The sequence below is a fragment of the Curtobacterium flaccumfaciens genome (assembly GCF_013359815.1).
Lineage (GTDB): Bacteria > Actinomycetota > Actinomycetes > Actinomycetales > Microbacteriaceae > Curtobacterium > Curtobacterium flaccumfaciens.
The window spans coordinates 284,792-341,407 of sequence record NZ_JABMCF010000035.1 but is presented as its reverse complement, the minus strand read 5'-3'; the positions used below and the strand labels follow the sequence as shown (position 1 = coordinate 341,407).

54 protein-coding genes and 1 tRNA gene (2 of these 55 only partly in view) are annotated in these 56,616 nt (G+C 71.0%); 19 read left to right on the top strand and 36 right to left on the bottom strand.

From position 1 onward, the window contains the following. From phnC to HP445_RS07710, 10 genes are all read right to left on the bottom strand, one after another. Positions 1–187, bottom strand: partial view of a phosphonate ABC transporter ATP-binding protein gene (phnC, locus tag HP445_RS07755; RefSeq protein WP_128780568.1) — the 5' end (the start) only. Its footprint begins 650 nt before the window's first position; only the first 187 of its 837 coding nucleotides appear in the window; it begins with the start codon at positions 185–187; its stop codon lies beyond the left edge, outside the window. Positions 188–222: 35 nt separating this feature from the next. Then, positions 223–1,164 carry a phosphate/phosphite/phosphonate ABC transporter substrate-binding protein gene (locus HP445_RS07750; protein WP_111032349.1) on the bottom strand — a complete coding sequence of 314 codons (942 nt, stop codon included), beginning with the start codon at positions 1,162–1,164 and terminating at the stop codon, positions 223–225. Between the two features lie 184 nt (positions 1,165–1,348). Next, a complete protein-coding gene (locus tag HP445_RS07745; protein WP_128780567.1) occupies positions 1,349–2,221 on the bottom strand; it encodes an EamA family transporter in 873 nt (290 codons plus the stop codon). Positions 2,222–2,575: 354 nt separating this feature from the next. Then, positions 2,576–3,805 carry a PrsW family intramembrane metalloprotease gene (locus HP445_RS07740; protein WP_128780566.1) on the bottom strand — a complete coding sequence of 410 codons (1,230 nt, stop codon included), beginning with the start codon at positions 3,803–3,805 and terminating at the stop codon, positions 2,576–2,578. Continuing rightward, complete coding sequence (locus HP445_RS07735; RefSeq protein WP_128780565.1) at positions 3,802–4,338, bottom strand: hypothetical protein; 537 nt, start codon at positions 4,336–4,338, stop codon at positions 3,802–3,804. Before HP445_RS07735 ends, HP445_RS07740 begins: the two co-directional genes overlap by 4 nt. A 92-nt stretch (positions 4,339–4,430) precedes the next feature. Beyond that, the gene (locus HP445_RS18600) at positions 4,431–5,258 is read right to left on the bottom strand and encodes a CPBP family intramembrane glutamic endopeptidase (protein WP_164941169.1); all 828 of its coding nucleotides are present in this window, start codon (positions 5,256–5,258) and stop codon (positions 4,431–4,433) included. A gap of 170 nt (positions 5,259–5,428) precedes the next feature. Continuing rightward, on the bottom strand, positions 5,429–6,133 hold the full coding sequence (locus tag HP445_RS07725; RefSeq protein WP_071244046.1) for an AIM24 family protein: 705 nt from the start codon (positions 6,131–6,133) through the stop codon (positions 5,429–5,431). A gap of 196 nt (positions 6,134–6,329) precedes the next feature. Continuing rightward, the gene (locus HP445_RS07720) at positions 6,330–6,824 is read right to left on the bottom strand and encodes an HNH endonuclease (protein WP_027466591.1); all 495 of its coding nucleotides are present in this window, start codon (positions 6,822–6,824) and stop codon (positions 6,330–6,332) included. A 353-nt stretch (positions 6,825–7,177) separates the two neighbouring features. Continuing rightward, entirely contained in the window at positions 7,178–8,149 is a 972-nt protein-coding gene (locus HP445_RS18910) for a C40 family peptidase (protein ID WP_128780563.1), read from the bottom strand. Between the two features lie 242 nt (positions 8,150–8,391). Beyond that, complete coding sequence (locus HP445_RS07710) at positions 8,392–9,087, bottom strand: iron-dependent transcriptional repressor DtxR (RefSeq protein WP_128780562.1); 696 nt, start codon at positions 9,085–9,087, stop codon at positions 8,392–8,394. 184 nt (positions 9,088–9,271) lie between these two features. Between HP445_RS07710 and serC the strand changes: the two genes are divergently transcribed. Then, positions 9,272–10,387 carry a phosphoserine transaminase gene (gene serC, locus HP445_RS07705; protein WP_128780561.1) on the top strand — a complete coding sequence of 372 codons (1,116 nt, stop codon included), beginning with the start codon at positions 9,272–9,274 and terminating at the stop codon, positions 10,385–10,387. 82 nt (positions 10,388–10,469) lie between these two features. Here the strand turns inward: serC and HP445_RS07700 are convergent, their stop codons facing one another. Further along, positions 10,470–11,231: a DUF3027 domain-containing protein gene (locus HP445_RS07700; protein WP_128780560.1), complete on the bottom strand. Its 762-nt coding sequence runs from the start codon at positions 11,229–11,231 to the stop codon at positions 10,470–10,472. Positions 11,232–11,235: 4 nt separating this feature from the next. After that, a complete protein-coding gene (locus HP445_RS07695) occupies positions 11,236–11,613 on the bottom strand; it encodes a cold-shock protein (RefSeq protein WP_017888041.1) in 378 nt (125 codons plus the stop codon). 55 nt (positions 11,614–11,668) lie between these two features. On the opposite strand from HP445_RS07695, the gene HP445_RS07690 reads away from it, so the two are divergent. The 5 genes from HP445_RS07690 to HP445_RS07670 all read left to right on the top strand — a co-directional run bounded on the left by HP445_RS07690 (position 11,669) and on the right by HP445_RS07670 (position 18,030). Next, positions 11,669–11,968 carry a hypothetical protein gene (locus tag HP445_RS07690; protein WP_128780559.1) on the top strand — a complete coding sequence of 100 codons (300 nt, stop codon included), beginning with the start codon at positions 11,669–11,671 and terminating at the stop codon, positions 11,966–11,968. A 28-nt stretch (positions 11,969–11,996) separates the two neighbouring features. Then, a complete protein-coding gene (locus HP445_RS07685; RefSeq protein WP_128780558.1) occupies positions 11,997–13,763 on the top strand; it encodes a helicase-associated domain-containing protein in 1,767 nt (588 codons plus the stop codon). A gap of 48 nt (positions 13,764–13,811) precedes the next feature. After that, positions 13,812–15,509, top strand: coding sequence for a DNA repair helicase XPB (locus HP445_RS07680; RefSeq protein ID WP_128780557.1), 1,698 nt, complete (start codon positions 13,812–13,814; stop codon positions 15,507–15,509). A gap of 51 nt (positions 15,510–15,560) precedes the next feature. Beyond that, positions 15,561–16,256 (top strand): response regulator transcription factor, encoded by a 696-nt coding sequence (locus HP445_RS07675; protein WP_017888045.1) that lies wholly within the window; start codon positions 15,561–15,563, stop codon positions 16,254–16,256. Between the two features lie 79 nt (positions 16,257–16,335). After that, positions 16,336–18,030 (top strand): sensor histidine kinase, encoded by a 1,695-nt coding sequence (locus tag HP445_RS07670; protein ID WP_111089032.1) that lies wholly within the window; start codon positions 16,336–16,338, stop codon positions 18,028–18,030. A 222-nt stretch (positions 18,031–18,252) separates the two neighbouring features. Here the strand turns inward: HP445_RS07670 and HP445_RS07665 are convergent, their stop codons facing one another. The 7 genes from HP445_RS07665 to HP445_RS07635 all read right to left on the bottom strand — a co-directional run bounded on the left by HP445_RS07665 (position 18,253) and on the right by HP445_RS07635 (position 24,222). Next, on the bottom strand, positions 18,253–19,149 hold the full coding sequence (locus HP445_RS07665) for a hypothetical protein (protein WP_128780556.1): 897 nt from the start codon (positions 19,147–19,149) through the stop codon (positions 18,253–18,255). 315 nt (positions 19,150–19,464) lie between these two features. After that, complete coding sequence (groL, locus tag HP445_RS07660; RefSeq protein ID WP_017888048.1) at positions 19,465–21,087, bottom strand: chaperonin GroEL; 1,623 nt, start codon at positions 21,085–21,087, stop codon at positions 19,465–19,467. Between the two features lie 257 nt (positions 21,088–21,344). Next, positions 21,345–21,548: a cold-shock protein gene (locus HP445_RS07655; RefSeq protein WP_017888049.1), complete on the bottom strand. Its 204-nt coding sequence runs from the start codon at positions 21,546–21,548 to the stop codon at positions 21,345–21,347. 183 nt (positions 21,549–21,731) lie between these two features. Next, complete coding sequence (locus HP445_RS07650) at positions 21,732–22,343, bottom strand: LytR C-terminal domain-containing protein (protein WP_128780555.1); 612 nt, start codon at positions 22,341–22,343, stop codon at positions 21,732–21,734. Beyond that, on the bottom strand, positions 22,340–22,651 hold the full coding sequence (locus HP445_RS07645; RefSeq protein ID WP_241660403.1) for a DUF3263 domain-containing protein: 312 nt from the start codon (positions 22,649–22,651) through the stop codon (positions 22,340–22,342). Before HP445_RS07645 ends, HP445_RS07650 begins: the two co-directional genes overlap by 4 nt. Before the next feature lie 96 nt (positions 22,652–22,747). Next, positions 22,748–23,749: a DUF2332 family protein gene (locus HP445_RS07640; RefSeq protein ID WP_128780554.1), complete on the bottom strand. Its 1,002-nt coding sequence runs from the start codon at positions 23,747–23,749 to the stop codon at positions 22,748–22,750. After that, positions 23,749–24,222, bottom strand: a complete 474-nt coding sequence (locus tag HP445_RS07635; protein ID WP_164941168.1) for a GNAT family N-acetyltransferase — start codon at positions 24,220–24,222, stop codon at positions 23,749–23,751. Before HP445_RS07635 ends, HP445_RS07640 begins: the two co-directional genes overlap by 1 nt. A gap of 65 nt (positions 24,223–24,287) precedes the next feature. Here HP445_RS07635 and msrB point away from each other — a divergent pair, with 65 nt between their 5' ends. Next, a complete protein-coding gene (msrB, locus tag HP445_RS07630) occupies positions 24,288–24,695 on the top strand; it encodes a peptide-methionine (R)-S-oxide reductase MsrB (protein WP_027466599.1) in 408 nt (135 codons plus the stop codon). Between the two features lie 37 nt (positions 24,696–24,732). Then, positions 24,733–24,808, top strand: a tRNA-Thr gene (locus HP445_RS07625). Positions 24,809–25,009: 201 nt separating this feature from the next. On the opposite strand, the gene HP445_RS07620 is transcribed toward HP445_RS07625, so the two are convergent. Both HP445_RS07620 and HP445_RS07615 read right to left on the bottom strand, forming a co-directional pair. Continuing rightward, a complete protein-coding gene (locus tag HP445_RS07620; RefSeq protein ID WP_128780552.1) occupies positions 25,010–26,041 on the bottom strand; it encodes an aldo/keto reductase in 1,032 nt (343 codons plus the stop codon). A gap of 53 nt (positions 26,042–26,094) precedes the next feature. Further along, on the bottom strand, positions 26,095–26,880 hold the full coding sequence (locus tag HP445_RS07615) for an alpha/beta fold hydrolase (protein ID WP_111032334.1): 786 nt from the start codon (positions 26,878–26,880) through the stop codon (positions 26,095–26,097). 34 nt (positions 26,881–26,914) lie between these two features. On the opposite strand from HP445_RS07615, the gene HP445_RS07610 reads away from it, so the two are divergent. Beyond that, positions 26,915–27,682, top strand: coding sequence for an NAD(P)H-hydrate epimerase (locus HP445_RS07610; protein WP_128780551.1), 768 nt, complete (start codon positions 26,915–26,917; stop codon positions 27,680–27,682). A gap of 28 nt (positions 27,683–27,710) precedes the next feature. Here HP445_RS07610 and HP445_RS07605 read toward each other — a convergent pair whose 3' ends face one another. Next, positions 27,711–28,853 carry a glycerol dehydrogenase gene (locus HP445_RS07605; RefSeq protein WP_128780550.1) on the bottom strand — a complete coding sequence of 381 codons (1,143 nt, stop codon included), beginning with the start codon at positions 28,851–28,853 and terminating at the stop codon, positions 27,711–27,713. Positions 28,854–28,968: 115 nt separating this feature from the next. Here HP445_RS07605 and ypfJ point away from each other — a divergent pair, with 115 nt between their 5' ends. Further along, positions 28,969–29,862 carry a KPN_02809 family neutral zinc metallopeptidase gene (gene ypfJ / locus HP445_RS07600; protein ID WP_128780549.1) on the top strand — a complete coding sequence of 298 codons (894 nt, stop codon included), beginning with the start codon at positions 28,969–28,971 and terminating at the stop codon, positions 29,860–29,862. Between the two features lie 121 nt (positions 29,863–29,983). Here the strand turns inward: ypfJ and HP445_RS07595 are convergent, their stop codons facing one another. After that, on the bottom strand, positions 29,984–30,916 hold the full coding sequence (locus tag HP445_RS07595; protein ID WP_128780548.1) for a DsbA family protein: 933 nt from the start codon (positions 30,914–30,916) through the stop codon (positions 29,984–29,986). A 243-nt stretch (positions 30,917–31,159) separates the two neighbouring features. Between HP445_RS07595 and HP445_RS07590 the strand changes: the two genes are divergently transcribed. Together HP445_RS07590 and HP445_RS07585 are read left to right on the top strand one after the other, a co-directional pair. Then, the gene (locus HP445_RS07590) at positions 31,160–32,260 is read left to right on the top strand and encodes an ABC transporter ATP-binding protein (protein ID WP_071244017.1); all 1,101 of its coding nucleotides are present in this window, start codon (positions 31,160–31,162) and stop codon (positions 32,258–32,260) included. A gap of 84 nt (positions 32,261–32,344) precedes the next feature. Then, positions 32,345–33,658 (top strand): DUF4032 domain-containing protein, encoded by a 1,314-nt coding sequence (locus HP445_RS07585; protein ID WP_128780547.1) that lies wholly within the window; start codon positions 32,345–32,347, stop codon positions 33,656–33,658. Between the two features lie 285 nt (positions 33,659–33,943). Here HP445_RS07585 and rlmB read toward each other — a convergent pair whose 3' ends face one another. The 4 genes from rlmB to HP445_RS07565 all read right to left on the bottom strand — a co-directional run bounded on the left by rlmB (position 33,944) and on the right by HP445_RS07565 (position 38,207). Continuing rightward, complete coding sequence (gene rlmB / locus HP445_RS07580) at positions 33,944–34,954, bottom strand: 23S rRNA (guanosine(2251)-2'-O)-methyltransferase RlmB (RefSeq protein WP_128780546.1); 1,011 nt, start codon at positions 34,952–34,954, stop codon at positions 33,944–33,946. Positions 34,955–34,982: 28 nt separating this feature from the next. After that, positions 34,983–36,392, bottom strand: a complete 1,410-nt coding sequence (gene cysS, locus HP445_RS07575) for a cysteine--tRNA ligase (RefSeq protein ID WP_128780545.1) — start codon at positions 36,390–36,392, stop codon at positions 34,983–34,985. A 32-nt stretch (positions 36,393–36,424) separates the two neighbouring features. Then, positions 36,425–37,663, bottom strand: a complete 1,239-nt coding sequence (ispD, locus tag HP445_RS07570; RefSeq protein WP_128780544.1) for a 2-C-methyl-D-erythritol 4-phosphate cytidylyltransferase — start codon at positions 37,661–37,663, stop codon at positions 36,425–36,427. Positions 37,664–37,724: 61 nt separating this feature from the next. Next, entirely contained in the window at positions 37,725–38,207 is a 483-nt protein-coding gene (locus HP445_RS07565; protein ID WP_017888066.1) for a CarD family transcriptional regulator, read from the bottom strand. A gap of 141 nt (positions 38,208–38,348) precedes the next feature. On the opposite strand from HP445_RS07565, the gene HP445_RS07560 reads away from it, so the two are divergent. Next, on the top strand, positions 38,349–39,005 hold the full coding sequence (locus HP445_RS07560) for a hypothetical protein (protein WP_128780543.1): 657 nt from the start codon (positions 38,349–38,351) through the stop codon (positions 39,003–39,005). A 110-nt stretch (positions 39,006–39,115) separates the two neighbouring features. Here the strand turns inward: HP445_RS07560 and HP445_RS07555 are convergent, their stop codons facing one another. Further along, entirely contained in the window at positions 39,116–39,796 is a 681-nt protein-coding gene (locus HP445_RS07555) for a response regulator transcription factor (RefSeq protein WP_027466611.1), read from the bottom strand. Next, positions 39,793–40,959 carry a sensor histidine kinase gene (locus tag HP445_RS07550; protein WP_128780542.1) on the bottom strand — a complete coding sequence of 389 codons (1,167 nt, stop codon included), beginning with the start codon at positions 40,957–40,959 and terminating at the stop codon, positions 39,793–39,795. Before HP445_RS07550 ends, HP445_RS07555 begins: the two co-directional genes overlap by 4 nt. Before the next feature lie 146 nt (positions 40,960–41,105). Here HP445_RS07550 and phoU point away from each other — a divergent pair, with 146 nt between their 5' ends. Together phoU and HP445_RS07540 are read left to right on the top strand one after the other, a co-directional pair. Continuing rightward, positions 41,106–41,774: a phosphate signaling complex protein PhoU gene (gene phoU / locus HP445_RS07545; protein WP_027466613.1), complete on the top strand. Its 669-nt coding sequence runs from the start codon at positions 41,106–41,108 to the stop codon at positions 41,772–41,774. A gap of 50 nt (positions 41,775–41,824) precedes the next feature. After that, positions 41,825–42,373 carry a P-loop nucleotide/nucleoside kinase family protein gene (locus HP445_RS07540; RefSeq protein ID WP_128780541.1) on the top strand — a complete coding sequence of 183 codons (549 nt, stop codon included), beginning with the start codon at positions 41,825–41,827 and terminating at the stop codon, positions 42,371–42,373. Positions 42,374–42,556: 183 nt separating this feature from the next. Here HP445_RS07540 and HP445_RS07535 read toward each other — a convergent pair whose 3' ends face one another. Further along, on the bottom strand, positions 42,557–43,303 hold the full coding sequence (locus HP445_RS07535; protein WP_111029059.1) for a phosphoglyceromutase: 747 nt from the start codon (positions 43,301–43,303) through the stop codon (positions 42,557–42,559). Positions 43,304–43,347: 44 nt separating this feature from the next. Between HP445_RS07535 and HP445_RS07530 the strand changes: the two genes are divergently transcribed. Beyond that, the gene (locus tag HP445_RS07530) at positions 43,348–44,121 is read left to right on the top strand and encodes a class I SAM-dependent methyltransferase (RefSeq protein WP_056071809.1); all 774 of its coding nucleotides are present in this window, start codon (positions 43,348–43,350) and stop codon (positions 44,119–44,121) included. A gap of 15 nt (positions 44,122–44,136) precedes the next feature. Here the strand turns inward: HP445_RS07530 and ygfZ are convergent, their stop codons facing one another. The 3 genes from ygfZ to HP445_RS07515 all read right to left on the bottom strand — a co-directional run bounded on the left by ygfZ (position 44,137) and on the right by HP445_RS07515 (position 46,239). Then, complete coding sequence (gene ygfZ, locus HP445_RS07525) at positions 44,137–45,219, bottom strand: CAF17-like 4Fe-4S cluster assembly/insertion protein YgfZ (RefSeq protein ID WP_128780540.1); 1,083 nt, start codon at positions 45,217–45,219, stop codon at positions 44,137–44,139. Further along, the gene (locus HP445_RS07520; RefSeq protein WP_128780539.1) at positions 45,219–45,821 is read right to left on the bottom strand and encodes a heme-binding beta-barrel domain-containing protein; all 603 of its coding nucleotides are present in this window, start codon (positions 45,819–45,821) and stop codon (positions 45,219–45,221) included. Before HP445_RS07520 ends, ygfZ begins: the two co-directional genes overlap by 1 nt. 136 nt (positions 45,822–45,957) lie before the next feature. After that, a complete protein-coding gene (locus HP445_RS07515; protein WP_128780538.1) occupies positions 45,958–46,239 on the bottom strand; it encodes a hypothetical protein in 282 nt (93 codons plus the stop codon). A 178-nt stretch (positions 46,240–46,417) separates the two neighbouring features. Between HP445_RS07515 and HP445_RS07510 the strand changes: the two genes are divergently transcribed. From HP445_RS07510 to HP445_RS07500, 3 genes are read left to right on the top strand one after another with little or no spacing between them, the layout of a single operon-like run. After that, positions 46,418–47,101, top strand: coding sequence for a response regulator transcription factor (locus HP445_RS07510; protein ID WP_017888078.1), 684 nt, complete (start codon positions 46,418–46,420; stop codon positions 47,099–47,101). Beyond that, the gene (mshD, locus tag HP445_RS07505) at positions 47,101–47,940 is read left to right on the top strand and encodes a mycothiol synthase (RefSeq protein WP_128780537.1); all 840 of its coding nucleotides are present in this window, start codon (positions 47,101–47,103) and stop codon (positions 47,938–47,940) included. Before HP445_RS07510 ends, mshD begins: the two co-directional genes overlap by 1 nt. Before the next feature lie 48 nt (positions 47,941–47,988). Then, positions 47,989–50,004, top strand: a complete 2,016-nt coding sequence (locus HP445_RS07500; RefSeq protein ID WP_128780536.1) for a serine/threonine-protein kinase — start codon at positions 47,989–47,991, stop codon at positions 50,002–50,004. Positions 50,005–50,132: 128 nt separating this feature from the next. Here HP445_RS07500 and HP445_RS07495 read toward each other — a convergent pair whose 3' ends face one another. The 3 genes in view from HP445_RS07495 to HP445_RS07485 are tightly spaced (at most 37 nt apart) and all read right to left on the bottom strand, a layout consistent with a single transcriptional unit that may run on beyond the window. After that, positions 50,133–54,404: a type VII secretion EssC family protein gene (locus HP445_RS07495; protein WP_128780535.1), complete on the bottom strand. Its 4,272-nt coding sequence runs from the start codon at positions 54,402–54,404 to the stop codon at positions 50,133–50,135. A gap of 37 nt (positions 54,405–54,441) precedes the next feature. Next, positions 54,442–55,848: an ABC transporter substrate-binding protein gene (locus tag HP445_RS07490; RefSeq protein WP_128780534.1), complete on the bottom strand. Its 1,407-nt coding sequence runs from the start codon at positions 55,846–55,848 to the stop codon at positions 54,442–54,444. After that, positions 55,845–56,616: the 3' portion of a hypothetical protein gene (locus tag HP445_RS07485; RefSeq protein ID WP_128780533.1), read on the bottom strand. Its footprint extends 1,985 nt past the window's final position; only the last 772 of its 2,757 coding nucleotides appear in the window; the start codon falls outside the window, past its right edge; its stop codon occupies positions 55,845–55,847. The genes HP445_RS07490 and HP445_RS07485 overlap by 4 nt, the downstream gene beginning before the upstream one ends.

Below are 56,616 nucleotides of genomic sequence, written 5' to 3'. Positions count from 1 at the left end.
GGAGCTCGAGTGCGTCGACGTGCCGGAGCAGGGTGCTCTTGCCGGAGCCCGACAGCCCGAGCAGCACGACGACCTCGCCCTGCCCGACGCGCAGCGACACGTCGCGCAACGCCGTCGTGTCGCCGAAGCGCTTCGTCAGGCCGGTGATCTCGACGGCCGGGGTACCGACCGGTGCGTGGTTCGTCATGGTGCTCCTCGGGCTGCCGTCTCGCGGTCGCCGGGTCAGGCCTGGCAGGTGGTCGACTTCGTCGTCTCGCAGATGTCGCGGATCAGGTCGTAGTACTCGTCGTCGACGGGCTTGGTGCCGTAGAAGACGCTGCGGAAGCCGTCGCTGTCGGCGCTGTCGACACCGGCGTCGATGATCTGGTCGATGGTGACGTCGGACAGCGCCTTCGTCAGCGTCTCCTTCTCGGCCGACGGCAGGGTGTCCGAGACGACGATCGGGGCGCCGGGGACCATCGTCTTCGCGACGACGCGCACGTCGTCGTTCTTCTCGACCTCGCTGTCCTCGGCGAACCCGGCGTCGCACTCGGTGCCCGCCGCGACCTTCTGGACGCTGACGTCGTGCTTGCCGGCGAACACCGGGGTGACGTCGGTCTTCGGGTCGACGCCCGCCTTGAGCAGGTTGTAGCTCGGGAACAGGTAGCCCGAGGTCGACGAGGGGTCGACGAAGCAGACCTTCTTGCCAGCGAAGTCCTTGAGCGAGTCGATGTCACTGTCCTTCGGCACGATGGCCTCGGAGTAGTACCCGGGCTTCTGCCCCTCGGCGGTGATGATGGAGGAGATCGGGGTGATCTTCGCGCCGTTGTTCTTCGCCGTGACGTAGGTGAACCCGGAGAACGACGCGACGTCGATCTTGCCCGCGACGGACGCCTCGATGAGCGCGGCGTAGTCGGTCGACTCGTGGTACTCGACCTTCTTGCCGGTCTCCTTCGCGATGTAGTCCATCAGCGGCTGGTAGTTCGTCTCGGTGTCCACGGAGTCGGGGACCACGCCGAACACGATGGTGTTCTCGTCCGCGGCGTACTGCACGGCGTCGGAGCCGCCTGCGGGGCTGCCGTCACCGGTCGCGGCGGTGGAGCCTGCGGAGCAGGAGCTGAGCGTGGCGACGAGGGCCAGGGCGCCGGCCAGCGCGACGAGCGACTTGCGTGCGGAGATGGGCATGATGACCTTTCAGGCGGTTCGGGGGGGGGCGGGTCCGGTGCGGACGACCGCAACTGTCGCAGCCGACCGGTGGAGCGGAGTTCCGTCCCGGTACACGCGGCGTGGACGGCAGGTGAACTCGGTTGGCACCTGTCCGGACAGGCCGCCGACGACGACGCCGCCGTCGCCGTTGCCGTCGCCGTCGTCAGAGCGCGAGCAGCGCGATGCCGCCGAGCACCACCACCGCGGCACCGACCCGGGCGAGCGCACGGCCTTCGCGGAGCACCAGCACCCCGAACAGGCTGACGAGCACGACACTCACCTCGCGCATCGGTGCGACGAGCGCCACGGGGGCGATGCCGATCGCGACCAGCACGAGGATGTACGACAGCGGCGACAGCACCCCGAACGCGAGCACCCGCGGCCAGTGCTCCCGCAGCACGGGCAGGACCTCGCGCCGCCGCGACCCGAGGGCCAGTCCGAAGAACACGACCTCGACCGCCGTGCACCCGACCATGAACGCGACCGGCGCGACACCCAGGTCGCGGACGACGTACGCGTCCCAGATCGTGTACGCGGCGATGGCCACCCCGGTGAGCAGACCCGCGACGAGCCCTGGGTCGATCCGCCGCCTCGGGAGCTCCGTCGACGTCGTCCCACGGTCGGCGAGCCCGACGGCGACCACGCCGATCAACACCAGCAGCCCGCCGACCAGGGCGATCCAGTGCGGGCGCTCCCCCAGGAGCACGATCGCCAGGACGACGCTGATCGTCGGCCCGGTCCCCCGCGCCGTGGCGTACACCGTCGACAGCCGCCCGACCCGGTACCCCCGCTGCAGCACCAGCATGTACAGGACGTGCAGCACCCCGGACGCGGCAACGCCGAGCACGAACCCGCCGGGGTCCGCGTCGCCGAGGCTCCCGGTGAACGGGACCACACCGACCCAGACCACCACGCTCGACACCGCGCCGAGCCACAGGAACGGCATCCCGATCCGGCTCACCCCGTGGGCGATGACGTTCCACCCCGCGTGGGCGACGGCGGCGGACAGGACGAGGAGGACGGCGAGCGGTGTCACGGCAGGACCTTCTGCCCGGCGCGCGGCGCGACGGGCGAGGTCCTCCAGGCTTTTGTCCGTTCAGATGACGGCCCGCGTTCGGCGGCGGACCGTGGCGCCGCTCGGACCAGTCGGACGGGGAGTCCCGGAACCCTAGGCGCTGTCGACGGGGACGCTAACACCGCCGAGGCGGCCGCCGCCAACCTGTCCGGACAGGCGCTGACGCGCGTTCACGCGCCGTTCGGCGGACGTTCCCCGGCGTCGTCAGATCGTGTCCGGTCCGGAAGTGGCAGGCAAGCGGACGGGAGGCCCGTGGCGGGCCCGCCACGGGCCTCCTGTCCGTTGCTGATCACGCTCACGCGCGAGACGGCAGACCTACGCGGTCTGCTGACCGCCGTTCCGCACCCGGGTGACCTCCTGTCGGGTGAACGCGATGTGGTCCGGGTCGTCGACGTGCGGGAGCGCTTCGGCGAGATCGTGGATCGCGGTCAGCAGCACGCGGCGTCGGCGGCGCTCCTGCCGGGATCCGGCCGCCTTGACGTACCGCCGTCGCGCCTTCCGGGTACCGACGACGGCATCGAGTTCGTCCGTCGAGAGCAGCCCCGCCGCCACCTCGGGCGCGAGCACCGTGCGGAGGTCCTCCTGCTCGGGGCGGACCGCGAACCGGAAGACCCGGAACACCACGAACACGACGATCACCGTCAGGATCGCGATGAACACCAGGTTGAAGGCCTGCAGCGGTCCGACGAGCGCACCGAGGTCGTCCCAGAGGCCGTGCATGGCCATCGCGAGGACCATCAACCCGACACCCAACCCGACCCGTCGGCGCTGGACGGGGCTGCCGGCGAGCAGGAACAGCCCCGTCGCGAAGATCGCGGAGTACGCGATGTGCCCCGCGACCCCGGTCGTCATCCGCACCACGAGGGTCTCCGCTCCTGCGAGGAAGGGGTGCGCGCCGAAGTTCGCACCGGAGGTCTGCGCGACGTAGAGCACGTCCTCGACGACCTGGAACCCGAGCCCGAGGAACGCACCCAGGATGAACGCGTCGAACGTGGTCCGGACGATCCGCGGTGCCAGGGTGATCAGGAGCACCAGACCGATGCCCTTCGACACCTCTTCGGTGAAGGGCGCGGTGAGCCCGGCTGCCCAGTCGGCGGCCCAGCGTTGCCCGAAGGTCTTGCCGTACAGGCCGAGGATCGCGTCGTTGGCGTAGATCGCCATGAAGAACGTCGCCGCGGTGGCACCCCACAGGAACGCGTGGACCACCAGGCTGATCGGCAGGGTCGAGTACCGGTCCATGGCACGGGTCGCCCACCAGAACAGGGCCGCGTACAGGACCAGGACCAGACTGTTGGTGGCGACCGCCGAGGCGAACGGCGCCACAGCGGACTGCAGGATCGTGACCGCGTTCCAGGCGCCGGCGATCACCAGCCCCCAGAACACCCAGAACGCGGCGTTCCGCGGCTGGAAGAGTTCCATCCGCAGGCCCCACCCGGACCGTTCGAAGACCGCCGTCCGTGCCTGCTCCAGCTCGGTCGGGACCGACGACGCGGCGACCGTCCCGGTGGTGCGCTCGGGATCCCGTCGGAACAGGTTCAGCCTCATGATCCGGCTCCTTCGACGGTGATCGACGACAGGGTCCGTCCGATCAAGGTGGCCGTCCTCGACGGTGTGCTGTTCGGTGTGCTGATGACGACTTCGACACCGACGCCGTCCGCGACGAACGCGGCGATGGCACCGTCGTTCCGGACGTCACGGAACTCGCTGATCACCCCGCGCACCCCGGAGGCCGTCGTGACCGGGGTCACCGTCGACCGGAGCGCTCCCGTGCCGGTGGCCGCGTTGGTGGACTCGATCTGCCGCAGCAGTGCGCGCGGTGTCCCCTCGAAGGTGCCGGTCCGGAGCGTGATCGACGTCGTGCCGTCGAACACGGTCGCGGATGCCGGGTAGGTGCCGCCCGCCTCGGCATCCCCGGTGAGGACACCGTCGCTGATGCCCCACCCGGCTGGCGGCGTGAACTCGACGTCCTCCTTCAGCGACATCGTGCTCCCCGCCGGGACCGTCTCGCGGAACGACACCTGGTCGTTCAGCCACGGCACGCCCCAGTGCATGATCGCGGCGGTCGCCAGCACGATCACCGCTGGCAGGACCGTTCGTCGGTCTAGCCCCCACCACCGTCGGTCGGCCGGCACCCACCGATGCCGCCGACCGGTGGTCTCCACCGTGGGCGTCATGCGACGTCCGCCGATCCGGGCTGCGCTGCTCGTCGGGTCTTCCGGTCCTGCCGGGCGATGCTCACCACGAGGGCGATCGCGAGCGCCGCGGTGACGAACACCGACAGGGACGAGATGATGTCGGCGCCGGACATGTCCGACCGGTTGGAGTCGTTGTCGCCGGACTGCAGGAAGCGGGCGAAGTCGCCGAGCCCGTGCAGGAGGATCGGCACCCACAGCGTCCCCGTCGCACGGAGCGCACCGTAGAAGAGCGCCCCGTCGACTGCGAGGTAGAGCGTGTTGAAGAGGATCGAGGCGAGTCCGGTCCCGTCGAAGAGGTAGCCGACCGTGTGGGCGAACCCGAAGGCGAACGAGGTGATCAGCAGCGCGGTGATCTCGCGGTGGTGCCCCAGCACGCTGACACGGAGGATCCCGCGGAAGTACAGCTCCTCGCCGAACCCGATCAGCAACGAACCGACCAGGTAGATGAGCACCACGGACACCGTCTGCTCGGACCACGTGACCTCCACGAGGAGCCCGACGAGCTGCACAACGAGGACGATCGGGATGGCGAGCAACCACCACCGACGACGCTCCGTGAACGGTGACGGAGCGGTCCACGCCTCGGCTGTCCAACCAGCCTGCCGGGTGAAGAGCAGGCCGACCACGATGAGGACCGGGACCACGATGTAGTGGCCGAGGACGAAGTCGAGGGTGTCGTCACCGTGCGCGAAGGCGCTCAGCAGGTTCCCGCCCACGGCGGCGAGCAGGACGTAGAACGCCACGGCAGCGAGGCCGACCCAGATCCTCTTCGGGATCGTCCGGATGCTGCGGATGTCGGTCACGGGTCCTGCTCTCGAGTCGGCTTGGCTGCGGGGCGGGGCTGTTCGCCGGCACCGGACGATGAGATCCAGGTCGGCACCGTACAGGGAATGAAGCCCCCTCAGGTCTCAGGGGAAGTATGCCCGGCCGCCGCGTTCTCCGGCCAGACCGGGTGCGGCCGGGCGTGGCGGGTTCAGTCGCGATCGCTGCCCTGCGGCTTCGGCAGGTACGGCTGGATGGCCGCAGCGAGGGCCGCCGGCGTCATCGACTGCAGCCAGATCCTGCCCGGACCGTGCACCTCGGCGAGGAACATCGAGTCACCGAACACCTTGTTCTTGATGCCCTTCACCGTGGCGAACTCGACCGACGTGCCCGCGCGGTACATCGCCAGGTGCCCCGGGTGGACCAGCAGCGACTCCCCCGCGGCGAGTTCGACCTCGGTGAGTTCGCCGGCGAGCTGCACCCACGCCGTCCCCGAGCCCGACAGCGCCTGGAACACCACGCCCGCGCCGCCGAAGATCCCTGCTCCCAGACGCTTCTGGAACCCGACGGACACGTCGACGTCGGCGGTGCTCGCCATGTACGAACCCGACTGCACCAGGAACTGGTCCGCCGGGTCCACCGTGATCTCGCGGATCGTGCCGGGGAGGCTCGCGGCGAACGTGATCCGTCCGCCCGCGGCCGACGCCGTGTACTCGGTGAGGAACAGCTGCCCGCCGCCGAGCGCACGCTTGAGGCCCCCGAGGAACCCGCCGCTGCCACCGTGCGCGGTCGAGGTGTCCATGCCGAACCCGGGGGTCAGCCAGGCCACGTCACCGCCCTCGGCCACGATGCGTTCACCCGCGTCGAGCGCGAGCGTCAGGACGGGCATGGTCGTTCCGGAGATCTCGCTGCGCATCGTTGCTCTTCCCTCGTTTCGCCGGACCGTCGGTCGGGGCTCCGACCGACGCCGCTGGCGTCGAGCCCAGGATGGCGGACGCGGCGCGACCTGCCAAGGGCGGGTCGGGCACTGGTCGCGGCGGGCGACGGACGGGAGGCCCGTGGCGGCGTCGCCACGGGCCTCCCGTCCGTCTGGTGGTGCGGACCGACGGCCGCTACGCGGCCACGAGGTACTCGTCCCACTCCGCCTGCGGACGCTCGATGCCGCGCACGACCCACGAGGACCCGTGCGGCACCTTCGGCGGGAACCGGAGGCGCCACCCCATCTCCTGCGGGGTGCGGTCGCCCTTGGTGTTGTTGCAGGCCAGGCAGCAGGCGACGAGGTTCTCCCACGAGTCCTGCCCACCGCGCGACCGCGGCTGCACGTGGTCGATGGTGGTGGCGTGCCGGCCGCAGTAGGCACAGTGGTTGCCGTCCCGACGCAGCACACCGCGACGGGACACCGGCACGAGCCTGGAGTGCGGGATGCGCACGTAGCGGGTGAGGATGATGACGGACGGACGGTCGTAGCTCGACGTCGACCCGGTGACCGGGTGTTCGACGTCGGCGGCGACGATGGCGGCCTTCTGGTTCATGACCAGCACGAGGGCTCGTCGGAACGAGATCACCGCGAGGGGCTCGTAACCGGCGTTGAGGACGAGAGTGCGCATGGGTTCCCTTCCGACGTGCCTGGACGGCTTCCAGGCGCTGCGGGTGCGTCGGACCGACGACGCGAACGGGTGAGGACGACCTGTTCACACCCCTGGAACCACGAAGAGCACCACCCGGATGGGCAGTGCTCTCGTCATGCAGGGGCGTGCTCGTGCACGCAGGCTGTGCTCGACCATATGTCGACGCGCGCGCGCCGACCCATGGTGCGGGTCGTGCGGAACATCGACATGAGGGTCTCCTGTTCGCGCCGGTGCGGACCGGTGCAGCGTCAGGTTAACCCAGAAACCGGCCCGGCACGAGGGTGTGCGGGCCGGTTCTGGAGAAGTTCACACTCCCCCGGGGGCAGTGTTCGCTAGATGCCGAAGCGGACGATGTGGTAGTCGCTGGTCCAGATCGGACGGATCTGCACGGTGCCGCCGGGCTTCGGGGCGTCCATGATCATGCCGTTCCCCATGTAGAAGCCGTCGTGCGCCTCGTTGTTGAAGATGACGACGTCACCGGGCTGCGCCTCGGACTCGGGGATCGTGGTGCCGGCCTGGTCCTGCAGCGGCACGGAGTGCGCGAGGTTGATGCCGTACTGGGCGTACACGAACATGATGAAGCCGGAGCAGTCGAAGCCCGACGGGTCCGCGCCACCGAAGACGTACGGGGTGCCGATGTACTGCTTGCCCGTGGCGACCACGGCCGGCAGCGAGAACGGGGTGTCGGCGGCGGACGAGCTGGCCGCGTACTCGGCGGCGGTGGGCCCGGTGTACGAGGAGTACTGCTTCGCGGTCGCGGCACGGGCGGTCTGGGTCTGCTCGGCCTGCTCGGCGGCTTCCTTCGCCGCGGCGGCCTGGTCGGCGGCGGCCTGCTTCGCGGCCTTCTCGGCGTCGAGCGTCGCGGTGGACGTCGCGCCGAAGCCGTCACGGCTCGTGTCGGCGAGCGCCACGGCGTCGGAGACCGACAGTTCCTGGCTCTGCGTGGCCCGGACCTGACGCTGGGCGTCGGCGACGGCGGTCGAGTTGCTGGAGGTCGTCGCGGCGAAGGCCGGGGCGACCGCGACGGTGCCGAACATGCCGGCGGCCACGGTGAGGACGACCGGCGCGAGGAACTTGCGCTTGCGCGACGACGAGCTGGCCTTCGCGGTGTTCGCTGCGGCCGCGGCCTGCGCGGCACGACGACCACCGGGCAGCGGGGCGGAGCGCACCGGCACGACCCTGCGGACCGGGCGGCCCTCGGTCTCGCGCACGGCCCGCCGGGTGAGCGGGGCGGTGGTGGCGTTCTCGGTGTTCGTCGGGTTCGCGGGCGTCTGGTCGTCCGCGGCGGTACCGGTCTGCGTCAAGAGGTGTGTCTCCAACGTCTCGTCATCACGCCGCCGTGGGTGTCCGGCGGTGTGCAACCCCATCCGTTCGTCATCGTTTCCGATCGAGGCAGGAGACGGGTTCGAGACGTCCTGCCACGGGTCTCCGGCTCAGGGGCAGCGCGGCGACTCGGACGAGTGTACGGAAGCGTCGTTACCGAGTCGAGACCAAACGCCCCGGAGGTAACGAAACGGTAAACACTCTCAGGGACGACCAGGAACGGTCAGCCGCGTTCGATGTAGACGTGCTGCGCGACCTCCATCGGCAGCTCGATGCCCGAGTCCTCACCCTCGACGCGGACCGCGACGTAGGCGCCAGCGCGCTGCACGCTCGCCACGCGCCCGGGCATGACGCCGGCGGTGCGGAGCTGGTGCAGGAGTTCCGGTTCGAACTGCACGGGCTCGCCCAGGCGTCGGACAACCCCGGTCGTGACGGCGTCGGTGCCCTCGGTCGCGGCGACGATGTTCTGGACGCCGTCGAGGAACCCGGCGGCCGCGGGGCCACCGATCTCGGCCAGCCCCGGGATCGGGTTGCCGTACGGAGATTCCGTCGGGTTGCCGAGCATCTCGAGCAGGCGGACCTCGACCTGCTCGCTCATGACGTGCTCCCACCGGCAGGCCTCGTCGTGCACGAAGGCCCAGTCGAGTCCGATGACGTCGGCCAGCAGGCGTTCGGCCAGACGGTGCTTGCGCATCACGTGCGTGGCGCGGGAACGCCCCTCGTCGGTGAGCTCCAGGTGCCGGTCGCCGGAGACGACGACCAGGCCGTCGCGCTCCATGCGGGCGATTGTCTGCGAGACCGTCGGGCCCGAGTGTCCGAGGCGCTCGGAGATGCGCGCGCGCAGCGGCACGATCGCCTCTTCCTCGAGGTCGAGGATGGTGCGAAGGTACATCTCCGTGGTGTCGACGAGATCGGTCACGGTCCGCCTCTCATGTCTGGGCCCAGCGCCGACCACACTACTTGTTCGCACCGACGAACACCGACCGGCGCCCGGGTGCACGTGAGAAAGGGTCATCCGACGCGGTGGACGGGCGGGCCGAACCCTCCCCGTCCGGCCGGTACACGGGCTCGGGCGGGCGGATCGTCGTCGGTAGGATCGGTGCATGGCAGACATCGTCATCCCGGCCGAACTCCTCCCCACCGACGGTCGCTTCGGCTGCGGTCCGTCGAAGATCCGCGGCGCCCAGCTCGAGTCCCTCGTGACGCGGGGCGCCACGATCCTCGGCACCTCGCACCGCCAGAAGCCCGTGAAGGACCTGGTCGGCAGCGTCCGCTCCGGCCTCGCAGACCTGTTCCAGATCCCCGAGGGCTACGAGGTCGTCCTCGGCAACGGCGGCTCGACCGCGTTCTGGGACGCCGCTGCCTTCGGCCTCATCGAGCGCCGTGCCGAGAACCTGTCCTTCGGCGAGTTCGGGTCGAAGTTCGCCAAGGCCGCAGCGGCCCCGTGGCTCGAGGCGCCGCACGTCGTCGAGGCGCCGGGTGGCTCCCTCGCCGCACTCGAGCCGGTGGAGGGCGTGGACGTCTACGCCTACCCGCACAACGAGACCTCGACGGGCGTCATGGCCCCGGTCGTCCGCGCGACCGGTGACTCCGGCGCCCTCACCGTCGTCGACGCGACCAGCGCCGCCGGTGGTGCCCTGTTCGACGTCAGCGCCACCGACGTCTACTACTTCGCCCCGCAGAAGAACTTCGCCTCGGACGGCGGGCTCTGGCTCGCGCTGCTCTCCCCCGCCGCGATCGAGCGGATCGAGCGGATCGCCGCCTCCGACCGGTACATCCCGGAGTTCCTGTCGCTCAAGAACGCCGTCGACAACTCGCGCCTGAACCAGACCCTGAACACCCCGGCGATCTCCACGCTGCTGCTCCTCGACGAACAGGTGCGGTGGATGAACGAGTCCGGCGGCCTGGCGTGGGCGGACCTCCGCACGAAGACCTCGTCGTCGACGATCTACGACTGGGCCGAGGCCAGCGACTCCGCGACCCCGTTCGTCTCCGACCCCGCCGCTCGGTCCCAGGTCGTCGCCACGATCGACCTCGACGACTCGATCGACGCCAAGGCCGTGGCCGCGACCCTGCGCGCGAACGGCATCGTCGACACCGAGCCGTACCGGAAGCTCGGCCGCAACCAGCTGCGCGTCGCGACGTTCACCGCGATCGACCCGGACGACGTCGCGAAGCTCGTGCGCGCGATCGACTTCACGGTCGACGCCCTGCGCTGACGTCGGGGACACCCGCCGGAACGAGGACGGGCCCGGCCCCACCGGATCGGTGGTGCCGGGCCCGTTCGTCGGTCCGGGTGGGTCAGGCGCGGTGGAAGCCCGGGTCGGCCTCGCCGGCGTCGAGCTGGTCGACCTCGAGATCGGCGTCGGGCTCGAACGGCTGCACGCGGCGGGCACGGCGACGACGGGTCGGCTGCGGGGCCTCGTCCTCGGTGTCGGTGTCGCTGTCGGTGTTGCTGTCGGTGTCGCTCACATCGGCGAGCGCATCGACGTCCACACCCTCGATGTCGTCGTCGTCCGACTCGTCGAGGTCGTCCTCGTCGGCGTCGAACTCGTCGTCATCGTCGTCGTCCGACTCGTCGTCGTCCTCGTCGTCATCCGAGTCATCGTAGTCGTCGTCCTCGTCCGAGTCCTCGTCGTCGTCCTCATCCGACTCGTCGTCGTAGTCCTCGTCGTCTGAGTCCTCGTCCGCCGCGTCCTCGCCCTCGTGCTCCTGCGCGGCCCGGTACTCGGCCAGTCGCTCGGACCACGGCACCCACTCCGGCGCGACGAGCGAGCCGTCCCCGGGCATCAGCTCGACCTCGAGCACGGTGGGTTCGTCGTCGCCGATCTTCGCAACGCTGACGGTCCAGCGCCACCCGGGGTACCCGGGCAGGCGGTTGGCGAACAGGACGGACACGACGCCGTCCCCTTCGTCCACGGTGCCGACGGGTGCGCCGACGGTCGACTCCGGGGTGACCTCGAGCAACGCCTCGCGCGCCAGGTCGGTGTAGTTGATGGACGCTGCATCGACGGACGCTGCGTCGGGAGCCGTCTCGGCCCCTGCTGTCTCGGACTCGGTCATGGGGTCACGCCTCCAACTGGTCTGCGACGTGCCGCAGGATGGCGGCGATGCGATCGCCGTTCTTCGGGTAGCGGCCGTGGCGGAGGTCTCCGCTGATCCGGTCGAGTTCCTTCACCAGGTCCTCGACGATCACGGCCATGTCGTCCGCGGAGCGACGGGTCATCCGCGACAGCGACGGCTGCGGCTCGAGCAGCCGCACGGACAACGCCTGCGACCCCTTCTTGCCCTGGACGACGCCGTACTCGAGCCGCGTGCCGGCCTTGACGGTCACGACGCCGTCGGGCAGCGAGGACGCGTGCAGGAACACCTGGTCGCCGTCGTCTCCGGTGATGAAGCCGAAGCCCTTGTCGTCGTCGTAGAACTTGACCTTGCCGGTGGGCATGCGTGGACTCCTCGAGGTCGTGGTACGGCCGTGGTGCGTCGGATATCCTGGGTCGATGGCCAAGCCGACCCGATCAACCGGGAACCCGCAGGACTCCGCAGAACCCCCGGTGACGTTCAATCGTACCGAACGCGCTCTGGCGTTCATGATCGGTGGGATCATCATCCTCGGCCTGCTCTGCTTCGTCGCGATGATCATCATGTGGCTCACCGCTCCCAGCGCCCAGGGTGCGATGCCGTGGCCGGTGGTCATGGCGATCCCGCTCTACGGCTTCCCGATCGCCATGGTGCTGGTCTTCACGCTCCTCGGCATCACCTGGACACGTCGCGCACGAGCGAACCGGACGGCTCGCTGACGTCCGCCCCGGACGCTGGCACCGGACGATGACGACCACCGCCGACCTCGCCGCCCGACTCCGGGCGATGCCGGACGATGCGCTCGAGCGCCTCGTCGCGGCGAGGCGACTCCCCACCGCTGCACTCGCCGAGACCGGCCCGCAGCGCATCACCGACTTCTTCGACCTCGCCGAGGCGCTCCGGAGCGCCGACGCGGTGGACGCCGCCGTCGAGCACCTGCCGCGCGCCACGATCCTCGCGCTGCGTGACGGCGGCGCCGTCGACGCACTCGGCCCCGCGATCGAGCTCGGCCTCGCCGACGAGGACGGCGCTGTCGACGACGCGGTCGCCGCACGCGTGGCCGCCCACCCCGACCTCACCTCGCTCGACGAGCAGCCGGGAGGCCCGGAGCAGGTCCGCCCCGCCGCTCCCGCCCTCGACGACGCGGCCCTCGAGCGTGCGCGCACCACCGGCGCGGAGCAGGCGTTCGCGACGATGACGGTGCTCGCCGAGCTGCTGCGGGCGGTCGACGCCGGCGCGGTCCGCGAACTCGTCAAGGGCGGGATCGGCATGCCGCTCGCCCGCACCCTCGCCGAGCGCATCGGCACCGACGCCGAGCTCGTCGCCGGTCGCCTGGCGCTGCTCGACGACATCGGGTTCGCCGACCCGGACACCGGACGCTGGATCGTCACCGACCCCGGGCACGCGTGGTTGCTCGCCGGCTGGCCGGAGCGCTGGGTGTCGCTGGTGGCCGCGTGGTCGGACACGCTCCCGCCCGCCGTGCACCAGGTGCTCGAGCTGGCCGACGGGGACCTGCGCGATCTCGTGCCGCTCGGGCGCTGGGCCTACCCGGCGGGGTCCCGTTGGCTCGACGCCCTGCTGCTCGACGTCGCCGGCACCGCGGCGTCGCTCGGCCTGGCCGTCGACGGCATCGTGACGAGCACCGGCCGGGCACTCCTCGACGGCGACGCCGAGCCGGCCGCCGACGACCTGCCGGGCACCGTCGAACGGGTCTACCTGCAGCACGACCTCACCGTCATCGCACCGGGGCCGCTCGCGCCGGCGGACGACGACGCCCTGCGCACCGTCGCCGTGCTCGAGGCACCGGGACTCGCGGCGCGCTACCGCATCTCCGAGGACACCCTGCGCGCGGCGTTCCGGGCCGGACACTCCCGCGACGACCTGCTGTCCCTGCTCGGACGGCTGTCGGCCACCGGGATCCCGCAGCCCCTCGCCTACCTGATCGACCAGGTGGCCGGACGCGACGGCAGCATCGTCGTCGACCGGGGGCCGGGCGGCGTCGGGACCGAGGTCCGCGGCACCGCCGACCAGCTCGACCTCGTCGGGGTGGACGCCGAGCTCCGGCAACTGGCTTGGGAGCGGCCCGACCTGACGACGCTGACCACGCGCTACCCGCCGCACGTCGTGCACACCGCGCTCGAGGACCAGCGCTACCCGGCCGTCCTGACGACCGCAGCCCGCCCCGAGGCGCACCACGGGCCTCCCGGCCGGCGCAGCCCCACCGGACGCTCGCCGGAACAGTCGGCGCACGCACTCGTCGAACGGCTCCGCCTGACGACGCAGCGCGGCGACGCGGAGCCGGAGCAGGAGTGGCTCGGTCGGCAGATCGACCTGGCCGTGCGCGGACGCACGCCGATCCGTGTGACCGTCCGGATGCCGGACGGCTCGGAGCGGCCGTTCTCGATCGTGCCGACCTCGGTCGCGGCCGGACGCGTCCGTGGGCGGGACACGGCCGTCGACGTCGAGCGCACCCTGCCGCTGTCGCTCGTCGTGTCGGTCGAGAGCGACGCCTGACCCGCGCGGTCACCCGCACGCAGGTGCCGACGGCTAGGCTGGCAGGTCATGAACGGACCGCTGATCGTGCAGAGCGACCGCACCGTGCTCCTCGAGGTCGCGCACCCCGACGCCGAGGACGCACGCCACGAGCTCGCGGCCTTCGCCGAGCTCGAACGCGCTCCCGAGCACGTGCACACCTACCGGATCACCCGCCTCGGACTCTGGAACGCGCGCGCCGCGGGCCACGACGCCGAGGCGATGATCGACACCCTGGAACGCTTCGCGAAGTTCCCCGTGCCGCAGAGCGTCACGGTCGACATCCGCGACACGGTCTCGCGCTACGGGCGACTCGTGATCCGTCGCGAGGAACGGCCCGACGCGCCCGTGATCGCGAACTCCCCCACCGAGGAACTCGAGCGGCTACCGCTCCTGCTCCTCACCGCCGAGGACCCGTCGGTGCTGGCCGAGGTCATCCGGTCGAAGCGCATCAAGCCGTTGCTCGGTGACATGCGGTCCTCGACCGAGGTCGAGCTGCAGCCGTGGGCGCGGGGGCAGATCAAGCAGGAGCTCGTGAAGCTCGGCTGGCCGGCGGAGGACCTGGCGGGCTACACCCCGGGCCAGCCGCACTCGATCGACCTGGACACGGCCGAGTGGCACATGCGGCCGTACCAGGAGCAGGCGGTCGACACGTTCTTCGCCCAGGGCTCCGGCGTCGTCGTGCTGCCCTGTGGTGCGGGCAAGACGCTCGTCGGCGCTGGTGCGATGGCGACCGTCAAGGCGACCACGCTCATCCTCGTGACGAACACCGTCTCGGCGCGGCAGTGGCGCACCGAGCTCCTCAAGCGCACGACCCTGACGCCGGAGGACATCGGCGAGTACTCGGGCAGCGTCAAGGAGATCCGGCCGGTCACGATCGCGACCTACCAGATCCTCACCGCCCGCCGGAAGGGCGAGTACACGCACCTGTCGCTCCTCGACGCCCTCGACTGGGGCCTCATCGTCTACGACGAGGTGCACCTGCTGCCGGCGCCGGTGTTCAAGCTGACCGCCGACCTGCAGGCCCGCCGACGCCTGGGCCTCACCGCGACGCTCGTGCGCGAGGACGGCCGCGAGGGCGACGTCTTCTCGCTCATCGGGCCGAAGCGGTACGACGCCCCGTGGAAGGAGATCGAGGCGCAGGGCTACATCTCGCCGGCCTCCTGCTACGAGGTCCGCATCGACCTGCCGCACCAGGACCGCCTGGAGTACGCGGCGTCGAGCGACGACGAGCGCTACCGGCTCGCCGCGACGTCCCCGGCCAAGACCCCGGTGGTGCGGGAACTCATCGAGAAGCACCGCGGTGAGCAGATCCTGGTGATCGGGCAGTACATCGACCAGCTCGACGAACTGGCTGCGTCGCTGGACGCCGCGGAGATCACGGGGGCGACCCCGGTCGACGAACGGGAGCGGCTGTACGACGCGTTCCGGTCCGGCGAGGTCGACGTGCTCGTCGTCTCGAAGGTCGCGAACTTCTCGATCGACCTGCCCGATGCGACCGTCGCCATCCAGGTCTCCGGCTCGTTCGGGTCCCGGCAGGAAGAGGCGCAGCGGCTCGGCCGACTCCTCCGCCCGAACAAGGACGGCCTGCCCGCGTCGTTCTACACGCTCGTGGCCCGGGACACCGTCGACCAGGACTTCGCGCAGAACCGGCAGCGGTTCCTGGCGGAGCAGGGGTACTCGTACACGATCCTCGACGCCGACCAGGTCCAGACGCCCGTGGGCTGACGTACGAACCGCTCTCAGGAAACCCCGAGGGAACAGTCAGAAGATAAGACCATGAGCGATGGCCCCAAGATCCTGATCGTCGACGACGAGCCGAACATCCGCGACCTCCTGACGACCTCGTTGCGCTTCGCCGGCTTCGCCGTGCGTGCGGTGGGCAACGGAGCACAGGCGATCTCCGCCGTGCTGGAAGAAGAGCCGGACCTCATCATCCTCGACGTGATGCTGCCCGACATGAACGGCTTCGGTGTCACCAAGCGCCTGCGTTCCTCGGGCTACACCTCGCCGATCCTGTTCCTGACGGCGAAGGACGACACCGAGGACAAGATCACCGGCCTCACCGTCGGCGGCGACGACTACGTCACCAAGCCGTTCTCGCTCGACGAGATCGTCGCCCGCATCAAGGCCATCCTCCGTCGCACCATGAACGACGAGGAAGACGCGATCATCCGCGCCGGCGAGCTCACGATGGACCAGGACACGCACGAGGTCACGATCGGCGACGCGCAGATCGAGCTCTCGCCCACCGAGTTCAAGCTGCTCCGCTACCTGATGCTCAACCCGAACCGCGTGCTGTCGAAGGCGCAGATCCTCGACCACGTGTGGGAGTACGACTTCAACGGTGACGCGGGCATCGTCGAGAGCTACATCTCGTACCTGCGCCGCAAGCTCGACCAGTACTCCGCCGAGCCGATCATCCAGACCAAGCGCGGATTCGGCTACATGCTGAAGGCGTCCAAGGCTTCGTAGGAGCAGGAGTCCCACGGGGCTCGACTTCACGGCGGTCGTCCGGTTTCACCGGGCGGCCGCTGTCTATCGTTGGGGCAGCATGCACACGCGAATGAACCACTGGTGGGACGGGATCTCCCTGCGCACCAAGATCACCGGGATCACGGTGCTGCTCGTCGCGCTCGGATTGCTCGTCGCCGGACTCGGCACGATGACCGTGCTGTCCACCTACCTCATGCAGCAGCTCGACAACACGGTCAAGCAGACGACCGAGCAGCTCGAGGGCCAGAACATCAGCGACGGCGAGCAGTACTGCAAGCTGTCCGTCGTCGTCTCGCAGAGCGCCTACGTCGCCGCGTACGACGCCGACGGTGACCGGATCTGCCAGACGAAGGCGTCGAGCCGGCCCGACGTCCGCGAAGCCACCCTGGTCGAGGCCTCGCAAGCGAACCAGCGCATCTCGCTCTACGACAGCCAGCACAACCACGAATGGCGTGCGCAGATCATCCCGGCGTCGCTGCAGAACCAGTCCGACGGCACCACCGAGACCGGCTACGTGCTCATCGCGGTCTCCAGCGCCGGCACCGACGAGACCATCGGCAAGTTCACCGCGATCTTCCTCGGGTTCGGTGCCTCGGTCATCCTGCTCGGCGCCATGCTCACCCGGCTGCTCGTCACCGCGACCTTCGACCCGCTGCGCGACGTCGAGGACACCGCCGCACGGTTCGCCGCGGGCGACTTCAACCAGCGCCTCGAGGCCGACACCCCGAACACCGAGGTCGGCCGCCTCAACCGCTCCCTCAACGTCATGCTCGAGCGGATCGACTCCGCGTTCGAGGACCGCGAGCGCACCATCGCCCAGATGCGCCGGTTCGTCGGGGACGCCTCGCACGAGCTCCGCACGCCGCTCGTGTCCCTGCGCGGGTACGCCGAGCTGTACCGGATGGGTGCCCTGCGCAAGGAAGAGGACGTCGCCCAGGCGATGGAGCGCATCGAGAAGGAAGCGCAGCGGATGGGCCTGCTCGTGCAGGACCTGCTGCAGCTCGCCCGCATCGACGAGTCGAAGCCGCTCGAGCTCGGCCCGGTCGACCTCGTCGCCATCGCCCGTGACTCGGCGCTCGACACGATGGCCTCCAACCCCGACCGCGAGATCCAGGTCCTCGTCGAGGACTCCCTGACCGGTGAGAGCGTGCCCCAGGCCGTGCGCCCATCGGCGTCCTCGTCCATCGGCTCTCCGGACTCCGGCGAAGCACCGCCCGTGTCGCCCACCTCGGCGAACACCACCGGGCCGATCGCGTTCTCGCGCCAGACCATCGCGCGCCTGCGGGCCCGTCGCACCCGCGCCATGAACATCGACGCCGGTGCCGCACCGACCGACGAGACCACACCGCTGCCCACGGTCGTGCTGCCGAAGCGCCCGCCGATCGTCCTGGCGGAAGAGAACAAGATCCGCCAGATCGTCACGAACCTGATGGGCAACGCCATGCGGTTCACGGCGAACGACGACCCGATCGAGATCGGCATCGGCGTGGACGACGAGCGCGGCATGGCACACCTCGACGTGATCGACCACGGTGAGGGCATCCCGCCGCAGCTGCGCGAGAAGATCTTCCAGCGCTTCTGGCGTGCGGACACCTCGCGCGCCCGGGACACCGGCGGCTCGGGCCTCGGGCTCGCCATCGTGTCCGGCATCGTCGCGGCGCACCACGGCTCCGTCGAGGTCTTCGACACCGAGGGCGGCGGCGCCACCTTCCGCGTCTGGCTCCCCCTGCTCCCCCGCGACTTCGCCGCCTGACCCGCCTGACCGGCGCGGGTTTCGCGTCCCTGCCGTCCCGCGGCCCGGCTGTCCCGTCCCGCGGCGTCCCGGGCGGTCACAACACCCCGTCCGACGCCGCCGAATGGTCACGGTCTGTCGTCTGCGCGCCCGCTGACCGACAGTTCGTGACCGGCCGGCGCAGGGCCGACGACACGTTCTGACCGCCCGGGGACGACATCTTCAGCGTGGCGGTCACAGCCGTCACGCTGACCGCCGACGACTTCCGACCGCTCGGACCTCGAACGCCTGGCGGAGTCGCTCGAACAACACCGCGGGTCGGTGTGCGTCCGATGCCGTCGCGTGGATCACGAGCCAGTTGTTCACGACGAACCCGTTGTCCCGTCGTTGATCGTGTCGGAAGGTGTCGCGCTCCCGGTGGTGATCGCCGTCGTACTCCAACGCGATGCCGAACTCCGGCCACGCCATGTCGACGCGTCCGAGGAACCGCCCCGCACCGTCGTGCACGTCGACGTTCAGCTCCGGCTCGGGGAACCCCGCTTCGAACACGGCCAGACGGAGCCAGGTCTCCTGCGGCGACTCCGCCCCGGCCCGGACGAGGTCAAGCGCGCGCCGAGCCGCGAGCGCGAAGCGTGTACCGGGGCGGATCGACACACGGAGGTCGTCCGCCGTCGCCAGCCCGGCCGGTCCGACGAGGTGGTCCCCGATCGCGACCAGCGCGTCACGTCCGAGCACGCCGGCGCACTCGAACCACATCTGCGCCGGGACACTGACCAGGAACCCGCGGTGTTCGACGGTCCTCGGCCGGTCCAGGCGGTGCGCGATCACGCCGGGCCGACGCATCCGGCTCCCGTCCCTCGCGGTCGAGACGTGCACCGGCCCGACCGAGCGCACCGACTGCGGCAGTGGCGCACCCCAGATCGCGGCGGCGGTCGTGTGGCTGAAGAACTGGTCGGGACGCATGACCAGGGCGACGGCCGCGATGAAGTCCGCCGAGTCGATCGGGGCACGGACACCGTGGACCGGGGCTGCCAGATCGGTGCGTCGGAGTCGTTCCGGATCGACGCCGTTCCCCACCGCGTCGGCCACGCGGAAGGTGGATCGGTCGAACGGAGCAGGGAGGCGACGGGCAGCTGGCATGCCGTCATGGTCGTTGCGGGGCACGCTAGCCGGCCACGCGCACTCGCAACCTGTGGAGAACGAGGTGAGCCGGGCCTCCTGTGCGGGAGAGACGACCCCGGACACGCGCAAGGCGCACGCACGAGCGGGCCACGACTCCCCGCTCCTGCGCCGCCGGACGGTCACGAAGTGTCGACTGGAACGGGCCCAACCGACCAATCGTGACCGCTCGGCGGACCTGAGCGGGGTGTTGTGACCTCCCGGCCCCGCACCGCCTCCCGCACACGCAGAAGGGCCCCACACGCGCAGCGTGCGGGGCCCTTCTGTCAGGCGGACTTAGAAGTCCATGCCACCCGTCGGGTCGCCAGCCGGAGCAGCGGGGGTGCGCTCGGGCTTCTCGGCGACGACGACCTCGGTGGTCAGGAACAGACCGGCGATCGACGCGGCGTTCTGCAGCGCCGAACGCGTGACCTTGGCGGGGTCGATGATGCCGGCGGCGATCAGGTCGACGTACTCGCCGGTCGCGGCGTTGAGGCCCCAACCCGACTCGAGCTCGCGGACCTTGGCGGCGACGACACCCGGCTCGAGACCGGCGTTCAGCGCGATCTGCTTGAGCGGCGCGTCGATGGCCACGCGGACGATGTTCGCACCGGTCGCCTCGTCACCCTCGAGCTCGAGGGCCTCGAGTGCGACGGCACCGGCCTGGATGAGGGCGACGCCACCACCGGCGACGATGCCCTCTTCGACGGCAGCCTTCGCGTTGCGGACGGCGTCCTCGATGCGGTGCTTGCGCTCCTTGAGCTCGACCTCGGTCGCGGCACCCGCCTTGATGACGGCGACGCCACCGGCGAGCTTCGCGAGGCGCTCCTGGAGCTTCTCGCGGTCGTAGTCGGAGTCGGTCGCCTCGATCTCGGCACGGATCTGGCGGACACGGCCGGCGATCTGCTCGGCGTCGCCGGCACCCTCGACGATCGTGGTCTCGTCCTTGGTGATGACGACCTTGCGGGCACGACCGAGCAGGTCGAGCGTCGCGTTCTCGAGCTTGAGGCCGACCTCTTCCGAGATGACCTGGCCGCCGGTGAGGATCGCGATGTCCTGCAGCATGGCCTTGCGGCGGTCGCCGAAGCCCGGGGCCTTGACGGCGACGGACTTGAAGATGCCGCGGATCTTGTTCACGACGAGCGTGGCCAGGGCCTCGCCGTCGACGTCCTCGGCGATGATCAGGAGCTGCTTGCCCGCCTGGATCACCTTGTCGACGACCGGCAGGAGGTCCTTGATGTTCGAGATCTTCGAGTTGACGATCAGGATGTAGGCGTCCTCGAAGACGGCTTCCTGACGCTCGGGGTCGGTGACGAAGTACTGCGACAGGTAGCCCTTGTCGAAGCGCATGCCCTCGGTGAGCTCGAGCTCGGTGCCGAAGGTGTTCGACTCCTCGACGGTGACGACGCCTTCCTTGCCGACCTTGTCGATGGCCTCGGCGATGAGCGCGCCGATGGTCGGGTCAGCGGCCGAGATCGACGCGGTCGCGGCGATCTGGTCCTTGGTCTCGATGTCCTTCGCGTTGGCGAGGAGCTGGTCGGAGACGGCGGCGACGGCCTTCTCGATGCCGCGCTTGAGCGACACGGGGTCGGCACCGGCGGCGACGTTGCGGAGGCCTTCGCGGACGAGCGCCTGGGCGAGGACGGTCGCGGTGGTCGTACCGTCACCGGCGACGTCGTCGGTCTTCTTGGCGACCTCCTTGACGAGCTCCGCGCCGATCTTCTCGTACGGGTCGTCGAGCTCGATCTCCTTGGCGATGGAGACACCGTCGTTCGTGATCGTGGGGGCGCCCCACTTCTTCTCGAGGACGACGTTGCGGCCGCGCGGGCCGAGCGTCACCTTCACGGCGTCGGCCAGCTGGTTCAGGCCGCGCTCGAGGCCACGGCGGGCCTCCTCGTCGAAAGCAATGATCTTAGCCATGTGGTTTTTCGTCCCTCCCGGACGTCGTCTTGGGGGTCGTGCTGGCACTCAGCGTGAGCGAGTGCCAACGCCGATTCTGGCACTCGCCGGGTGTGAGTGCAACACAGTCGGGAGGCTCGTGACGACTTCCCAGGACACGTCGCGTCCGGTGGACCCCGCACCACCGCCGCGGTCGCGCTCCCCGCGCCGGTCACCGTCCCGGCACACGACGAACGCGCCGCCCCTGACGGGACGGCGCGTTCTGGAAGTGGTGCTGCTCAGGCGGGGCGGACGGACTCTGCCTGCGGGCCCTTCGACCCGGTACCGACGTCGAACACGACGGCCTGGCCCTCCTCGAGGACCTTGTAACCCGACATGTCGATGGCCGAGTAGTGCACGAACACGTCCTGGCCCCCTCCATCCACGGTGATGAAGCCGAAGCCCTTTTCAGCGTTGAACCACTTCACGGTTCCGTTGGCCATGATCTCTTGCTCCCTGGTACTGCAGTGCGGAACGACGTGATCGTCGTCTGCATGGGACTCTGACCGAACCCGTCCGATCAGGCAAGAGGTGTGACGTCGATTCCGTCAGAAATCAACGTGCCCGAAACACGGCCGTCACACAATGCGCGGAAAACGCGGCTCGACGACCCGCAGAACGACCGATCAGCCGGTGTAGTCGGCGCCGAGGACGACGCTCACGTCGGCGTTCGGGAACGCCGCCGACTGCTGCACGGCCGTGACGCCGAGCTGCTTCGCGATGCCCTGGGCGACCGCCGCCTGCGACGCCTGCTGGTAGTAGACGATCGTCGACGTGGAGCCCGTCGTGCCGGCGTCACCGGTGGAGGCGACCTGCCAGCCGGCACCGGTCAGCGCAGCGCTCGCTCGGCTGGCGAGGCCCGTGGTGGTCGTGCCGTTCAGGACGACGACGGTGGTGGTGCCCTGCTGCGCCGGCGTCGCGGCCGCAGCACTGCCCGACCCCGACCCCGACGAACCCGAACCGGCCGACGAGGACGCGGACGGCTTGGACGTCGCCGAGGGCTTCGCGGTGGCGGACGCCGACGTGGAGGCCGAGGGGGAATCCGAGCTGTTGAAGGAGTAGCTGCCGTTCAGCAGCGCGAGGACGAGCACCCCGATGCCGACGAGCACACCGGTGGCGAGCGCCGCCCAGGCGAAGGCGATCCAGCCGCGGCCGCGACGCTGGGCACCGCGGTGCGCACCGACCCGCGGGCCGTCGGCGACGTCGTCGAACCGGTCTCGGGGGAATCTCGTGCTCATCGTTCCTCTTCACGTCCTTCGGGAGCCGCACCGGGCGCGACGAAGCTGCGCGTCGCCCGGGCGCTGGTGCGCGCGTGACGGAGCCGCTGCAGCCGGCTGACGAGCTGCGGGTCGTACGCGAGTGCCGCGGGCGAGTCGATCACGCGGTTCAGCACCTGGTAGTAGCGCGCCGCCGACATCTCGAACTCGACCCGGATCTCCGCTTCCTTCGTGCGGTCGTGCCGTGCCCGGTCCTGCTCGAACGACAGCACGCGCTGGGCGAGCTCGCTGAGCTGCTCAGTGCTGCGTTCGTCGGTGGGGCTGGTCACGGCGGTTCCGATCACGGTCGGGTAACGGGTCTCGCACATCGTAGGGGTGGAGTCGATCCGGACCCTGGCACGGCGCTGGACTGTCGCGAACACCGGTCACAGGTTCGGCGCGCGGAACCAGCGCACTCGTGTCCCGAACGGGTCGGAGACGGCCACCGCGACCCCGTCGAGCGAGACCGTCGCGAACGCGTCCGGGTCGGCCGCGTCGACGTCGTCGGGCAGCGTCGCCGCCACCCCGCGCAGGATCCCGGTGCGTTCGAGGGCGATCCAGTGCACGCCGCGCGCACGGATCCGGTCGACGAACCGCTGCCGGTCCGCGCCCGGCACGTAGACCAGCGTCCCGGTGGTCAGGACGACCGGTTCGACGTCGTCCGGCAGGGCGTCCAGTGCACGGTCGAGGTCGCCGGGCAGCGCGCCCCGGATCCGGACTGGAGGCACGGTGAGCGTCGCGGACGCCGCCGCCCGCATCAGGGCGGTCCGGTCCGACGCCTCGGGCGGGACGGCCTCGACCAGCCGGTCGAACGCACCGGGGACCGACAGGTCGATCGGGTTCGGGTCGAGGGCCACCCGGGCGCCGACCCTGATCGGGACGGTCGCGGGTGTGGGGACGGCCCCGGTTGCATCCGCGACGAGCCGGACCGAGGGCTCGGCGACCGCCGTGTGCATCCGGAGGACCGCGGCCCCGGAACCGACGCGGTAGTCCAGGGTCACCCGGTCCGGGATCGAGCACAGCCCGGCGGCGGCCCCGGCGTCGACCAGGCCGAGCGGACGCGCGGACCGTTCGGCGAGCGCGGCGAACAGCGGGACGACCGGTGCGAGCCGTTGCGGGTCGTTGGCCTGCACCGTGGCGGAGGCGAGGGCCGCGACCAGCGCGGGGCGGGCCTCCAGGCCGAGCGCGCGCAGCGCACCCGGGTCCGACGGGTCCGCGCCCAGCCGTCGCGCGACCGCGAAGAACAGTTCCGGCTGCCGCTGCTGCTCGGGGACCTCGGCGAGGAGCGCGACCAGCGAGTCGTCGAGCGACCGTGCCCAGGCCGCGTACGACGGGGAGACCGCCTGGATGCGGTCGGCGTACGCGTCGTACCGGGCGCGGGTGTCCATCAGCGTCCGGGCCGGTGCATGCCGACGTGTCGGATGCCGGCCTCGTCGTACGGCTCCCCGAACCGCACGAAGCCGTACCGCTCGTACAGGGCGGCGACGTACTCCTGGGCGTGCAGGACGAACGGGTCGTGTCCGTGTTCGTCGAGGACGGCGGCGACGAGCCGGCCGGCGATCCCCTGCCCGCGGTGTCCGGGGTCGGTCGCGACACGGCCGATCACCCACGCCGGCGGCTCCGAGCCGTCGGGGTGGACCTCGTCGGCCGCCGGGCGGATGAGCCGCAGGTACCCAACCGCATCCGTGTCCGTGCCGAACCACCAGTGCTCGGTGTCGGGCTCGCGGTCACGGCCGTCGAAGTCCTCGGCGGTGACCCGCTGCTCGAGCGCGAACACGCGGTTGCGCAGGACGACGATGCCGTACAGTTCGTCCGTCGTCAGACGGGTCCAGCGGGCGTGGTGCACGGAATGCTCGGACATCGTGGCGAGTTTAGTGAAGTGGTCGGGAGTGCCCGGAAGAGCCCGGCCGGAAGCAGGAGGAACCAATGGCATACAACGTCGACAAGTCCGACGCCCAGTGGCGCGAGGAGCTCTCCCCGGACCAGTACGCCGTCCTCCGCCAGGCGGGGACCGAACGACCGTGGACCGGTGAACTCCTCGACGAGGAGCGCGCCGGCGTCTACACCTGTGCGGCCTGCAACGCGGAGCTGTTCAAGAGCGGCACGAAGTTCGACTCCGGCTGCGGCTGGCCGTCGTTCTACGAGTCGGTGAACCCGGACGCCGTGCAGCTCATCGAGGACAACTCCCTCGGCATGGCCCGCACCGAGGTCCGTTGTGCGAACTGCGGTTCGCACCTGGGCCACGTGTTCCCGGACGGGTTCGGCACCCCCACGGGTGACCGGTACTGCATGAACTCGATCTCGCTGAACTTCTCGGAGAAGTCGGGCGAGTGAGCCCCGGACGCCCTCACCGGTAAGATGAGCGGCGTCAGCCGGCATGGCGCAATTGGTAGCGCACCGTACTTGTAATACGGGGGTTGCGGGTTCAAGTCCCGCTGCCGGCCCCAGACGAAGCGATGCCCCGGGCGAAGTCTCGCCCGGGGCATCGGCACACGGAACGCGGATCAGGGGGCGTTCCGGGCGCTGGACGCGGTAACCAGCCGGTCGTGCGACGAGGATGACACCTCACCGACCCGCGCGTCCACACCCTGACCCCACATCCGCGGAAATCCGCACGATGTGCACGAACGCGCCGGGGTCCTGTCCGGTCAGCGCCCGCCGGTGATCTTCCGCTCCCGCTGCGCGACGCCGGCGGTGCCGTAGGGGTAGTCGTCGATGCGGGGAGCGCTGGCGTCGGTCAGCCGGGCGAGCTCGTCGTCGGTGAGCACCAGGTCGGCGGCACCGAGGTTGTCCTCGAGCTGCGACAGGGTGCGGACGCCGAGGATCACGCTCGTGACCGCGGGCCGGGCCAGCAGCCAGGCCAGTGCGACCTGCGACTTCGACGCGTCGTGGGCGTCGGCCACCTCGGAGACGGCGTCGAGCACCTCCCACGTGCGCTCGTCACCGTTGCGGGCCTCCCACGCCTCCATGCCACGCTGCGGGTTCTCACCCAGGCGGGTGGCGCCGGACGGGGCCTCGTCGCGCTGGTACTTGCCGGAGAGCCAGCCGCCGGCCAGGGGCGACCAGGGCAGCAGGCCGATGCCGGCGTCGAGGCAGGCGGGCACGACCTCGTGCTCGATGTCGCGGACGAGCAGGTTGTACTGCGGCTGCAGGGTGACGGGCGGTGCCCAGCCGTGGGCCTTCGCCTCGTAGACGGCCGTGGTGACCTGGTAGCCGAGGTAGTTCGAGAACCCGTAGGAGCCGATCTTGCCGGCGGACACGGCGTCGTCGAGGAACCGCAGGGTCTCGTCGATGGGGGTCAGGGCGTCCCACGCGTGCATCTGGTACAGGTCGATGTGGTCGACGCCGAGCCGCTCGAGCGAGGCGTCGAGGGCCACGCGCAGGTGTCGTCGGGACAGGCCGAGGTCGTTCGGGCCGTCGCCCTGCGGGAACCGGCCCTTGGTGGCGAGGACGACCTGCGCGGCCTCGGTGGGGTGTGCTGCGAGCCAGCGGCCGATGATCCGCTCGGACTCGTTGCCGGAGTAGACGTCCGCCGTGTCGACGAGCGTGCCACCGGCGGCCACGAAGGCGTCGAGGATGGCGTGTGAGGTGGGTTCGTCGGCTTCGCTGCCGAACGTCATGGTGCCGAGGGTCAGCGTCGACACCGATGTCCCGCTGTTGCCGAGGAGTCTGTAGTCCATGGCGGGGACGGTACGCCCGGTGCCGCCCGACCGAGGGGACCCACGAGTACCCCTCAGCGCGGGGCGGACAGGAACCGCAGCGCCGCTTCGCGGAAGGGCCGGGAGGTCGGGGCGTTGAAGTGGTTGCGCCCGGGGATCTCGAAGAAGGTGGCGTCCGGCGCGGCCTCGGCGAGCCGGACCGCGCTGTCGCGGATGCCGTCCTCGCTGCCGGCGGCGATCAGGAGCGGCTGCGCCGGGGCGTTCTCCGGGGTCGGCTCGATGCTGTTCCGCATCCCCTCGACCATGGCCACGAGCGCGCCGAGGTCGTTGCCCTCGACGTTGCCCGCCATCGTCAGGTAGCCGTTCGTGACGCGGTCCTCGATGGGGGTGCCGTCGGCGATGTACGCCTTCGCCTGGTCGACGCGGACGCGACGCATCGGGTCGGCGTCCGGGATCCCGCCGAACACCGCTCGCGAGATCCGGCCGGGCAGGCGTTCGGCGGTGTGCCAGCCGACCCGTGCGCCGAGCGAGTACCCGAGGTACGCGACGTCGTCGAGCAGGTACGTGTCGATGACCGTGGTGACGTCGGCGACGAGCAGGTCCATCGAGTAGGCACCCGGGTCGTGCGGCTTCGCGCTCGCGCCGTGCCCGCGCTGGTCGAGTGCCACGACCCGGTAGCCGGCACGGACCAGGTGCCGCGTCCAGCCCGAGGCGTGCCAGTTGAGCACCGCACCGGACGCGAAGCCGTGCACCGCGATCACGGCCGGGGCGTCGGGGTCGCCGAAGTCGTAGGTCGCGAGTCGCAGCCCGTCGGGCGACATCACGAACCGGGGGCGGGGCGCTTCGGGGACGAGTGACATGTCCTCTCAAGCGTATCGGGGCAGTGTGGTGGCCATGGACGGCTACGGCGGCGATCAGATCCGGGCGGCGGAACGCCCCCACCTCGACGCGGGGGAACCCCTGATGCAACGGGCCGCCGATGGGCTCGCGCGCATCGTGGGCGACCTGCTGGACGACCCGGCCGTGCGGCCGGTCGACGGGCCGGGATCCGTCCTCGTGCTCGCCGGCAGCGGCGACAACGGCGGTGACGCCCTGTTCGCGGGCGCGCGCCTGGCAGCGGCCGGGAGGCACGTGGCGGTCCTGCGCGTCGGCTCCCGTGTCCACGAGGCCGGCCTGGCAGCGGCGCTGGACGCCGGCGCGCGTCTGCTGGACGGCCCGTCCGGCGCCTCGGGACCGAACGCGGGCGGGGCGGCGGACATCCTGCGGGCCGCCGGCCGGAGCGACGGCGAACGCCTGGCGGACGTCGCGACCGAGGCGGCACTCGAGGCTGACCTGGTGCTCGACGGCATCCTCGGCATCGGGGTGCACGGCGCGAACGCGCTGCGGTCCCCCGCGCGGGAGGTCGTGGACGCCATCCGTGAGCTCGCCCGCGACCAGCGTGCGCCGTTCGTCGTCGCGGTGGACGTGCCGAGCGGCATCGACGTGGACACCGGCGGCGTCGCGGACGACCACGTCCTGCACGCCGACGTCACCGTCACCTTCGGCGGTGTGAAGGCCGGCGTGCTGACCGGACCCGCCGCCACCCTCGCCGGGCGGATCGAACTCGTCGACGTCGGGATCGGCGCGGACCTGGCGACGATGGAGCCGCTGATCCGCACCTGACCCCTCGCCCGTCAGTGCTGCTCGAACGTCAGTGGTACTCGTACAGCACAGGCTCCGGCAGACCGTGCTCGGCGCGGATGCTGCGTGCGATGCCCTCGATGGCGACCAGGGCGTCGACCACGAGCTCCGGCGTCACCGGGAACGGCATGTTGTGGATGGTCTCGCCCTCCACCGTCGCGGCCTCGGCCACGGCGCGCAGCACGTCACGGTCGTCCACCGTCAGGCCGATCTCGGTCAGGGTGTTCGGCAGGCCGACCTTCGTGGTGAAGACGACGAAGTCCTCGATCTCCTCGGCCGGGGCGCCCTCGAGCACCAGCTGCGCGATCGTCCCGATGTTCACTTTCTGCCCGTGCGCCAGGCCGTGTGCCTGCGGAGCCGCGGTCAGCCCGTTGTGGATCGCGTGGGCGGCGGCGAGCCCGCCGGACTCGAAGCCCAGGCCGGACAGCAGCGTGTTCGCCTCGACGACCTTCTCGAGCGCCGGGGTGACGACCTTGGCCTTGACGGCCTCGATGGCCTGCAGGGCGTTCTCGTGCAGGAGCTTCCACGACAGTTCGGCGAGCGCGACGCCGGTCTGGGTCTGCAGGCCGCCGGCCATGGTGTCGGCGTTGGCGCGCTTCGCGGCACGGGCCTCGACCCAGGTCGCCAGCGCGTCGCCGATGCCCGCGACCAGGAACTGCACCGGCGCGTTGGCGACGAGCCTGGTGTCGATGAGCACCAGGTCCGGGTTGTGCGGGAAGAAGCGGTACTCGATGAACTCGCCCTCGGCGGTGTAGATGACGGCGAGCGCCGAGGTCGGGGCGTCGGTGGACGCAGCCGTCGGCACGCTGGCCCACCGGATGCCGGCGAGGTGCCCAGCGGCCTTCGCGGCGTCGATGGCGGAGCCGCCGCCGAGCCCCACGATGACGTCGGCGTCCGTCGCGCGGATCTGCTCGACGAGCTCGTCGACGGCTTCTGGGGTGGCGAAGCGGCCGAACCCGACACGCTCCACGGCCAGGTCGGCGGACCGGAAGCTCTCGGAGACGGCGGTCTCGACGATGCCCCGGACCACGTCGTCGGCGACGATCAGGGGCCGCTTGCCGATCGGGGCGATGAACTCGCCGACGCGGGTGATCGCGTCCTTGCCCTGGACGTAGCGGGCGGGGCTCATCACGGTGCTGATGGGAGTGGCCATCGTGCGGGTTCCTTCCGGTTGTACGACATGTGTACGACAGGTGTCGGGGTGGCCGACGCCGCCGACGGTACGCGCGGCCGCTGATCGGGAGGTGCTGATCGGTAGGTTCGGGATCATGACGTTCAACGACGACTCGCAACTCCGGGGCGGCAAGGTCAAGCGGCGGGGTCGCACCACGGCGATCGGCGGAGGTGCCGTGGGCGTCGGCGCCATCGTGGTGTTCCTGATCGCACAGTTCACCGGCTTCGACCTGAGCGGGATCGTCGGCGGCGGCAACGACCTGACGACGATCCAGCAGGAGGGCGAGTCCGTCGACGCCGCCCCCGAGTGCCGGACCGGGCGCGACGCCAACCTGCGCGTCGAGTGCCGGATGGAGGGCGCGGCCGAGTCGCTCGACGCCTACTGGACGTCCGAGGCGCGATCGCTCGGCATCTCGTACACGGCACCGGAGTTCTTCCTGTTCCAGGACTCCACCGACACCTCGTGCGGGCAGGCCTCGGCCGCGACCGGCCCGTTCTACTGCCCGCCGGACCGCGCGGTCTTCCTGGACACCGCGTTCTACGACGACCTGCAGTCGCAGTACGGCTCGTCCAGTGGTCCGCTCGCGCAGATGTACGTCGTCGCCCACGAGTGGGGGCACCACATCCAGCAGCTGCAGGGGTCGTTCGCGAACACCGACCGCTCCGGCACGGGCGCGTCGTCGGGCAGTGTCCGCGTCGAGCTGCAGGCTGACTGCTACGCCGGGGCCTGGGTCGGCGACGCCGCCACGACGAAGGACGCGAACGGCGAGACCTTCTTCGAACCGATCACCCGCTCCCAGATCACCGACGCCCTGTCGGCGGCGAGCGCCGTGGGCGACGACAGCATCCAGGAGCGCGCGACCGGCCGCGTCGACCCGGACTCGTTCACGCACGGGTCGAGCGAGCAGCGACAGCGCTGGTTCCTGCGGGGCTACCAGCAGGGCGCGACGAGCTGCGACACCCTGAGCATCCCGGGTTCGGCCCTGTAGCCGCACCGTCGAACCACGGGAGGCCCGGTGCCAGCTGGCACCGGGCCTCCAGTCCGTGGTCAGCGCGTCAGCGCTCGTTGAGACGTCAGCGCTCGTTCAGACGTCAGCGCTCGTCCGGCCGTCAGCGCTTGGTCGGCGTGGGCGTCGGGGTCGGGGTCGGCGTGGGCGTCGGGGTGGCGTCGGTCGCCCCGGCGGCCGTCACCACGAAGGTGCGGAAGTCGTCGTTCGTGACCGGCGAGGTCAGCTCATAGCGCTGCCCGTTCACGAGCACGAGCGGCGTGCCGGGGAACTCCTTGAGCGTCGACCCGGGGATCGTGCCGTCGGACACCGCCGTCGTCTGCTCGTCCACCCACTTGGCGTAGTCCTGGTCGGCGATGCAGCTCCGGACGGCGCTGCGTTCCTGCAGCCCCTGCACGCCCGTGACGACGTCGGTGAGCTCGGCGTCGGTCAGACCAGGGGTGCCCTCGTCCGGCTGCTTCGCGAAGAGCGCCTGGTTCACCGCGTAGAACTGGTTCGGGGAGTGCTCGGCGACGCAGGCGGCGGCGTTCGCGGCGCGGAGGGAGTACTTCGTGCCCTGCGAGCGGTTCGACAGGACCGCGACCGGGTGGATGTCCACCGTGGCCGCACCGGAGTCGACGAGGTCCTTGATGTAGTCACCGTTCGCCTGCTCGAACTGGCCGCAGCCCGGGCAGAGGTAGTCGACGTACAGGGTGATCCGGACGGTACCGGCGCCGTCGGTCGCGGCGCTGCTCGGCGACGCGGAGGCCGATCCGGACGCGGACGCCGTGACGGGCTTCAGGCCCTGTCCGATGGTGATGCCGCCCTGCGACATGGTCGACGGGCCGGGGCCGGCGGGCTTCACGGAGTCGACCAGCACGAGCGTGACGATCGTCGCGGCGGCGAGGAGCACGACCCCGAGCCCGATCTGCAGGCCGAGCCGGACACCACGCTGGCGTCGCTTCTGCTGGGTCCGGGCACGCTGGGCTCGCTGGCGGGCGGCTTCACGGCGCTCGTTCCGCGCGGCGCGGGCGGCACCCTCGGGGCGGTTGTTCATCGGTGCGTCGTCCTCCTGATCGGTGTCCGCTCGGCGTTCCCCTGCTCGGCGGACGGACCCGGCGATTGTAGTGGGGCGCTCTGGGAAGCCGCCGACCAAGGGGGAAAACACTGGCGCACCCGGGTGAACTCGTGTTGTATGAACCTCGACAGTCGACGGCGACTGTCCGGGGCCCGTACGGGCACACCGCTTCACTCGGATCGTCCGGCACGTACCTGCCGGTGAAGGAAGGACCGAACGCTCATGGCGTCCGTCACCTATGACAAGGCAACCCGTCTCTACCCCGGAGGCAACCGTCCCGCGGTCGACTCCCTCGACCTGGACGTCGCCGACGGCGAGTTCCTCGTCCTCGTCGGCCCCTCGGGCTGCGGCAAGTCCACCTCGCTCCGCATGCTGGCCGGCCTCGAAGAGGTCAACTCCGGTCAGATCCGCATCGGCGACCGCGACGTCACGGACGTCCCGCCGAAGGACCGCGACATCGCGATGGTGTTCCAGAACTACGCGCTGTACCCGCACATGACCGTCGCCGAGAACATGGGCTTCGCGCTCAAGATCGCCGGTGTCGGCAAGGAAGAGCGCGCCACCCGCGTGCAGGAGGCCGCCAAGCTCCTCGACCTCGAGGACTACCTGGGCCGCAAGCCGAAGGCGCTCTCCGGTGGTCAGCGTCAGCGCGTCGCGATGGGCCGTGCGATCGTCCGTCAGCCGCAGGTGTTCCTCATGGACGAGCCGCTGTCGAACCTCGACGCCAAGCTCCGCGTCCAGACCCGCACGCAGATCGCGTCGCTGCAGCGTCGTCTCGGCGTCACCACGGTCTACGTCACGCACGACCAGACCGAGGCCCTCACCATGGGTGACCGCATCGCGGTGCTCAAGGACGGCATCCTGCAGCAGGTCGGCACCCCGCGCGACCTGTACGAGAAGCCGAACAACGTGTTCGTCGCCGGCTTCATCGGTTCGCCGGCCATGAACCTGCTGCCCGCCGACGTCATCGAGGGCGGCATCAAGTTCGGCACGCTCAACCACGCGATCGACCGCGACACCCTGTCGAACGCCCGTGCCGCACAGATCACGGTCGGCATCCGCCCCGAGGACGTCATCGTCTCGCAGTCCGGCGAGGGTCTGCCCGTCACGGTCGACGTCGTCGAGGAGCTCGGCGCCGACGGCTACCTCTACGGCCACGCCGACGTGAACGGCCAGCGCGCCGACATCGTCGCCCGTGTCGACGGTCGTGCACACCCGTCGATCGGTGACACGATCGTCATCACGCCGAAGCAGGGCCACGTCCACGCCTTCGACACCGAGTCGGGCGACCGCCTCGACGACAAGGCCGTCGTCAGCGCGTAACCAGCGCACTCCCCCGAGAGCCCGCGCCCGCCTCACAAGGGCGGACGCGGGCTCTCGGCTGTCCCCGACACCAGAGGAACCACCGTGCCCGACTCGATGTCCATCACCGCCGCCACCGTCGACCCCGGCCTGCTCGACCTGCCGTGGGACCTGCCACTCGCCGACTGGCCCGACGACACGATCGTCGCGCTGCCGAAGGGCATCTCGCGGCACCTCGTGCGGTTCGTGCACCTGAGCGGGTACGTCGCCGCGGTGAAGGAGACCGGCGAAGAGGTCGCCCGGTCCGAGTACGAGATGCTCCGGACCCTGCAGCGGATGGACGTGCCGTGCGTGGACCCGGTCGCGGTCATCACGAACCGCGTCGACGCCGACGGTGAACCACTGCACCCCGTGCTCGTGACCCGCCACCTGCGGTTCTCCCTGCCCTACCGCGCGCTCTACTCGCAGACGCTGCGCCCCGAGACCGCCACCCGTCTGGTCGACGCCCTCGCGCTGCTGCTCGTCCGCCTGCACGTCATCGGGTTCTACTGGGGCGACGTGTCCCTGTCGAACACGCTGTTCCGTCGCGACGCCGGCGCCTTCGCCGCGTACCTGGTCGACGCCGAGACCGGCAAGCTCTACCCCGGCGGGCTGTCGAACGGTCAGCGCGAGAACGACCTCGAGGTCGCCCGGGTGAACATCGCCGGCGAGCTGCTCGACCTCGAGGCCGGCGGTCGACTGGACGAGAACGCCGACCCCGTGGACGTGTCGAACCGCATCGTGGCCCAGTACCGGACGCTCTGGACCGAGCTCACCGGCACCGAGCAGTTCGACATCAAGGAACGCTGGCGCATCAACGACCGCGTCGAGCGCCTGAACGAGCTCGGCTTCGACATCGAAGAACTGTCGATCCACACGACCGAGGGCGGCTCGCAGGTCCGGATCCAGCCGAAGGTCGTCGACGCCGGGCACCACCAGCGCCGACTGTTGCGACTCACCGGGCTCGACGCCGGCGAGAACCAGGCCCGCCGCCTGCTCAACGACCTCGACTCGTACCGTGCCCGCAACGGCCGTGACGAACTCGACGAGGAGATGGTGGCGCACGAGTGGGTCTCACGGGTCTTCGAGCCCGTCGTCCGCTCGATCCCCCGTGACCTCCGCGGCCGGCTCGAACCCGCCGAGGTGTTCCACGAGCTGCTCGAGCACCGCTGGTTCATGTCCCAGCAAGAGGAACGTTCCGTCTCCCTGCCCGAGGCCACCACCGCCTACATCAACGACGTGCTCCGACACCGTCGCGACGAGCGCCTGCTCATCAACCCGCCGACCTCTTCGATCACCGTGCCGATCCCGGTGCTGGACGACGACGCCGACGAGTCCGACGACGTCGACGACGTCGACGACTGGCGCGCCACGGTCTGACGCGGTCCCCGCTCGGTCACGACACCCCGCCGGGTGGGCGCCGACTGGTCGCAGACCGTCGCCTGCGGCGTCGCGCAGCGACGACTCTCGACCGCACGGCGGGCACCGGCCGACGTGTCCTGACCGCTCGGGGGTCGGCAACGCGACCGCCTGGAGGCCCGGCGCGGGTCCCGGAGACCGGCACCGGCCCTCCAGACCGTCACGCCCAGCCCCGCCTGCCACCGTGAGCAGGAATGGTCGCCTCCCGCTCGGGGAGGCGACCATTCCTGCACACGAAGTGCTGGGCTACGCGGTGCGACGGCGCCGCGCGACCTCCCACAGGGTGACGCTCGCGGCGATGCCGGCGTTCAGGGACTCGGTGGCGCTCGAGATCGGGATCGACACGATGGCGTCGCAGGTCTCGGTCACCAGGCGCGACAGGCCCTTGCCCTCGGAACCGACGACGATCACGATCGGGCGGTCGGCGAGCTCGAGGCCGTCGAGCTCCACGTCACCGTCGCCGTCCAGGCCGAGGACGAACAGGCCCATCGACTTGAGCGACTTCAGGGTCTGTGTGAGGTTCGGGGCCATCGCGACGGGCGTGCGTGCCGCGGCACCGGCCGAGGTCTTCCACGCCGACGCCGTCACGCCGACCGAACGACGCTGCGGCACGATGACGCCGTGTCCGCCGAAGGCCGCGGTCGAGCGGATGATCGCGCCGAGGTTGCGGGGGTCGGTGATGCCGTCGAGCGCGACGAGCAGCGGGACCTGGTCGCGCGAGAACGCCTGCTCGACGATGTCCTCGAACACGGCGTACTGGTACGCCGGCACCTTGAGGGCGACGCCCTGGTGCACGCTGTCGTGTCCGGTGATGCGGTCGAGCTCGGGACGCATGAGCTCGATGATCGGCACGCCACGGTGGTTGGCGAGCGCGAGGATCTCCTTCACGCGGTCGTCGACCTCGATGCGCGACGCGATGTAGAGCGTCGACGACGGGGTCTTCGTGCGCAGGGCCTCGAGCACGGAGTTGCGCCCGGTCACCAGCTCGGAGTCATCGGTCTTGCGTGCCGGCGGCCGGCCCGTGCGACCCTGCGGCGTGCTCGAGGAACCGTGCCGACCCTTGGCCGCCTCGAAGCGGTCCTTCGCGGCCTTGCGCTTTCCGGCGGGGTGGTACGGGCGGTCCTCGGCCTTCGGGGTCGGCTTGCGACCCTCGAGCGCCTGGGCGCCCTGTCCGCCGGAGCCGACCTGCTTGTTGCCCTTGCGACCGGTGCGGACGGCGCCGGGCCGACCCTTCTTGCTTCCCGAGACGTTCTTCATGCGTAGCTCCTGTTCGGCACTGCCGTGTTCAGGCGATGCTCCAGCGTGTTCCGGACGGCGTGTCCTCGATCGTGATGCCCGCGGCGGCGAGGTCGTCGCGCACGCGGTCGGCCGCGGTGAAGTCCCGTGCTGCCCTGGCGTCCGCGCGCTCCTGCACGAGGCGTTCGACGAGGGCGGCGAGCGGGCCTGCCGAGGTGTCGTGGCCGCCGCCCGACCAGTGGGCGGCTCGCGGGTCGATGCCGAGCACCTCCACCATCGCAGCCACCTGATGGTACGCGGTCCCGAGCGTTTCCGCATCGTCGGCGTCCAGGGCAGCGTTGCCGGTGCGTACGGTCTCGTGCAGCACGGCCAGGGCCTGGGGCACGGAGAGGTCGTCGTCCATGGCCGCGGCGAAGCCCTCGGGCACGGTCGGGGCGTCGGCGAGGTGGACGCCCTCGAGCCGGGTCTCGGCGCGCTCGAGGAACCCGGCGATGCGGTCGTACGCCGCCTCGGCCTCGGTCAGGGACCCCTCGTGGTGGTCGATCGACGAGCGGTAGTGGGCGGCGCCGAGGAAGTAGCGGACGACGGCAGGACGGGCGGATCCGAGGAAGTCCGCCGCGAAGATCGAGTTGCCGAGCGACTTCGACATCTTCTGGCCCTCGACCGTCACCAGGCCGTTGTGCAGCCAGTAGGACGCGAACGGGTCCCCGGCGGCCGTGGACTGCGCGAGCTCGTTCTCGTGGTGCGGGAAGCGCAGGTCGAGCCCGCCGCCGTGGATGTCGAACGCGGGGCCGAGGTACCGGCGCGACATCGCCGAGCACTCGATGTGCCAGCCCGGGCGGCCGGCGCCCCACGGGGAATCCCAGTTGGCGGTCGAGGGCTCGCCGGGCTTCGCACCCTTCCAGAGCGCGAAGTCACGGGCGTCGCGCTTGCCACGCGGATCGGCGTCGGCGGCCTCGACCATGTCCTCGCGCCGCTGCCGGGTGAGCACCCCGTAGTCGGCCCAGCTGCCGGTGTCGAAGTAGACGTCACCCGAGCCGTCGTCGGCGGCGTAGGCGTGCCCGCGGTCGATGAGGCGCTGGATGATCTCGTGCATCTGCGGCACGCTCGCGGTGGCACGGGGCTCGTAGGTCGGGGGCAGGATGCCGAGGGCGTTGTACGCGGCCGTGAACTCGAGCTCGACCCGGTAGGCGCGGGCGAACCACTCCTCGTCCGTGCCTGCAGCCAGGTCGAGGACCTTGTCGTCGATGTCGGTGACGTTGCGCACCAGGGTCACCCGGTACCCGCGGTGGGTGAGCCACCGACGCCAGATGTCGTAGACGAGCGCGGACCGCAGGTGCCCGATGTGCGGCGACGACTGCACCGTCGGACCACAGACGTAGACGCTCACGTGTCCGTCGACCAGGGGCACGAGGTCGACGACGGCTGCGGCGCGGGAGTCGTAGAGGCGAACGGTCACGCCTCAACCCTAATCGGCGCAGGGCCGCGGTTTCAGGAGGGACGCACGAGTGCCGTGGCGATCGCCGCGAGCCCCTCGCCACGGCCGGTGAACCCGAGCCCGTCGGTCGTCGTACCGGACACGGCGACGGGCGCACCGACGACCGCGGACAGGGCGTCCTGCATCTCGTCGCGGCGACGACCGATGCGCGGCCGGTTGCCGATGACCTGCACGGTGACGGACACCGGCACGAGCCCGGCGTCGGCGAGCAGCGCGACCGCGCCGCGCACGAACACGTCGCCCGTGGCGCCGGCGTACTGCGGGTCGGCGGTGCCGAAGCGTCCGCCGATGTCGCCGAGGCCCCCGGCGGAGAGCAGGGCGTCGCACACCGCGTGCGCAACCGCGTCACCGTCGCTGTGTCCGGAGAGACCCGGTTCGCCGGGGAAGTCGAGCAGCCCCACGCGGCAGGGCGAGGCGTCGTCGAAGGCGTGCACGTCGACCCCGAGCCCGAGTCGGACCGCGACGACGTCCGCCTGGCTGGCACCCGCCGCACCGGCACCAGCACCAGCACCAGCACCAGCACCAGCACCAGCACCAGCACCAGCTTCGGTCCGCGCCCGCACGATCGACTCGGCCCGGCCGAGGTCCCACGGCGTCGTGATCTTGAAGGCGTCGGCGTCCCCCGCCACGAACCGGACGGTGCCCCCGACGGCCTCGAACACCCCGGCGTCGTCCGTCTCGGACTGCGACGACACCGCGTACGCCCGCCGCAGTGCCGCGAGCGGGAAGCCCTGCGGCGTCTGCACCCCGACGAGCGCCGCACGGTCGACGGTCTCGACGACGACGTCACCGTCGACCCGCTTGACCGTGTCCGTGACGGGGAGTGCCGGCACGACGCCCGCACCGTCACCGGCGGCGACGGCGTCGAACACCCGCGAGAACTGTGCCGCAGGTGTGAGGCACCGCGCCGCGTCGTGCACCAGCACCGTGGTGACGGAGTCCGGCAGCACGGCCAGGCCGGCCTCGACCGAACCGTGGCGATCCGCGCCTCCTGGGACGATCGCGGTGTACGCGACAGCCGCTCCCGCGACGGAATCGACCACCTGCCGGCACTCGTCCAGGTGCGACGCGGGTGCGACCACGACGACGAGCGTCGGTGACGGCAGCGCGAACAGGGGTTCGAGCGCCCGCGCGAGCATCAGCGCACCGGCCACGGGCACGAACGCCTTCGCGGTCCCGATGCCGAGCCGGGTGCCGGAGCCGGCCGCAACGACGACGACCGCCCGGTCCACCCCTTCGGGGAACCGTGCGGTCGTCGTTCGTGCTGTCGTGTTCAGTGCGCTGTCGTCAGGCTCAGGAAGCCAGGACCTCGTCGAGGACGGTCGATGCCTTGTCCTCGTCGGTCTTCTCGGCCAGCGCGAGCTCGGAGATCAGGATCTGCCGGGCCTTGGCCAGCATCCGCTTCTCACCCGCGGAGAGCCCGCGGTCCTGATCGCGCCGCCAGAGGTCGCGGACGACCTCGGACACCTTGATGACGTCACCGGAAGCGAGCTTCTCGAGGTTCGCCTTGTAGCGGCGTGACCAGTTGGTGGGCTCTTCCGTGAACGGCGCCCGGAGGACCTCGAACACCTTGTCGAGTCCTTCCTTGCCGATCACGTCGCGGACGCCGACCAGGTCGACGTTGTCCGCCGGGACCTCGATCGTCAGGTCACCCTGCGTCACCCGCAGTTTCAGGTAGACCTTTTCCTCGCCCTTGATGACGCGAGTCTTGACTTCAGAGATGGTTGCCGCCCCGTGATGGGGGTAGACGACGGTCTCGCCGACCTCGAATTGCATGTATCAGGCTCCGTTCCCAGACATCCAGTTTACCACAAGGGCCGTTCCGGTAAGGGGACCCTCAACGCTCACCCCTCCCGGTGATCGCTAGGATAGGCGCGGGGACCGCCCGGTCTCCATCGTGACTTACGGAGGAATCTCTTGCGACCTCGGGTACTCGTGTCCGTCGCCGTTGCGGCAACCATCGCGCTCGGCGCCACCGGGTGCGAGTTCATGTCGCCGGCCCACACCGTCGACATCAAGCAGATCACCGACGGCGTGGACGTCTCGACCGGCAAGGTCGACGTGCGGAACGCCCTCCTGATCTCGGACGACGGTGAGAGCGCCCGCTTCATCGGCACGCTGGTGAACAACGACGACCAGGACGACTACACCGTCTCGATCGAGATCGGCGGCGACACCCAGACCGTCGACGTGCCGGCGAACACCCACGTCGACCTCGCCATGGCCGCGGGTGCGGGCAGCGACGACGAGTCGAGCGTGCAAGAGGGCGACACTACGCAGGGCACCACCGCCGGTGACGCCGAGCCGATCGTGTTCGACAACGCGGATGCGAAGCCCGGTTCGCTCGTGAAGGTCTACTTCAGCTACCCCGACGCCGAGGGCACCTCGGCCAACGTGCCGGTGCTGACGAGCTCGCAGGAGGAGTACCAGACCCTCGCGCCGAGCCCGACCCCGACGCCCACCTCGACGTCCCCGTCCGAGAGCGGCGCACAGTCGACCGGCGAGGCCGTGCCCGGCACGCAGCCGACGGACTCGCAGACGGATTCGTCCGAGGGCGACAACGGCACCAACTGACGCCGACGGGCGCGGCTGACACCGCGCCCGGATCGTTCGCACAGGAGGCCCGGTGCGAGTCCCAGGGACTCGCACCGGGCCTCCTGTCCGTCCGTCTCAGGCCGCGTGCATCAGGCCTCGATGCGGTACCCGAGACCGCGGACCGTCACCAGGATCTCGGGGGTCGACGGGACCCGCTCGATCTTCGAGCGGATGCGCTTGATGTGCACGTCGAGGGTCTTGGTGTCGCCGAAGTAGTCGGAACCCCACACCCGGTCGATGAGCTGCCCGCGGGTCAGCACACGGCCGGCGTTCCGGAGCAGCAGCTCGAGGAGCTCGAACTCCTTGAGCGGCATCGGGGTCTCGGACCCGTCGACCGACACCGTGTGCCGCTCGACGTCCATCCGGATACCGCCGACCTGCAGGATGCCGCTGTCCGCCGGGTCGTCCTCGGTGCGGCGACGGAGCACGGCGCGGATCCGGGCCAGGAGCTCCCGGGTCGAGTACGGCTTCGTCACGTAGTCGTCGGCGCCGAGCTCGAGCCCGACGACGATGTCCACCTCGGAGTCCTTCGCCGTCAGCATGATGATCGGCGCGTTCGACCGGGTCCGGATCTGCCGGCACACCTCGGTGCCGCTCAGGCCCGGCAGCATGAGGTCGAGGAGCACCAGGTCGGGGTTCTCCGCGTCGAACTTCGACAGCGCGGTCACGCCGTCGGCAGCGACGGAGGTCTCGTACCCCTCACGCTGCAGCAGGAACTCCAGGGGCTCGCTCAGGGCCGGCTCGTCGTCGACGATGAGGATCTTGGTCACGATGGCTGCTCTTCCAGTTGCTCTTCGAGTGCTGTGGTCAGTTCGGGATCTGCCTCGGGCAGACGGATGGTGAAGGTCGAGCCCTTGCCGGGCTGCGACCAGACGCGCACGTCACCACCGTGGTTGCTGACGACGTGCTTGACGATCGCGAGCCCGAGGCCGGTGCCCCCGGTGGCGCGCGACCGTGCGGGATCGACACGGTAGAACCGTTCGAAGACGCGGTCGAGGTCGGCCTCGGGGATGCCGACGCCCTGGTCGGTGATCGCGATCTCGACGAAGCCCTTCGACGACCGGACGCCCACACCGACGCGAGTGTTGTCCGGCGAGTACTTCACCGCGTTGGCGATGAGGTTCGACACCGCGACCTGCAGCAGCCCGCGGTCGCCCATCACCCGCAGCTTCGACTTCTTGGCACGGATGATCTCGATCGAGCGGGCGCGGGCGACGACCTCGTTCGCGTCGATGGCGGCCTGCACGATCTTGTCGATGCCGGTCTCCTCGCTGTTCTCGAGGGCGTCGACGGACTGCAGCCGGGACAGCTCGATGATGTCCTTCGTCAGCGCTCCGAGCCGCTCGGACTCGGTGATGAGCTGCGCGGCGAACTTCTTCACGTGCACGGGGTCGTCGGCGGCGAGGACGAGGGTCTCGGACAGCAGGCCGATGGCGCCGATCGGCGTCTTCAGCTCGTGCGAGATGTTGGCGACGAAGTCGCGGCGGACCTCGTCGATGCGCCGGCTCTCGGTCAGGTCGTCCGCCGTGAGCAGGACGTACCGGTTGCCGAGCTGGGCGGCACGGAAGCTGAGGTAGCCGATGAGCTCCCCGTGGCGGCCACGCGGCAGCTCGAGGTCCTCCGACCCCATCTCCCCGCTCTTGCGCACCCGGTCGATCAGGTCGAGCAGCTCGTGGTGCACCAGGCGTCGGCGCACGACGAGTCCCGCCGTGAGGGCCTGGGGGGATGCCGCGACGACGGTGTTCGACGGGTCGATGACGACCGCCGGGTTGTGCATCGTCGCGATGACCGCTGCGACGCCGTCCGGCAGGGTCCGCTCCGCCACGTCGGCAGCACGTGCCGTCCGCTCGGCGGTGATGATCAGCACCACGACGCCCGCGCCGAAGACCCCGCCGAGGAGCATCGACAGTGGCACGAGCCACGCGTTGTCCATGCCGCCAGTGTAGGGATGGTCATGCGGGGTTCCGGTACCGTTCACCGTCTGCGGAAGGCCAGAACGCGAAGCGTTCAGCCCCGCGTCACCGTTCGTTCACCTGGGCTGACGACACTCGTCCGGTACGCAGAGAGAGGTACTCCCCCATGCGCGAAGTCTTCCAGCAGGAACTCCAGGACGTCCAGGAGCGACTGACCGAGATCGCCGGGCTCGTCGAGTCCGCCATCACCCGAGCCACGCAGGCCTTCAGCGACTCCGACGTCGCCCTCGCCGAAGAGGTGATCGCCGACGACGAGAAGATCGACCTCGCCGCGAACAGCCTCGACGAGATCGCGATCGACATCCTCGCCCGCCAGGCACCGGTGGCCCGCGACCTGCGCGTCGTCGTCACCGCCCTGCGCGTCAGCTCCTCGCTCGAGCGCATGGGCGACATGGCCGAGCACATCGCGCAGCTCGCTCGCCAGCGCTTCCCCGAGAAGGTCGTACCGAAGGGCCTCCGCAGCACCTTCAAGGAGATGGGCCGGCACGACGTCGCCATGGCGCAGAAGCTCACGCGGCTGCTCGCCACCGAGGACATCGCGCTGTCGGCCGAGATCCGCGACGAGGACGACGCCGTCGACGAGCTGCACGCCAGCGTCTTCGACTTCGTGCTCGGCGAGGCCTGGAAGGGCGGGCCGATCGACACCGTCGACGCCACCCTGGCCTCCCGCTACCACGAGCGCTTCGCCGACCACGCGGTCTCGATCGCGAAGAAGGTCGAGTACCTCGCGACCGGCGACTGGACCGGCGCGTCCACCTCGACCGCGGCGGTCTGACCTGACCCGATCGGTCTGACCCGGCCCGATCGGTCTGCGAGGATCGTGACATGGCCCAGGTCGCGATCATCGTCAACGGCATGCCCGGTTCCGGCAAGAGCAGCATCGGCACGGCACTCGCCGAGGTGCTCGGTTGCCCGTTCCTGTCGAAGGACCGCATCAAGGAACCCCTCGCCGACGTCGTCGGCCCGATGATCGCCTCGCGGCCGCTCGGCGGCATCGCGATGGACACGATGTGGTCCATGGCGCAGGCCGTCGAGAACGGGGTCGTCCTCGACGCCGTCTGGCTGCCGTCCCGTGACAGGGACCGCCTGGAGGCCGGACTCGCGTCCGCCGGGTCACCTCGCGCCGTCGAGGTGTGGTGCGACACGGACCGCGCCACCGCCGAGGAGCGGCTGCGCGACCGGTACGAACCGGGCACCGTGCCGGTGCGGCACGAGGTGCACGGGGACCTGGCCGGCGTGCTGGCCTTCTGGGACGAGCACGGCGACGACGCCCGGCCCGTCGGACTGCCCGGCGTCCCGGTGATCCGGGTCGACACGACGAAGCCCTACGACGTCGGGGCCCTGGTGCAGGAGATCGCGTCGCACTTCGTCTGACCAGCCACGGCTCGTCGAGCCGACCACGCTGCTGAAGCGACAGGTCGTCGACGGGGCGATCCGTTCCTCCTGGCAGAGCGACAGGAGTCGGCGGAACGTCGGCGGCCCACTGTCGCTCCCGCGAAGCCCCGCACACGCACGAACGCCCCGCCCGGATGCCGGACGGGGCGTTCTGCGTGGGTGCTACTTCTTGGCGCCCTGGGCGGCCACGGCGGCGGCGCCGGCTGCGGCGGCCTCGGGGTCCAGGTAGTACGCGGGCTTCGTCGGCGTGAAGTCGTCGTCGAGCTCGTACACCAGCGGGATGCCCGTCGGGATGTTCAGGCCGGCGATGTCGTCGTCGGAGATGCCGTCGAGGTGCTTCACGAGCGCACGCAGCGAGTTGCCGTGAGCCGTCACCAGCACGGTCTTGCCGGCGGCGAGGTCCTTCGTGATGTCGGACTCCCAGTACGGCAGCAGGCGGTCGATGACGAGCTTGAGCGACTCGGTGCGGGGCAGCCGGTCGCCGAGCTCGGCGTAGCGACGGTCACCGAACTGCGACCACTCGGCGTCGTCGGCGATGGGGGGCGGCGGGACGTCGAACGAACGGCGCCACTCCATGAACTGCTGCTCGCCGTACTCGGCCAGGGTCTGGGCCTTGTCCTTGCCCTGCAGGTCGCCGTAGTGGCGCTCGTTGAGGCGCCAGTCGCGCTTCACCGGCAGCCAGGCCAGGTCGGCCTGCAGCAGCGCGATGTCCGCCGTCTGGATCGCACGGGTCAGGAGCGAGGTGTACAGGACGTCGGGGACGATGCCGGACTCGGCGATGAGGTCGCCGGCGCGCTTCGCCTCCTTCTCGCCCAGCTCGCTGAGCCGGACGTCGACCCAACCGGTGAACAGGTTCTTCTGGTTCCAGTCACTGTTGCCGTGACGGAGCAGGACGAGCGTGGAGGTCATGCCTCCGAGTCTACCGAGCGGTACCGGCCCCGTACCCTTGACGCATGCCCATCGGGAACGTGACGCGCGGGACGACCGGGTACAACCGGCTCCGCCGCGTCGACCGGTGGATCGCGACCCTGCCGGTGCTGCGCCGGACGGACGACCCGCTCGTCGCCGACGTCGGCTACGGAGCCTCACCGACCACCACGCTCGAGTTGCGCGACCGGCTGGCCGCCGTCCGACCCGACGTCGAGGTGACGGGCATCGAGATCGAGCCCTCGCGGGTCGCGCTCGCGAACGCAGGCACCCGCGACGGCGTGACGTTCCGCCTGGGTGGCTTCGAGACCCCGACGCCCGGGCAGCGCCGGCCCGCCGTCATCCGGGCGTTCAACGTGCTGCGGCAGTACGACGAGTCCGCGGTGGTCGGGTCGTGGCGGATCATGCAGGACCGGCTGCAGCCCGGCGGTGCGCTCGTCGAGGGGACCTGCAACGAGGTCGGCCGGGTCGCATCGTGGGTGACACTCGACGACGTCGCGCCGCGGACCTTCACGGTGTCGCTCCGGCTCGCCGGGCTCGATGTGCCCTCGATCGTCGCCGAGCGGCTGCCGAAGGCCCTGATCCACCGAAACGTGCCCGGCGAACGGGTGCACGCGTTCCTGCGCGACCTCGACCTGTCGTGGGCGGTCGCGGCTCCGCTCGGCACGTACGGGCCCCGGCAGCGGTGGATCGCCACGGTGCGCGGGATGCGTGACCGCGGCTGGCCGGTGCTGCATGGGGTGACACGCTGGCGGCTCGGTGAGCTCAGCGTCCCGTGGTCGGCCGTCGAGCCCGCCTGACGACAGCGTGCAGGGCTAGGAGCGCTTGACGGCTCCGAGCCGGGGCAGGCGCGGGACGTTCGCCGTCGCACCGGCCTCGGGCGGGACGATGGTCTCCTGCGCCGCGGTCACCACGACGTCGTCGGCCTCGAGCCGCAGGGTCGCGGTGGGGTCGAGGGAGCGCTTCACCACGGCGAGCCCGATCGGACCGAGCTCGTGGTGGATCGCCGAGGCCGAGAGCCGACCGACGGGCTTGTCGTCGAGCAGCACGGGGGTGCCGGGCGCCGGCAGCACACCGTCGGACCCGTCGAGGTGCAGCAGCACGGCCCGACGCGGCGGGTGCCCGAGGTTGTGGACCTTGGCGACGGTCTCCTGCCCCCGGTAGCAGCCCTTCGACAGGTGCACGGCGGAACGCAGCCAGTCGAGCTCGTGCGGGATCGTCCGCTCGTCCACGTCGGACAGGGTCGGGCGCCAGGCGGCGATCCGCAGCGCCTCGTACGCGAGCAGCCCCGCGACGGGCACGTCCGACGCGGCGATCGCGGCCGCGGTGCCGGGGGTGACCACGGCGACGCGGAGGGTCCAGTCGGAGCCGGGGTGGGCCTCCTGGTCGGCGTAGCCCCATCCGCCCGGCGTGACGGCGCCCCACGGGTCGACCCACTCGGCGACGGGCGGTTCCGGCAACTCGACGGACGCGAACGGGGCGTCCGCCCCGAACCAGCCGAGGGTCACGAAGTCGTCGGAGTGGTCAGTGACCTCGACCCGGAGCATGAAGCGCATCGAGTCGAGCCACCCGGCGAGCGGCGCAGCGTCAGCGCGCTCGGTGAGCAGCCAGACCGTCGCACCGTCGTCGAAGACGCGGGCCGCGTGCTCGACGCGTCCGGCCTGGTCGAGGACGAGCGTCTCGGTGCTGACGCCGGTCGGCAACCCGGTGAGCTGCTGCGAGGTGATCGAGTTGAGCCACGACAACCGGTCCGGTCCGGAGACGGTGACGACACCGAGTCCGAGCTCGACGACGGCACGCCCCCGGGTCAGCAGGCGCTGCTCCCCGATCGGGTTGCCGAAGTGCGCGGCGACCGAGTCGGCCGCGACGAAGCCGTCACGCGCGGCGAACACCGACATCAGTCGACCTTCGCGAGCTGCCCCGAGGCGTGCGAGGTGAGTTCGCGACCGAGCGCGGCGATGTCCCACGCCCAGAAGAGCTTGCCCTCGACCAGCCCGTACAGGCGGGTCGCGGCGGAGTAGTCCTTCGCGTTCGGCGAGCGCAGCACGGCGTCGGTCGACAGGTCGATCCGGCCCTTCAGCACACGGCCGACGTAGAGCTCGTTGACGCCCGTCGGGTGGATGATCGCGGCCTCGACGTCGAAGCCGTCCGTGGTGTTGCGGAGCGCCTCGACGCTCTCCACCGTGCTGAAGGGCGTGGGGCCGTCGCCCAGGAGCATCGCGGGGCCGCGGTCGCCCGGCTCGGTCCGACGGTCGATCCGCCAGTAGCCCATCTCGGCGGCGAGCGGGGTGCGGTCGTCGTCGAGCAGCCAGGTGGTCGACGAGTAGTTCAGGTAGGGCAGACCATCGTGGCTGAAGCTGACGCGCTGGCCGAACTCGTAGTTCCGGACCTCGTCGTCGTCACCGACCGGGTACTCGACCACACCGGTGCCCTCCCACACGCCGACCAGCCACGACAGCGGGACCAGTTCGGGGGCGAGGCCCTCGGGCAGCTCGATCAACGCTGGCCCTTGAACAGCTTCACGACGACGACCACCGAGATGAACGCGATCGCGAGCGACGCCAGGCCGAGGAGGCCGACGTAGAAGAGCTCGAGCGCAAGCAGCGAATCCATGCTCGGAGTCTACGCGGCTCGGCTCAACGCGCCAGGAGCACCACCGCGGTGACGAGGACCACGACGAACGCCCCGGACGACGCGATGCTGATCCGTTCGACCAGACCGTCCTTCGTGGCGGTGATGAGCTGCAGCACGAAGCTGACCATCACGCAGGCGACGAAGACGAGCAGCAGCCAAGCGAAGGCGTCGCGCTCGGCCACGGTCAGCACGAGCACGGCCCCGACGACCGCCAGCACCCAGACCGGCAGGACGGACGTCAGCCGCAGGCGACGCTGGTCGGTGGGGTGCACGGGCTCGGTCACGCGCTCCATCATGTCAGGGACGTGCGGAACGCACGCACCGCGCGGTGCGGTGCTCGCGCCGAGCGGTGCGGTGCTCGCGCCGTGCGGTGCGGGATGACGCGCAATCCGTCCGGCCGGATGAGTCCTTCCCGAGCATCACTAGGATGTCTCCACGACGTCATCCACCTCCGGAGGTCCTGTGGCACAGCTCCTGGTACTCACCTCGACCGCGCCCGGAGACGTCCTGCCGAGCCTGGGCCTCCTGAGCCACCGGATCCGCCACGTGCCGGCCGAGGCCGCACAGTTGGTCAACGCCCCGCAGAGCGACCTGATGTTCGTGGACGCCCGCACCGACCTGGTCAGCGCGAAGGCCCTGTGCAAGATCCTCGCTTCGTCGGGGTCGACCACACCGATCGTGCTCGTCGTCACCGAGGGCGGGCTGACCGCCGTCAACAGCGACTGGAACGTCGACGACGTCGTGCTCGAGAGCGCCGGCCCGGCCGAGATCGACGCCCGCATCCGGCTGTCCGCCGGTCGCGCGGCGAAGGGCCAGACGAGCTCGAAGATCCAGGCGTCCGGTGTCGTCATCGACGAGGCCAGCTACTCCGCCAAGGTACGCGGCCGGCCGCTCGACCTGACGTTCAAGGAGTTCGAGCTCCTGCGCTTCTTCGCCACCCACCCGTCACGCGTCTTCACCCGCGAGCAGCTGCTCAGCGAGGTCTGGGGCTACGACTACTTCGGCGGCACCCGCACGGTCGACGTGCACGTCCGACGACTGCGCGCCAAGCTCGGCGACCTCGAGTCGCTCATCGGCACCGTCCGCAACGTCGGGTACCGCTTCAACGTCTACGACGACGAGGCCGAGCGCCTGATGGGGCAGTAGTGCTGCCCGACCTCGGCAGCTACGTCGCCCCCGGCGAGGCTCCCCCGTTCTCCGACCAGACCCTGGTGGACGTCCGCGCGGGGCGCGCGACCGTCCTGACCGTCGACCACGGGGTCGCCGTGGTCCGTGACGGCGAGCTCGAGATGGTCGTCGCCCAGGAGGCCCGTGGCCGGGGCATCGGCACGAATCTGATGTCGCAGGCACTCGCGCTGGGCGGCGGGGCCGCTCCCCGGCTCGCGTGGGCGCACGGGGACCACCCGGCAGCGCGAGCGCTGGCCGACCGGTTCGGCTGGCGCGCGGTCCGCACGCTGCTGCAGCTCCGGGCGCCCGTCGCCGACTCCGATGTGGACGTCGCTGCCGACGCTGATGCCGACGTGGCGCTGCCCGACGGCTACTCGCTGTCGGCGTTCCGCCCCGGCACCGACGACGAGACCGACTGGCTCGCGCTGAACGCCGCCGCCTTCGCCCACCACCCCGAGCAGGGGCGGATGACGCTCGACGACCTGCACGCCCGCGAGGCCGACGACTGGTTCTCCGGCGAGGACCTGCTGCTGCTCCGCGACGCCTCTGGGCAGCTCGCGGGCTCGTGCTGGCTCAAGGTCGAGGACGGCATCGGCGAGTTCTACGCCGTCGCCGTGCGGCCCGACCTGCAGGGGCAGCGACTCGGCGGAGTGCTCATGCGTGCGGGCACCGCTCGGCTGCGCGGCCGCGGGCTGACCGCCGCCGCGCTGTACGTCGAGGGGGACAACGAGCCGGCGCTGGCGCTGTACCGGCGGTCGGGGTTCACGCAGCACGCGATCGACGTGCAGTACGCGGCACCGTCCCCGTCCGGCCGGTAACATTGCGTGGCCGGCGAGGGGTCGGCCAGTGGGGGAATCGGGGAACGCGTGGCGCAGGACCGTCAAGGGCAGTACGGCCAGGGTGAACCGCTCGGCGCGTCCTACCGACTGGTCGAACTGCTCGGGACCGGCGCCACCGGAGAGGTCTGGCGGGTCGAGCACTCCGCGACCGGCGAGGCCTTCGCCGCCAAGCTCCTGCGTGCCGAACTCGCCGCCGACCCGCAGATCGTCGAGCGCTTCGTCCGCGAACGCTCGGTGCTCCTCGCCCTGCAGCACCCGTCCATCGTGCGCGTCCGCGACCTGGTCGTCGAGGGCGACCGGCTCGCGATCGTCATGGACCTGGTACCGGGTGGGTCCGCCCGCGACCTGCTCGCGTCGAACGGTCCGCTCCTCCCGCGGGACGCCCTGACGATCACCGCCGAGACCCTCGACGCACTCACCGCGGCGCACGAGCAGGACGTCACCCACCGTGACGTGAAGCCCGACAACGTCCTGCTCCAGACCGCGTGGGCCCCCGGTGCCACCGGTGCCGTCCGGGTCACCGACTTCGGGATCGCGTCGGTCGTCGCCGAACGCGAACGCACGACTACCGGGCTCCTCGGCACGCCGCAGTACATGGCACCCGAGTCGATCAGCCACGGACGTTCGGGTCCGGCCGCCGACGTCTACGGTGCCGGGGTCATGCTCTACGAGCTGCTGTCCGGTCGCACGCCGTTCGCAGGCCCGGGCACGGACTTCGCCGTGGCCTACCGCCACGTCACCTCGAACCCACCCCCGCTCGACGTGCCCGACGCCCTGTGGGCCGCGGTGTCCGCCCTGCTCGCGAAGGACCCGAACGCCCGGCCGTCGGCGGCGGACGCGGCGGGGACCCTCCGTCGGCTCGCGCGGTCCCTCGCGTCGGCACCCGCACTGGTCGCCTCCAGCGACCCGGACTCGTTCGACGAGGTTGAGCGTCCGGCGACCGTCGTCCGTGGGGGCCGTCCCGACGACGCGACGGGATCCCGGACCACCGCCACCGGGGACGACGCCGCGGTCGTCGGGCCGGCCCCGGAGCTCGGCCCCGCCGGGTCGCAGACCGTCATCCGGCCGATGGCGCGTCAGCCGTTCCCCGCCGCACCGGCCGCTGAGCCCGAACCGAAGCGCCGGTTCGCCCGGCCCGAGTGGCTGACCGACCGTGCGCTCCTGTTCGGCGGCATCGGCGTCGTGCTCGTCGCCGCGCTGGTCGTCGGTGGCGTCGTGTGGCTGCCCGGGGCCCTCCGGAAGACGCCGGGCACGGGTACGGCGACCGCGCAGGCCGCCAACGCCTACCAGCAGGACCGGCCACTGCCCACCGGGCTGGCGACCACACGGCGCGCCACCATCGACCCGGCGAAGGGCACCGTGGACCTGCGCGTCACGTACGCGGCGCAGACGGCGACCCTCAGCGGACCGTTCCTCGAGGTGCTGCCGGGTACCCGCTCGGGAGCCTCCTGCCCCGCCGTCACCTGGTCCGGCGAGGGCATCACCGCGAAGCGCAACCAGCCGTCACTGACCGGCGTGGACACCGCCTGCGCGTGGAGCCTGTCCGGCGTCGAGGTCCCCGCCGGCGGAGACGTCACGGTCGAGGCCTCGGTGCCACTCGCCGTCGAGGACGGTGCAGCGTTGCAGACCTGGCTCGACGGCGTCGGCGAGGCGACCACCACAGCCGTGACCGACGACGCCGTGCGCGGGACCGCCTACCCCGTCCAGCGACTGCAGGGCGTGGAGGTCCGGACGCCCGACCGGACGGTCAGCCAGACGGCACTGCCGGTGACCCTGGTGCCGGTCTGGCCGAACGGTGCCGACGAGCTCAACCCGCTCTACCGCAGTCCGAGCAGCGGGCGCCCGTCGCAGATGCTCGTCGACGTGGCCGGCGGGGAGTCCGGCGTACGGTTCGCCGACGGTTGCTCGGGCGCGTTGGCCGTGTCCTCCGACGGGCTCGTGGTCACCGCACTCTCCGTCGCCCCGTCGTGCACCGTCCGGGCGACGGTGGGGAACTTCACGAACCTCGAGAGCTCGCCCTTCGGGATCACGACGCGCGACTGAGCGTTTCCGTCGCGTCCGTCTCGCGACCGAGCGTCCGTCGTGTCCGTCGCGTCGGTCACGCGACCAGCAGGCGGACTGGAGGCCCGTGGCGGCGTCGCCACGGGCCTCCAGTCCGTCAGTCGGTCGGGTCAGCTGCCTGCGGACGCGGTCTGGACGAGGCGGACGGCTCCGCCGGACGACGCGTAGCCGCGACCCACGGTCAGCGCGACCGGTGCACGGCGCGGGAGCGTGACGCCGAGCAGCTCGCCGTCGTAGTCGACGTCCGGCTGCAGGAGCACGCCGCACCGTGACTTGCGGACGGCGCGGGTCCAGTGGCTGTAGAGCGACCGGAGGTCGGCGGACCGACCGGCGGCGACCACGCACAGACCGGGACGCTCCGTCGCGAGCAGGGTGGCGATCGCCTGGTCGCCGTCGTCGAAGCGTTCGGCGTCATCGATGAGCAGCAGGACCGGACCGCGCTCGAGCCGCAGCCCGGCCAGCAGTGCGGGGACCTCGTCGGGTCCGACGGCGATGCGGTCGAACGATCCCGAGGCGAGCGGTGACCGACGGTCACAGATCGCCCAGACGGCCGGGCGGACGCCCTCTGCAGAGCGCGCCAGTGCCGCCAGCGCCAGCAGGACCGTCGACTTGCCCGAGCGGGCCGGCCCCGCGACGAGCACGTGTTCGCCGTCGTAGACCTCGAGTGCGGCCGGAGCGAGGTCGTCCTCGGCGACCCCGACCGGCAGCCGCCACGGCTCGCTGGAGAAGACCGCACCGGCACCGAGCTCGTCGACCAGGACGGCGTCGGGCAGCCGCCCGACCGCACTCGCCTTCGGAGCGGTGCCGGACCAGCGTTCCGCGAGGCGCTCGACCGCCTGCGCGAGCGGGACGTCGGGCGTCGCTACGTGCGACTGCAGGCGCATGACCGAGTCGATGAATCGACCCGGCACCGGCGGCGGGACGTCCTTGGGGCGGACGCCGATCGAGGCGTAGTCGTACGGGTCCGCCAGGCGGAACATCCACTTCTGGGTGGTCACTTCGTCCATCGCTGACGGCACGGCCTTGGCCCGCGTCGTCGACACGGCGAACGAGATGCCCAGCGCGGGCCCCTCGGCGTAGACGCGGTACAGGGCGTCGAGCAGCAGCTGGCCCTCGAAGTCCTGGTACTCGTCGCGCAGTGCCGCGAGACCGTCGATCAGCACGACGGCACGGCGGCCGCCCGGAGTGGCACGACGGCGCTCGAGCTCGACGCGCAGGTGGCGGAGGAACCGCGCCTGCAACTCCCCCGCGCCGGCTCCGGAGCCGACGTAGGCCGTGGTGTGCGGCAGCCGGGCGAGCGGAGCCAGGTCGCCCGGCCCCATGTCGAGCACCAGCAGGTCGAGGTCGTCCGGGCTCGCCGCGGCGGCGAGCTGCAGGGCGAGGGTGGCGAGTGCGGTGCTCGTCCCGCTGCCGGGGATGCCCATGAGCATGAGGTTGCCCTCGTCGAGGTCCCATCCTGTGGTGACCTGACGCTGGTGGTCGGGGTCGTCCGCCAGGGCGACGGGCACCGTCCGCGACGTGTCAGCGGCGTCGGCTGCTGCCAGCGCACCCAGCTCGACGCGGTCGCCGAGTGCCTCGGGCCAGATCGGGCGCGGCGGAGCGTAGCCGGCGGCGGCGTTCGCCTGCCCGATCGACTCGATGAGCTGGTCGAGGTCGGTCACGTCGGACGCCGTCGGGGCCGGGGCGGGCATCGGCGCGGGAACGCCGAAGACGTCCGTCGGACGGACCGACACCGGCTGTTCGGCGCGTTCGTCACGGGCGCGGCCGGTGACGAGGGCGGTCTGCACCGGGGTGATGTCGTCCTGCCCGAGCTTCACGTAGGCGCGACCGGTCTGCTGGCGACCGATGCCGGCGGCGGCGGGGACGCCGATCACGTTGGTGGAGTCCTCACGGCTCTGCACCCGCAGCGCGACACGCATGTTCGTGTTCGCCAGGATGTCCTCGCTCACCACGCCGGCCGGCCGCTGGGTGGCCAGGATCATGTGGACGCCGAGTGTGCGCCCGACCGCCGCGACGGCGACGAGTGAGGTCAGGACGTCGGGGAAGTCCTTCGCCAGCATCGCGAACTCGTCCACGACGAGGAGCAGGCGCGGCATCGGCTCGTCCGGCTTCGTCGCCAGGTAGGCGTCGAGGTTGTCGATGTCCGCCCCGGCCGCGGCGAACACGCGCTGCCGTCGCTCGAGCTCGGCCTCGAGCGCACGGATCGCCCGGTCGGCGAGCTGCTCGTCGAGGTTGCTGATCGTGCCGATGGTGTGCGGCAGCCGCTCACAGGCGGCGAACGCGGCCCCGCCCTTGAAGTCGACGAGCAGGAAGTTCAGGCGCGTCGGGTCGTTGCGCGCAGCGAGCCCGGCGACGAGCGACCGCAGGAACTCGCTCTTGCCCGAACCCGTCGTGCCACCGACCAGGCCGTGTGGTCCGTCGCGGACGAGGTCGATCTCGAGGACGCCGCTCTCCGACGACCCGATCGGGGTCGAGAAGCCGGTGCGGGCGTCCCAGGCCGCGCGGATCGCATCGGCGGGGCTCGTGCCCGTCGGGGTCCGCGCGACCGTGTCGTCCCCCGCGAGCAGCTCCGGCAGGCGGACGAGCGACGGCAACGACGCACCCGGCACCAGCAGTTCGGGATCGTCGAAGTGCGCCACGCTGCGAGCGCTCCGTTCGGCGGTCTCGGCGCTGAGGCCGGCGAGCACGACGTCCTCGACTCGGGTCCGGTCCTCCGGCCGGTAGACGGTCGCTGCGGCGTCGGCACCGACCGTGATGATCGTCGTGCAGGCCGCGGGGAGCTGCTGCTCGTTGGTCGCGATGACGATCCCGCTCACCCGTCGGGGCTGCTCGCCGGGACGGAGCGACTGTCCGGGCACGGTGCGCCCTTCGCCGAGCAGGTTCCGGGCGGGTGCGTCGCGGCCCTCGGTGAGCACCTCGGAGTCGACCACGACGAGCAGGTTCGGCGTCGGCAGTTCGTCGAGCGACTCTCGCAACCCGCGCAGCACCGCTGCGCTCTGGTCGCGCTGCGCCGACATCCAGCGGGCACCGGTGCTGCTCCCCGCCACACGCGCGTGGGGCAGCCAGGAGGCCCATCCCCAGTCGTCCGCGCGACCGGCGTCACAGAAGATCCCCACGGTGAGGTCCGCGGGCCCGCAGTGCACGGTGGCCTGCGTGAGCAGACTGCGCGCCAGCGCGAGCGCGCCCTCGCGGTCGCCGACGATCCCGACGACGCCGGCGTCGGACAGGTCCGCCACGACCGGTGCAGCGGTGAGGCGACTGTCGGCGATTGCGGCCTTGGCCTCGTCCTCGAGCTTGGACGACGCCGCCCGCTGATCGAGTCCGGGGCGCCACGGTGCGTCACCGGTGCCGGCGTGCAGGCTGAGGAAGTCAGCGTCCTCGGAGCGTCGCTGCCACAGCAGGGTGGTGGGGAGCTCGGCCCGGCGGACGACGGTGGCCGGGTCGGGGACGAGTTCCTGCCGACGGGCCGCCTCGACCGCCGCGGCCTCGGCGATCTCACCGCGGAAGGACTCCACCGCCTCGGCGAAACGGGTGTCCTCCTCCTTCAGGTTCTTCGTCCGCCGGTGCTTCTGTTCGAACCACATGCCGATCGCGGTGACCGGCGACAGTAGCGCGAACAGGGCGAACCGGGCGTCGCCGAGCAGGAGCACCATCGCGCCGGCCAGCACCAGGGGCGCTGCGACCGTGATCCAGCTGAACTTGGACGACTGCGGGACCTCGCGCTTGGCGGGTGGCTCGACGGTCTCGGTCTCGGTGTTCCGTCCGGCTCGGGGCGGACGGTTGAACGGGGCGGTCGCCGCGGGCGTCAGGTTCGCCAGGGACCCCGCGGCCGGCACGGGGACCTCGTCCAGCTCTGGCCGGACCAGCAGCACGGCACCGCCAACGATGACGCTCGTGGTCCCGGTGAGCAGGACGCCCTCGGCATCGATGCGCTCGCCCGCGATCACCGTGCCGTTCGTCGAACCGGCGTCACGCACCCGGACCCCGTCGTCCTCGCGCTCGATCGTGCAGTGCTCCCACGAAGCGCTCTCGGTGGGCAGCACGACGTCGGCCTGCGGTGCCCGGCCCACGACGAGCTTCCGGCTGCGCGGGACCGGCACGACGAGACCCGCGTCGAGTCCGCCGGCGAGGGTGACGCTCCACCCGTCGATCGTCTGCGGACGCTCCCGCGGCGCGCGGCCGATGCGGGATCCCTCGAGCAGGACGAGGTCCCGCAGCGGGGTCGCCGCACTGGTGCGGTGACGGTCGACCGCGAGGGTCGTCTCGGCATCGAGTTCGACGCCGATCGCCGCCGCGATGAGCTCCCCCAGCGAGGACGCGCCGGACCACCCGTCGACCTCGACCGCTTCACGTCGGTCGTCGAGCTCGATCAGCAGGCGCATGCTCGCGGTGTCCTTCTCGGGGTTGTGCGTGGGTGGGTCAGCGTGCGGTGGAGTCCTCGAACCACACCAGCGCGGTGGACTGTGCGGCATCGGATCCGGAGTCGTCGCCGCCGGTGCCGCTCGACGCGGTGTCCGGTCGGAGTCCGAGTGGCTGTGCCGAGGCCGCCAACACCGTCGCGGACGCGCCGAGCGCCTGCTGCCGCGTGAAGTCGAGCGCCGGACCGGCGATGCCCGCCGCGGAGTCGAGGTCGAGCGCGGCGAGGGCATCGGTCACCTCGGAGGGCTCCGTGCTGCCGGCCTTGCCGACCGCGCGGACCAGGGCGACGACGGCATCGTGGCTGCGGGCGTCCGCTGCCCCGGCCACCGCCGAGAACGGCCGGTCGCCCGTCAGGTTCTGGGCGTCGGCATCGTCGGCGAGCACCCGGACCCCACCGAGGAACGCGGACATCGCCCGACCTTCGGCGTCCGAGGAGAGCGCCCGTGCGTCGTCGGTGGCCACCCCGACGGTGCGGAAGGAGCCGCTCAGGCTGCCGCCGGCATCGATGAGTGCGGCGCCGAACGCCGGACTCGTCGCGTCCGGGGTGAGGACGACCGGCACGGTGACGTCAGCGGCCTGCAGCGCCGCCACCAGGGCACCCTGTCGTTGCGCGGACCCGCTGACGACGACAGCGTCCGAGTCCGGCGCGGCCTTCGGATCGGCGTCCGAGGCCTCGTCGGTGCTGTCGTCTGCGTCGGTGGCGCCGGTCCGCGAGGCGATGGTCGCAGCGAGCTCAGCGGTGTCAGCGGTGTCGTCGCCGTCGAGGACGTGCGCCACCCGGAGGCCTGCGGGCGCACCACCGCCGAGGTCCACCAGGAGCGGCGACTTCGCGTCGCCGAGCGCCGTCGTCATCGCGACGCCGATCGACTCGGCGGTCGGGGCGGTCGACCAGGAGTCCTTCTCGGCAGAGGCGTAGGGCACCACCACCGGGATGTGCTTCTCGGCCGCGGTCGTCAGCGCTCCGGACACGTGCTTGCCGGACGACGCGACGACGATGCCCGCGACTCCGCTCTTCGCCAGGGACTCCACCGCCGTCTTCGCGCCCGCGGAGGTCCCGCCGTCGTTCTTCGTGACGAGGGTGATGTCGGTCCCACCGAGCGCCAGTCGTCGCTCGGCGACCAGGGCGCCCTGCGCCGCCTCGTTCCACTCGGAGCCTTCGCCGTCGCCCAGGGTGACGACGACGCCGATCTTCGTGGTGTCGGGGACGTGCTTGACGGTGATCTCCACCGGCACCGTGGCCGGGACGGCTTCGGCCGGAGTGCTGCTGCCGATCGCCCGGAAGGTCAGGACGGCGGCGACCACCGCGGCGACCAGGAGCACCGCGATGGCGGCGATGACCAGCGGACGGCGGTTCCGCGGACGCCCCGCCTCGGTGCCGTCGGACTCGTCGATCGTCTGGTCGCTCATCGGTCCGCCCCGATCCGGAAGGTGTACAGCGTGGTCGAGGTCGCGCTGGACGGCACCTCGAGCTGGAAGGCGGGCAACGTCGTCGCGGCGTCGAGGGAGGCTCGGAACTGCTCCTGCTGGAGCAGGATCCCGGCGACGTCCTCGGCGCGGACGTTCGCGTAGCCTGCGGCGTTCTGCGATGCCAGGGCGAGCTGGTAGTCGGCGGAGTCGGACTTCGCCGCGCTCGTGGCCATCGCGCCGAGGATGCCGGATCCGTTGACCTTGCGGTCGCCCAGGTCGAGCATCACCCGGTTGAGGTCGCCGGTCAGCAGCGTCGAGGCTCCCTGAACGTCGCGCGTCGAGGCGCTCGTGCTCGCAGCGATCTGCTCGAGACTCGAGGCCGTCTGACGGTCGACGGCGGAGGAGAGCTCCGAGCCTTCCTGCTCGAGCGTGCCCTTCTGCTCGTCGATCGTGCCCTTCGAGTCCTTCGTGACCTCGCCCGAGGTGGACCGGAGCCCGGAGATCGACTTGTCGAAGGCCGAGATGACGGCGTCACGGCTGCCCCTCGCAGTCTCGCTGACCTGCCGCACCTGCTGGTCGATGATCTTCTGGACGTCCTTCTCGGACTGGGTCGATGCGTCGGCGAAGGCCTTGCGGACCGCGTCCTGTAGCTGGGTCTGCTGCGTGCTGATCGCGGTCAGCTGGGTGCCGACCACAGCGCTCGACTTCGTTGCCTGCTCGACGAGTTCCTGGAGCTCCTGTGCCGCTCCCTCGACCGAACCACCGTCG

What these genes read in the sequence shown, in the direction of transcription:
- HP445_RS07740 (WP_128780566.1), bottom strand. Translation starts at nt 3,805, where the DNA reads ATGAGGCTGAACCTGTTCCGACGGGATCCCGAGCGCACCACCGGGACG.
- HP445_RS07700 (WP_128780560.1), bottom strand. Translation starts at nt 11,231, where the DNA reads ATGACCGAGTCCGAGACAGCAGGGGCCGAGACGGCTCCCGACGCAGCG.
- HP445_RS07690 (WP_128780559.1), top strand. Translation starts at nt 11,669, where the DNA reads ATGGCCAAGCCGACCCGATCAACCGGGAACCCGCAGGACTCCGCAGAA.
- ygfZ (WP_128780540.1), bottom strand. Translation starts at nt 45,219, where the DNA reads ATGTCGGTGTTCGCCGCGCGTGACGGCTTCGTCGCGGCCGACTCGGTC.
- HP445_RS07495 (WP_128780535.1), bottom strand. Translation starts at nt 54,404, where the DNA reads ATGCGCCTGCTGATCGAGCTCGACGACCGACGTGAAGCGGTCGAGGTC.
- HP445_RS07595 (WP_128780548.1), bottom strand. Translation starts at nt 30,916, where the DNA reads ATGAACAACCGCCCCGAGGGTGCCGCCCGCGCCGCGCGGAACGAGCGC.
- HP445_RS07665 (WP_128780556.1), bottom strand. Translation starts at nt 19,149, where the DNA reads ATGCCAGCTGCCCGTCGCCTCCCTGCTCCGTTCGACCGATCCACCTTC.
- HP445_RS07610 (WP_128780551.1), top strand. Translation starts at nt 26,915, where the DNA reads ATGGACGGCTACGGCGGCGATCAGATCCGGGCGGCGGAACGCCCCCAC.
- HP445_RS07685 (WP_128780558.1), top strand. Translation starts at nt 11,997, where the DNA reads ATGACGACCACCGCCGACCTCGCCGCCCGACTCCGGGCGATGCCGGAC.
- HP445_RS07750 (WP_111032349.1), bottom strand. Translation starts at nt 1,164, where the DNA reads ATGCCCATCTCCGCACGCAAGTCGCTCGTCGCGCTGGCCGGCGCCCTG.
- HP445_RS07720 (WP_027466591.1), bottom strand. Translation starts at nt 6,824, where the DNA reads ATGCGCACTCTCGTCCTCAACGCCGGTTACGAGCCCCTCGCGGTGATC.
- serC (WP_128780561.1), top strand. Translation starts at nt 9,272, where the DNA reads ATGGCAGACATCGTCATCCCGGCCGAACTCCTCCCCACCGACGGTCGC.
- HP445_RS07650 (WP_128780555.1), bottom strand. Translation starts at nt 22,343, where the DNA reads ATGAGCACGAGATTCCCCCGAGACCGGTTCGACGACGTCGCCGACGGC.
- HP445_RS07670 (WP_111089032.1), top strand. Translation starts at nt 16,336, where the DNA reads ATGCACACGCGAATGAACCACTGGTGGGACGGGATCTCCCTGCGCACC.
- groL (WP_017888048.1), bottom strand. Translation starts at nt 21,087, where the DNA reads ATGGCTAAGATCATTGCTTTCGACGAGGAGGCCCGCCGTGGCCTCGAG.
- HP445_RS07530 (WP_056071809.1), top strand. Translation starts at nt 43,348, where the DNA reads ATGCCCATCGGGAACGTGACGCGCGGGACGACCGGGTACAACCGGCTC.
- HP445_RS07725 (WP_071244046.1), bottom strand. Translation starts at nt 6,133, where the DNA reads ATGCGCAGCGAGATCTCCGGAACGACCATGCCCGTCCTGACGCTCGCG.
- HP445_RS07640 (WP_128780554.1), bottom strand. Translation starts at nt 23,749, where the DNA reads ATGGACACCCGCGCCCGGTACGACGCGTACGCCGACCGCATCCAGGCG.
- rlmB (WP_128780546.1), bottom strand. Translation starts at nt 34,954, where the DNA reads ATGAAGAACGTCTCGGGAAGCAAGAAGGGTCGGCCCGGCGCCGTCCGC.
- HP445_RS07540 (WP_128780541.1), top strand. Translation starts at nt 41,825, where the DNA reads ATGGCCCAGGTCGCGATCATCGTCAACGGCATGCCCGGTTCCGGCAAG.
- HP445_RS07590 (WP_071244017.1), top strand. Translation starts at nt 31,160, where the DNA reads ATGGCGTCCGTCACCTATGACAAGGCAACCCGTCTCTACCCCGGAGGC.
- phoU (WP_027466613.1), top strand. Translation starts at nt 41,106, where the DNA reads ATGCGCGAAGTCTTCCAGCAGGAACTCCAGGACGTCCAGGAGCGACTG.
- HP445_RS07695 (WP_017888041.1), bottom strand. Translation starts at nt 11,613, where the DNA reads ATGCCCACCGGCAAGGTCAAGTTCTACGACGACGACAAGGGCTTCGGC.
- HP445_RS07490 (WP_128780534.1), bottom strand. Translation starts at nt 55,848, where the DNA reads ATGAGCGACCAGACGATCGACGAGTCCGACGGCACCGAGGCGGGGCGT.
- HP445_RS07535 (WP_111029059.1), bottom strand. Translation starts at nt 43,303, where the DNA reads ATGACCTCCACGCTCGTCCTGCTCCGTCACGGCAACAGTGACTGGAAC.
- HP445_RS07605 (WP_128780550.1), bottom strand. Translation starts at nt 28,853, where the DNA reads ATGGCCACTCCCATCAGCACCGTGATGAGCCCCGCCCGCTACGTCCAG.
- msrB (WP_027466599.1), top strand. Translation starts at nt 24,288, where the DNA reads ATGGCATACAACGTCGACAAGTCCGACGCCCAGTGGCGCGAGGAGCTC.
- HP445_RS07635 (WP_164941168.1), bottom strand. Translation starts at nt 24,222, where the DNA reads ATGTCCGAGCATTCCGTGCACCACGCCCGCTGGACCCGTCTGACGACG.
- HP445_RS07565 (WP_017888066.1), bottom strand. Translation starts at nt 38,207, where the DNA reads ATGCAATTCGAGGTCGGCGAGACCGTCGTCTACCCCCATCACGGGGCG.
- HP445_RS07620 (WP_128780552.1), bottom strand. Translation starts at nt 26,041, where the DNA reads ATGGACTACAGACTCCTCGGCAACAGCGGGACATCGGTGTCGACGCTG.
- HP445_RS07615 (WP_111032334.1), bottom strand. Translation starts at nt 26,880, where the DNA reads ATGTCACTCGTCCCCGAAGCGCCCCGCCCCCGGTTCGTGATGTCGCCC.
- HP445_RS07655 (WP_017888049.1), bottom strand. Translation starts at nt 21,548, where the DNA reads ATGGCCAACGGAACCGTGAAGTGGTTCAACGCTGAAAAGGGCTTCGGC.
- HP445_RS07675 (WP_017888045.1), top strand. Translation starts at nt 15,561, where the DNA reads ATGAGCGATGGCCCCAAGATCCTGATCGTCGACGACGAGCCGAACATC.
- HP445_RS07680 (WP_128780557.1), top strand. Translation starts at nt 13,812, where the DNA reads ATGAACGGACCGCTGATCGTGCAGAGCGACCGCACCGTGCTCCTCGAG.
- ypfJ (WP_128780549.1), top strand. Translation starts at nt 28,969, where the DNA reads ATGACGTTCAACGACGACTCGCAACTCCGGGGCGGCAAGGTCAAGCGG.
- HP445_RS07550 (WP_128780542.1), bottom strand. Translation starts at nt 40,959, where the DNA reads ATGGACAACGCGTGGCTCGTGCCACTGTCGATGCTCCTCGGCGGGGTC.